Origin of the sequence: Micromonospora gifhornensis (assembly GCF_016863515.1) — a bacterium.
Lineage (GTDB): Bacteria > Actinomycetota > Actinomycetes > Mycobacteriales > Micromonosporaceae > Micromonospora > Micromonospora gifhornensis.
The window spans coordinates 171,741-225,079 of sequence record NZ_BOPA01000002.1 but is presented as its reverse complement, the minus strand read 5'-3'; the positions used below and the strand labels follow the sequence as shown (position 1 = coordinate 225,079).

Genomic DNA, 53,339 nt, shown 5'->3' with positions numbered 1-53,339 from the left:
CCAGCCGACGAAGCACTCGCCCCGATCTCCGCACCACCAGCCGACGAAGCACTCGCCCCGATCTCCGCACCACCAGCCGACCGGCCGCTCACCCCCGTCTCCGCACCGCCAGCCGACGAAACGCTCACCCCGATCTCCGCGCCGCCGGCCGACGAAGCACTCACCCCGATCTCCGCACCACCGGCCGACCAATCGCTCACCCCGATCTCCGCACCACCAGCCGACGAAACACTCACCCCGGTCTCCGCACCACCGGCAGACGAAGCACTCACCCCGGTCTCCGCGCCGCCGGCCGAGGATGCGGTGACCGTGGAGGAGGAGCCGGAGCCACCGGCCGACCCCGAACAGGTGCTGGCCGGCTACCGCTGGGGGTTGGACCCGGAGAGCCTTCGCGAGGTCGTGGACGACCCGGAGGAGCTCCGGACGGTACGCGAGCGGTTGACCGACAAGCTCGCCTCGGCCCTGGACAACCGGTCCCGAGCCCGACTGCTGAGCCTGCGGGCGGTGGCCTCCCGGGTGCTCGGCGATCTCGACGATGCGCTGGACGACGGCCGGATGGCCCTGACCTACGCCGAGGCGACCGGGGAGTTGCGCCGGGTTGCGCTGGCCCAGGCACGGCTGGCGCACGTGCTGCGCTGGCGTGGTGACTTCACCGAGGCCGACCGGCTGTTCGCGGAGGCGAACTCGGCCGAGTTGCCGGACCGGTTGCGGGCGGCCCTGCACGAACACGCGGCGCGGTCCTGCTACGACCAGGGCCGGTTGATGGAGGCGTGTCACCACTTCGAACGGGCCCTCGACCTGCGCGGCGAGGGTGACGCCGAACTGCTCGCCCGGGTCCGGATCGGGCTGGACGCGGTGGCGGCACGAGCCGCGGAACGGGGCTTCGGGCCGTACCCCCGGGGGTGGGACGAGGTGTTGGACCGCGACCGCAGTCCGGTGCCCGCCCGCGACGGTGGTCAGGGTCTGTGGGGTTACGCGGACGCCGCCGGGGACATGGTCGTGCCGGCGCGCTACACGGAGGCGCAGCCGTTCTCCGACGGCCTGGCCTGGGTGCGTGGCCCGGAGTCGGACCGCTGGTCGTTGATCGGCCTGACCGGTGAGGTCGTGGTCGCTCCGACGTACCTCGCCGCCCAGCCGTTCTCCGACGGCCTGGCCTGGGTGGTACGCGACGACAGCGGTTGGCTCGCCGTGAACACCACGGGTGGGGTGGTCGTACCGCCCGGCTTCGCCGACGCGCGGCCGTTCCGCAAGGGGGTGGCGGCCGTACGCCGGGAGGGTTGGGGTGCGGTCGACGCGGCCGGTCAGATCGTGGTGCCGACCCGCTACCACGGGTTCCACACCAGGTTGGCCGACGGCCGGTACGTCGACGGCTTCACCGACGAGGGTCTGGCCGTCGTGGACCTGGCCGGACGCAAGGGCGTGGTGGACCGGACCGGTCAGGTGATCGTCGCACCCGCACACCCCGCGCTGCTCATCCACCCGGTGGCCTTCCTCGCCACCAACGGCATCGGCCGCTGGGGCGCACTGGACCGCCGAGGCGCCCCCCTCATCGCCCCCGTCTTCCCCCACCCGAACGACGTCATCACCCAGATCGAATCCCTCCTGACCGACACAACCCCCCTCCTCTGACCCACCCCGGGGCAAAGTTGATCAAGAGGTTTGCGTCGTGACGTGCGGCAGCCGACGACGCAAACCTCTTGATCAACCCCCGAGGTGGAGGGGAGCGCGGTGGGAGGGGGTGCGGACTAGGCTCAGGGGATGGAATTCCGACACCTGGGCCGTTCCGGCCTGATGGTCAGCGAGATCTCGTACGGCAACTGGATCACCCATGGCTCGCAGGTCGAGGAGGACGCGGCGTTCGCCTGCGTCCGAGCCGCCCTGGACGCCGGCATCACCACCTTCGACACCGCCGACGTCTACGCCGGCACCCGGGCCGAGGACGTGCTCGGCCGGGCGCTGGAAGGCGAACGGCGGGAAGGTCTGGAGATCTTCACCAAGGTGTACTGGCCCACCGGCCCGGGCCGCAACGACCGGGGCCTGTCCCGCAAGCACATCATGGAGTCGATCAACGGTTCGCTGCGCCGACTGCGGACCGACTACGTGGACCTCTACCAGGCCCACCGGTACGACTACCACACCCCGCTCGAGGAGACGATGGAGGCGTTCGCCGACGTCGTACACTCCGGCAAGGCGCACTACATCGGCGTCTCCGAGTGGAAGGCGTCGCAGATCCGCGAGGCCCACGCACTGGCCCGCGAGCTGCGCATCCCGCTGGTCTCCAACCAGCCGCAGTACTCGATGCTCTGGCGGGTCATCGAGAGCGAGGTCGTGCCCACCAGCGAGGAGCTGGGCGTCGGGCAGATCGTCTGGTCGCCGATGGCGCAGGGCGTGCTCAGCGGCAAGTACCTCCCCGGTCAGCCGCCGCCCGCCGGTTCCCGGGCCACCGACGAGAAGTCGGGTGCGAACTTCATCGCCAAGTTCCTCACCGACGACGTGCTGACCCGCGTCCAGCAGCTGCGCCCGCTGGCCGACCAGGCCGGGTTGAGCATGGCTCAGCTCGCCATCGCCTGGGTGTTGCAGAACCCGAACGTCTCCTCGGCCATCATCGGCGCGTCCCGCCCCGAGCAGGTGCACGACAACGTCAAGGCGGCGGGCGTCAAGCTCGACGCCGGCCTGCTCAAGGCCATCGACGAGATCGTCGAGCCGGTGACCGAACGGGACCCGGCCCGTACCGAATCCCCGGCCGAGCGGCCCTGAACGATTCCGGGCCGGTCGACCTGTCAGGTCGACCGGCCCGGTCACGGTCACGTCGGGGTCAGCTCCAGAAGCGGACCAGCTCCAGGCCGGTGGCGTAGAGCCACGGCGGCAGGCCGAGGAAGTCGGCGACCGCGAAGACCGCCGAGAAGAACCAGCCACCGATGCGCGGGTTCCACAGCAGCGCGAAGAGCAGGATGAAACCGTACGGGGCGAACAGGTCGTACATCCGCCGCCACTGCGGGTTCAGCCACGGCTGGATCATGTTGCCGCCGTCCAGACCGGGCACCGGCAGCAGGTTGAGCACGCTCGCGGTGAGCTGGAGGAAGCCGAGCAGGGCCACCGCCGCCCAGAACTCCACCGGACCGCCCCCGGGTGCGCCGATGCGCAGCACCGCCACCAGCACCAGGGCGAACACCACGTTGGTGGCCGGGCCGGCGAGGCTGACCAGGGTGTGCCGCAGTCGGCCCGCGATCACGTGCCGATCCACCCAGACCGCACCGCCGGGCAGGCCGATGCCGCCGAGCAGCACCACCACCACCGGTAGCGCGATCGACAGCAGCGGGTGGCTGTACTTGAGCGGGTTCAGCGTCAGGTAGCCGCGGTGGGCCACCCCACGGTCGCCGAACCGGTAGGCCACCAGCGCGTGCGCGTACTCGTGCAGGCAGAGCGAGACCACCCAGCCGGTCACCACGAACCCGAAGACGGCGAGCCGGACGTTGCCGATGCCGTGCCAGGTCAGCACGCCGCAGGTGATCAGCAGGGCGACCAGGGCGAGGAAGATGGGGCTGGGCCGGAAGGCCGCCCGGGGCACCCCGAGCACCAGCGGCTCGGCGTCCCGGGGGCCCATCACTCGGCCACGGGCAGCAGGCTCATCCGGTACTCCACCCGGTCGTCCTCGACGAGCGTGACCGAGGTGACGCCGGACGCCGCGAGTTCGCGCCAGATCTGGCCGATCCAGGACTCGGCGTCCGCCTGGCTGCCGAACGACTCGGCCGGCCCTTCGACCGACTCGCCGTTCGCGCCCTCGTACCGCCAGCTCCACGCCATGTGCGCGTCTCCCCTCACCGCTGATGTCCCGTGCCAGCGTAGTCGGCCGTGGATGCGTCGACCTTGCCACGGGCATCGACCGGCTGTCGGCACGCGGGCCCGGCGCCGTTCAGGCGACGCCAGGTCAGGACGGTTCACCTGCTCACCGCCGGGTAAGACGCTGGTAACGGAAGCGGACAGGAGGGGCGATGACCAAGCCGATACCGAAGATGGACACAGCGGAGCTACGGGACATCGCGGTACGCGGTGGCATCGAGGGTGCGGGCGAGATGGACCGGGAGGAACTGATCGACGCCCTCGTCGCGCGCCCGGGTGAAGGGGCCTGGCAGCAGGACACCAAGCCTGCCGACGTCAACCCGAACGACTACATGTACCAGTCCCCCGACGGGCGCTGAGCGGCGTCGGACCGCGCGGCGCACCTGCGATGTCCGTGCCGGTCGGCTGGTCGTAAGGTACGAGCATGTCCCTCGACGGGTGGAACCGGGTCCTGGTGCTGGGCGGCATCCGCTCCGGCAAGTCGGAGTTCGCCGAGTCCCTGGTGGCCGACGCGGCAACGGTGCGGTACGTGGCCACTGCCGCCGGCGACGACGACGCGGAATGGGCGGCGCGCCTGGCCGCGCACCGTGACCGCCGACCGGCCGGTTGGAGCACCGAGGAGACCGCGAGCGACCCGCGCCGGCTCGCCGACGTGATCTCCACCGCCCGGCCGGACGAGACGCTGCTCGTCGACGACCTCGGTGGCTGGGTGACGGTGCTGCTCGACCCCGCCCACCAGCCGGCCGACGACACCGTCACGATCGACGAACTGATCACCGCCGTGCGCGGCTGTGCGGCACGGCTGGTGCTGGTCAGCCCCGAGGTCGGGCTCTCCCTGGTGCCGACGACGCCGCTGGGCCGGGCGTTCACCGACGCGCTGGGCACGGTAAACCGGGCCGTGGCGGACGTCTGCGACGTGGTGCTCCTGGTGGTCGCCGGGCAGCCGTGCCAGCTCAAGCCGGCAAGCGCGCCCGCGTTGTCCACCGCCGCCGAGGTCACTGCCGCCACCACAGCCGTCCCGGCCACCAGTGCGACCGTGCCGACGCAGGCCGGGCCGGTCATGGCCGCTGTGCCCACCCCGGTCTCCCCACCGGTGACGACTCCCCTGCCACCGGCCGAGTCGGCGTACGCCGCGCCGGCACCGACAATCGTCGAGCCGCCGGCCGCCGGTGGGCCGGCCATCGAGCCCGGGCTGGAACTACCCATGCCCGACGAGTACGCCGGGCCGCAGGCCGTGGAGCGACTGGCCACCCTGGACGTACCCGGTCGTGGGTTCGGTGTCCTGGAGCAGGTGGTCTCGTTCGCCGCCGGCACCCAGGGCACGTCGACCCCGCAGCCCTGGCGGTCGGTACGGGTGCTGCTGCTGCACGGTGACCACCGGGGCGGAGCCGCGGCGGGCACCCTGCCCGGCGAGTCGGGCCGCCGCGCCGACCAGGCCCGAGCCGGTCAGGGCGTACTCGCTCGGCTCGCCGCCGAAGGCGCGGCGGGTCTGCAGGTGATCGAGGCGCCGACGGCCGCGCCGATCGAACACGAGCCGGCGCTCACCGCAGAGCAGGTCGAGTCGGCGCTGAGCTACGGCTGGCGGCTGGCCGAGGAGGCCGCCGAGGCGGGCGTACAACTGCTGGTGCTGGCCGCGTGCGGCGCGGGCACCGAGGCCGCGGCGGCTGCCGTGCTCGCGGCGACCGCCGGGGCCGAAGCGCCCGCCGTGCTCGCCCGGGTGATCAACGAGAGCGGCGAGTTCGACGACGCCTCCTGGATGATCCGCTGCGCGGCGATCCGCGACGCCCTGCACCGCACCCGGGGCATCGCCCGGGACGCCAAGGACGTGCTGACCCAGCTCGGCGGCGGCGACATCGCCGTGGCCACCGGTGTCCTGCTGGGTGCCACCGCACGTCGGATCCCGGTGCTGCTGGACGGGCCGGTCGGCGTGGCCGCGGCGCTGGTCAGCCGGGATCTCGCCGGTCAGGCCCGACACTGGTGCCTGCTGGCCGACGACGGCGGTCAACCCGCCGTCCGGCTCGCTGCCGACGTGCTCGGTCTGACCCCGCTGGCGCAGCTGAAGCTGGACCTCGGTGAGGGGGCGAACGCGCTCACCGTGCTGCCGTTGCTGCGCTCGGCGTTGACGCTGGCCGCCGCCCTGCCGTCCCGCCCGGACCGGACCGCCGGCGCCGGCCCCGACGACACCGGCCTCGACGACAGCGGCCTCGACGACAGCGGCCCGGACGACACCGGCCTCGACAGCGGCCTCGACGACGGCCGCTCGCCGCAGGCCGACGAGGCACCGGAACCGGACGCCGAGAGCGAGCCGGACTTCCGGGAACCCGAGCCCGACGGGCCGGGCCCGACCAGCACGCAACCCACGCCGGCAGACCACTCCGGCTCGCGTGCCGGCTGATCGCCGCATCGGTGACGGGGCCAGGCTGGCCCTGACCACCTTCACCGTGGCACCGGTACGCCCCGGCCGCGTCGACCGGGCCACGGCCGGTACGGCGATGGCGCTGGCCCCGCTGGTCGGCGCGCTGCTGGCCGTACCGGTCGCCGGGGTGCTGCTGCTGCTCGGCTCGCTGACCGCGCCACTTGTCGCCGCCGCCGTGGCCGTCACGGTCAGCGCCCTGCTCACCCGGGGCCTGCACCTCGACGGGCTGGCGGACACGGTGGACGCGCTGGGGTCGTACCGGCGGGGACCGGCGGCGCTGGAGATCATGAAGAAGCCGGACGTCGGACCCTTCGGTGTGGTCGCGCTGGTGCTCGTCCTGCTGATGCAGGTGGCGGCGCTTGCCGAACTGGTCGACGGGCCGGGTCCGGCCATACTCGCGGCGGTCGTCACGGCCAGCGCGGCTGGCCGCCTCGGCGTGACGCTTGCCTGTCGACGGGGTGTTCCGGCCGCGCGCCCGGAAGGGCTCGGCGCGTTGGTGGCCGGCACCGTCGGCCCGGTCGCCCTGGTCGCCGGCATCGCGGTGGTGACGCTGCTGGCGGTGCCGGCGGTGCCGGACCGGCCCTGGCAGGGGCCGCTGGCCGTACTCACCGCACTCGCCGTCGCCGCCGTGCTGCTGCGACACCTGGTACGCCGACTCGGCGGGATCACCGGCGACGTGCTCGGTGCCGGCGTCGAACTGGTCACCACGCTGGTCTACCTGGGTCTGGTGCTGTCCGGCTGAACGGGACCACGGGCGGCGGGTAGCGTTCTTGCACGACAGCACCGGCACGGCCTTGCGGGGGAACTCATGCTCATCACCGACGACTTCCTGCCCGTACCCGTCCCGGAATCGCTGAGCGCGACGTACCTGGTGCCGACGACCGGGCTGCCGGCGGTGAGCGCCCGTACGGCGGTACGTGGTCTGGCCGGTCGACTGGCCGAGCCGGTGCACGGGCTGGCCAAGCAGATGCTGGACAGTCCCCTGATGAGCGTCGACGTACGCCCGATCGGCGAGTTCCCCGAGCTGCCGCCGGACCTGCTCACCGCCTTCGGCGCCAGCGAGGCGCAGCTGGACCGGCTGGCCGCCGCCAGTCACCTGGTGGTGGTGCAGGCCGAGTACCGGCCGGGCTGGCCGCCGGCGCACGAGTGGGCGGCCCGGGCGGTGGCCGCGGCCATCGCCGAGGCGGTCGACGGGGACGTGGTCGACGTGTTCGGCCTGCAGTTCCTGGACCCGGCGGCGGCGTTGCGGTCGCTGCCGGACGACCGGGGCCGGGTCCGACTCATCGACTGGGTGCTGGTGCCCTACTCCTCCGACGCCGAGGGGCTGTGGTTCACCACCAAGGGGTTGCGCCGCTTCGGTCTGCTGGAGTTGCAGGCCCAGGGGGTACCGGACCACCTCACCCGGGCCTGGGGTGCGGTGATGACCGGGGCCGCCCGCCGGCTGCTGCGGGACTGGACCGACGGACTGACCGGCGAGGAAGTGCCCGCGTTCGTGCAGCTACCCGTACTGGCCACGGTGACCGGGCACGACATCGCGGTGGCGTACGGCAATCCGGAGCAGCACGGGGCGACGGCGCCGGTGCTGCTGCGGCTGGAACTCGACCCGGCCACCGACCCGGACGCCGACTCGTTCCTCAGCCTGCGCCCGCCGGCCGGGCACCCCGGCCCGGACGGACGCTACTTCGCCGCCGCCTGCGCCACCCTCTTCGCCGGCATCCAGCCCGACGTGCGGTACGCCCGCTCGGGGGATGCGATGAGCCGGGCGATCGCCACCGCCCGGGCCGGCCTGGGCGACATCCGGGCCCGCTTCAACGCCGGCCACCTGCCACCGGACACCCAACTGGTGGTCAAGTACGGACTGCCCGGCGACGACGGACCCGAGTACGTCTGGGCGGGCGTGACCTCCTGGGAGACCCCGGAGCGCATCGTCGCCGCCAGCGCCAGCGACGCCAACACCGACCCGACCGTACGCATCGGCTCCCCCGTGGTGATCGAGGCCACCGACATCGTCGACTGGGCGCTGCTCGACTCCACCGGCGTCATCGAAGGCGGCTGGACCCAGGCCGTCCTCGACGCCGGCGAAAAACCCACCCCCTGACCTCGCGGCCCCCCGCCCCCACCGCCCCCCCCTGCCCTCGGTCTGCCCTCGGTTCTGCCCTGCCGCCGCCCCCTGTTGATCAAGATGTTTGCGTCTGGATCGGCGTGATTCCAGACGCAAACCTCTTGATCAACCAGGCGAGGGCGCGGGCGAGGGGCGCGGCGGGGCGGCGGGGCGCGGGGCGGGGGTTATTTGACGGAGGGGTGGGTGAAGGGGGGGCGGGTGAGGTGGGCGGGGGTGTGGCGGCCTCGGATGTCGATCTGGAGTTCGGCGCCGTCGGGCAGGGCGGGGGCGGTGTCGATGAGGGCCAGCGCGATGCCCTGCTTGTTGGTAGGGCTGAAGGTGCCGCTGGTGACGGTGCCGACCTGGGTGTCGCCGTGGAAGACGGCCATGCCGGGGCGGGGGATGCCCCGACCGGCGATGGTCAGGCCGCGCAGCGTACGCGTCGGGCCGGCAGCCTTCTCCGCGAGCAGCGCGTCGCGGCCCCAGAAGGCCGGCTTGTCCCAGCCCACCGCCCAGCCCGTACGGGCCTGCACCGGGCTGATCTCCAACGACAGGTCCTGCCCGTGCAGCGGGTACCCCATCTCGGTGCGCAGCGTGTCCCGGGCGGCCAGCCCGCACGCCTGCGGCGTCGGTTCGGCGGCGAACAGCGCGTCCCAGACCGTTACCGCGTCGGCGGCCGGTACCACAAGTTCGTAGCCGCGCTCACCGGTGTAGCCGGTCCGACACACGGTCAACTCGACGCCGTCGAGGGTGGCCGGCGAGAAGCTCATGTACTCGTGTCCGGTGGGCAGGCCCAGCGCGTCCAGCAGATCCGCCGAGCGCGGCCCCTGCACGGCCAGGACCGCGTACGCCTCGTGCTCGTCGGTGACCGTGACCTGCGGCGGGGCGGCGGCGCGCAGCCGGCGCACCACCTCGGCGGTGTTCGCGGCGTTCGGGATGAGGAAGACGTGGTCGTCGGCGTAGAGGTAGGCGATGATGTCGTCCACCACGCCGCCGGTGGCCTCGTCGCAGCAGAGGGTGTACTGCGCCCGTCCCGGCTCGATGCGGCCCAGGTCGTTGCTGAGGCAGGCGTTGACGAACTCCGCCGCCCCCGGCCCGGTCACCCGCACCTTGCCCAGATGCGAGACGTCGAACACACCGACGTCGGTACGGACCGCCGTGTGCTCCCGCAGCACCCCGCCACCGGCGTACTCCAGCGGCATCTCCCAGCCACCGAAGGGGGCGAATTTTGCGCCGAGGGCGGTGTGCCGCTCGGCCAGCGGGGTACGCCGCAGCCGGGTCTCGGCGGCGTCGATGCTCACGTCGGTCATGGGTCGCAACTTACCGGGACCCGGCGGTCTGGTTAGCATCGGCGGGACCCCCCGGGATTCGGCGGGGCAGCATCAACGCCGGCGGGTAACCACCCGTCGCCAACTCCATCGCCGGTACGCCACCATGCGACCGGCCCGGCCTGCCCGGGAGCAGCTTCCGTGACATCGCCCAGCACCACTCTGAGCCTGGTCGACACCGACCCCGCCGAACTCGCCGTCGACGCGATCGTGATCGGTGTGCACAGTACGACCGGCGAGGATGCCACCAGCGGCCACGGCGGCAGCCTGCTGCTCGCCAGCGGCGCGGAGAGCATCGCCGCCGCCTTCGACGGCAGGTTGACCGAGACGCTGGCGCTGCTCGGCGCGACCGGCGGCGCGGGCGAGGTGATCAAGTTGGCGACCCTGGGCACGATCACCGCCCCGGTGATCGCCGCGGTCGGCCTCGGGCCGGAGCCCAGCGGTGCGGCGCCCGCCCCGGAAACCCTGCGTCGGGGCGCCGGGGCAGCGGTACGGTCGCTGGCCGGCTCGGCCCGGGTGGCGCTGACGCTGCCGCTGCCCGACGACGCCGACGCGTGCACCGCGCTGCGGGCCGTCGCCGAGGGTGCGCTGCTCGGCGGGTACCGGTTCGCCGGTTACAAGACCCGGCCGCAGCCGACCCGGCGCGACCCGGTGGCCGAGGTGCTGATCGCCGTGCCGGACGCCGCCGACGCCGGTGCCCGCAACGAGGTGAGCCGGGCCGTGGCGGTGACCTCCGCCGTACGGCTGACCCGGGACTGGGTCAACGTCGCCCCGAACGAGCAGCGTCCGCCGGTCTTCGCCGAGGCCGTCGCCGAGGCCGCCCGGGCCGCGGGCCTCGGGGTGGAGGTGCTCGACGAGGTCGCGCTGCGCGAAGGCGGTTACGGCGGCATCATCGCCGTCGGGCAGGGCTCGGAGGCCCCGCCGCGGCTGGTCAAACTGACGTACACCCCCGCCGAGGGCGGCACCGGCAAGCGGGTGGCGCTGGTCGGCAAGGGCATCACCTTCGACACCGGCGGCATCTCGATCAAGCCGTCGCAGGGCATGTGGGAGATGAAGTCCGACATGGCCGGGGCGGCGGCGGTGGCCGCGACCATGCTGGCGGTGGCCGACCTGAAGCCGCCGGTGGCGGTGACCGCGTACGTGCCGATCGCGGAGAACATGCCGTCGGGCAGCTCGTACCGGCCGGGTGACGTGATCACCATGTTCAACGGCAAGAAGGTGGAGGTGCTCAACACCGACGCCGAGGGCCGGATGATCCTCGGTGACGCGATGGCCCGCGCCTGCGCCGACGGCACCGACTACCTCTTCGAGACCTCCACCCTGACCGGCGGGCAGGTGGTCTCGCTGGGCAAGCGGATCTCCGGGGTGATGGGTACGCCCGAGCTGTGCGAGCGGGTCCGCACCGCCGGCGACGCGGTCGGCGAACCGGCCTGGCCGATGCCGCTGCCGGACGACGTACGCAAGGGCATGAACTCCGACGTGGCCGACATCTCGCAGGTCAACGCGGGCATGGAGCGGGCCGGGCACATGTTGCAGGGCGGCGTGTTCCTGAGCGAGTTCGTCACCGACGACGTCGCCTGGGCGCACATCGACGTCGCCGGCCCGGCCTACCACTCGGGTGAGGCGACCGGCTACCTGACCAAGGGCGGCACCGGCGTACCGGTACGCACCCTGCTGCACCTGATCGAGGACGTCGCCGCCAACGGCTGACGGGTAAGGAAGGGCCCCCTGTTAACGCCTCGCGTATAGCAGGGGGCCCTTCTTAACACGTCGCTCAGTACAGCTCAGTACAGCTCCGGGCGGCGCTTGCGGCGCTCGTTGTAGTCGCGCATGCGCTGCGGATAGCCCATCAGCGCCACGTCGTAGATCGGAATGCTCAGCCGGTAGGCGAAGCGCCGCGCCCCGTCCGGCCCGTTGATGCGCCGCCGCGTCCACTCGCCGTCGTCGGCGATCAGGATCACCGTGGTCTCGGTGACCGTGGTACGCGGCTCGATGTACGCCTCGACACCCTTTCGGGTGCGGACAAAATTCTCAAGGTGCTCCAGATCGGCGCGATTGGCCGTACGGTCAGGTTCGGCCGCGCGTGCCCGCTTGCGTCGCCGGAACAGTCCCACTGAGCCGTCTCCCCACCTGTCGCGTCATCGAAGGCAGTGCCAAGGGTACGTGGCGACAACGTGTCATTGGGCACCTCGGTACGCGCTCTCGACCCGGTGGTGACAAGATGGCCGAGGTGGGGTGTATCCCTGTTACCCCGCCGTGACCCCCGATGCAGCGAAGCGACCTGGGAGTTGAACGTGAGCGAGCCGAACGACGCAACCTTCGACATCGTCATCCTCGGAGGTGGTAGCGGCGGCTACGCGACCGCGCTGCGCGCCGCTCAACTTGGGCTGTCCGTCGCACTCGTGGAGAAGGGCAAGCTCGGCGGCACCTGCCTGCACAACGGCTGCATCCCCACGAAGGCGCTGCTGCACGCCGCCGAGATCGCCGACCAGACCCGTGAGTCCGAGCAGTTCGGCGTGAAGGCCGAGCTTGTCGGCATCGACATGGCTGCGGTCAACTCGTACAAGGACGGCGTGGTCTCCCGGCTCTACAAGGGCCTGCAGGGTCTGGTCACCGGCAACAAGGCGATCACCTTCGTGGCCGGCGCCGGCAAGCTGGTCGCGCCGAACGCGGTCGAGGTCGACGGCAAGCGCTACACCGGTCGCAACATCGTGCTGGCCTCCGGGTCGTACGCCAAGAGCCTGCCGGGCCTGGAGGTCGACGGCGAGCGGGTGATCACCAGCGACCACGCCCTGGTCCTGGACCGGGTGCCCAGTTCCGCGATCGTGCTCGGCGGCGGTGTGATCGGCGTCGAGTTCGCCAGCGTGTGGAAGTCCTTCGGGGTGGACGTCACCATCATCGAGGCACTGCCCCGCCTGGTCGCCGCCGAGGACGAGGAGTCGTCGAAGGCGCTGGAGCGGGCGTTCCGCAAGCGGAAGATCAACTTCAAGGTCGGCAAGCCGTTCGAGAAGGTCGAGAAGACCGACAGCGGCGTCAAGGTGACAATCGCCGGCGGCGAGACCGTCGAGGCCGAGCTGCTGCTCGTCGCCGTCGGCCGAGGCCCGAACACCGCCAACCTCGGGTACGAGGAGCAGGGCGTCAAGATGGACCGCGGCTACGTGCTGACCGACGAGCGGCTGCGCACCAACGTGCCGAACGTCTACGCCGTCGGCGACATCGTGCCCGGCCTGCAGCTCGCCCACCGCGGCTTCCAGCAGGGCATCTTCGTCGCCGAGCAGATCGCCGGACAGAACCCGGCGGTGATCGACGAGGCGGGCATCCCGCGCGTCACCTACTGCGACCCGGAGCTGGCGTCGGTCGGCCTGACCGAGGCGAAGGCCAAGGAGCAGTACGGCGCCGACAAGATCAAGACGTACAACTACAACCTCGGCGGCAACGGCAAGAGCCAGATCCTCAAGACGACCGGTTTCGTCAAGCTGGTTCGCGTCGAGGACGGCCCGGTGGTCGGCGTCCACATGGTCGGCGCCCGGGTCGGCGAGCTGATCGGCGAGGCGCAGCTGATCTACAACTGGGAGGCGTACCCGGGCGAGGTCGCGCAGCTGGTGCATGCTCACCCGACGCAGAACGAGGCCCTGGGCGAGGCACACCTGGCCCTCGCCGGCAAGCCGTTGCACGCGCACGCCTGACCCACGACGTACCCGAGGCGTCCGGCGACGGGCGATGATCCCCCCACCAGGGAAATGAAGGAGTCTGGAGAACATGCCGGTATCGGTCACCATGCCCCGGCTCGGCGAGAGCGTCACCGAGGGCACCGTCACGCGCTGGCTCAAGCAGGAGGGTGACACCGTCGAGGTCGACGAGCCCCTGCTCGAGGTGTCCACGGACAAGGTCGACACCGAGATCCCGTCCCCGGCGGCCGGCGTGCTGACCCGCATCGTGGTGGGCGAGGACGAGACGGCAGAGGTCGGCAGCGAGCTGGCGGTCATCTCCGGCGAAGGCGAGTCGGCCGGCGGACCCTCCGAGCGGCAGGCCCCCGCCGAGCACCAGGAGGCACCGCCCGCCGAGCAGGCCGCCGAGGCGGCCGCGCAGCCGCAGGCCGAGGCGGAGCAGTCGGCCGTCCAGGAGCCGGCCGAGCAGCCGGCCCCGGCCGCCGCGCCGTCGGGCGAGGGCACCCCGGTGAAGCTGCCCGCGCTGGGCGAGAGCGTCACCGAGGGTACGGTCACCCGCTGGCTCAAGCAGGTCGGCGAGACCGTCGAGGTGGACGAGCCGCTGCTGGAGGTCTCCACCGACAAGGTCGACACGGAGATCCCCTCGCCGGTGGCCGGCACCGTCCTGGAGATCAAGGTCGCCGAGGACGAGACCGCCGAGGTCGGCGCCACGCTGGCCGTCATCGGTGCCGCAGGTGCCGCCCCGGCCGAGGCCAAGCCCGAGCCGAAGCCGGAGCCGCAGGCCGAGGCCAAGCCGGAACCGCAGGTCTCCGAGCCGACGCCCGGCTCGTCGTACAACGAGCCGGCCGCGGAGGCGGAGACCTCGCCGGAGCCGACCAAGACCGAGCAGGCGGCCGTTCCCCCGGCCCCGACCGCGCAGCCCGCTGCCGCACCCAGCGCCAACGGCGAGGCGGCCGGTTACGTGACCCCGCTGGTGCGCAAGCTGGCCAGTGAGCACGGCGTCGACCTGGCCTCGGTCAACGGCACCGGCGTCGGTGGCCGGATCCGCAAGCAGGACGTGCTGGACGCGGCGGAGAAGGCCCGCGCCGCCAAGGCCGCGCCCGCCCCGGCCGCAGCGCAGCCGGCCGCGCAGGCACAGCCGGCTGCCAAGCCGCAGCCGAGCGCCAAGCGTGGCACCACCGAGAAGCTGCCGCGCATCCGCGCCGCCATCGCCAAGCGGATGCACCAGTCGCTTCAGGAGACCGCGCAGCTGACCACGGTCGTCGAGGTGGACGTCACCAAGGTCGCCAAGCTGCGGGCCCGCGCCAAGGACTCGTTCCTCCAGCGGCACGGCGTCAAGCTGTCGTTCCTGCCGTTCTTCGCCCTGGCGGCCATCGAGGCGCTCCAGACGTACCCGATCGTGCAGGCTCGGATGGACCTCGACGCCGGCACGATCACCTACCCGGACGCCGAGAACCTCGGCATCGCGGTGGACACCGAGCGGGGCCTGCTGGTGCCGGTCATCCACAACGCCGGTGACCTCAACCTCGGCGGCATCGCCAAGCGCGTCGCCGACCTGGCCGAGCGCACCCGTACCAACAAGATCAGCCCGGACGAGATCGCCGGTGCGACCTTCACGCTGACCAACACCGGCAGCCGGGGCGCGCTGTTCGACACCCCGATCGTGCCGTCGCCGCAGTCGGCGATGCTCGGCACCGGTGCCGTGGTCAAGCGCCCGGTCGTGGTCAACGACCCCGAACTGGGCGAGGTCATCGCGGTCCGCTCGATGGTCTACCTGGCCATGTCGTACGACCACCGCATCATCGACGGTGCCGACGCGGCCCGCTTCCTGACCGCGGTCAAGGAGCGGCTCGAGGCCGGCAACTTCGAGGCCGAACTCGGCCTGTAACCCACCGAACACCGCGAAGGGCGCCCCCGTCACCGGGGGCGCCCTTCGCGTCTCCACCCCACCCCACCCCACCCCGCCCCACCCCGCCCTCCTCCACCCCACCCCGCTCACCCCGACCGCTCACCCCGACCGCTCACCCCGACCGCTCACCCCGACCACTCACCCCGTCGATCATGCAGTTCTGGTCGCCGCTTTGTCCTTATGCGCCCCTAATATGCCGACCGAAACTCCATGATCGGCGGAGCAGTGGCGGGGTGGGCGGGAAGGCGGGGTGGGGTGGGGTGGGGTGGGCGGGAAGGCGGGGTGGGAGGGTGGGTGGGGCTCGGTGGGTGGGCTGGGGGCGAAATTCACCCCTCACTGTGTTGAGCTTGGGAAACTCAGGCGGTGAGCGAGAAGGGCTGGCGTGGACGGCTCGGGCCGGCCGTCGGGATTGCGCCGGGTGCCCGGGTCGACAAGTTCGAGATCTTCTTCGACCTGGTCTTCGTCTTCTCGTTCTTCAACATCGCCCGCACCACCGCCACGGAGATCACCGGGCGGAGTCTGTTCCACGCCCTGCTCGTACTGTCGGTGCTCTGGTGGTGCTGGGTGGTGCACACGGTGGTGGCGACCCGGGTACGCATCGGCGAAGGCTTCGTGCCGATCTTGATGGTGGCCGGAATGGCGGCGCTGTTCTCGTTCGCCCTCGCCCTACCGCAGGCGTTCCAGGACTCGCACGGCACCCACGCCGGGCCGGTCGTGGTGGCGGTCAGCTACGTGGTCATCCGAGCTGTGCACCTGGCGTTGTTCCTGCACATCGTCCGGGACAACCCGACGGAACGCCGGCAGTTGATGCGGTACGCCCCCGAGCTGAGCCTGAGCACCGTGCTGCTGCTGGTGGCGGCGTTGCTGCCCGGCAAGCTCAGCGACATGGGGATGGCGGAGGTGATCCGCGACGGGCTGTGGGTCACCGTCATCCTGCTCCAGTACGGCACCGGTCTGCTGGCCAGCACGTGGGGCTGGGAGGTGACCTCCGCGGAGCACTGGACCGAACGGTACGACCTGATTCTGATCATCGCGCTCGGTGAGTCGGTGATCTCCGTCGGTCTGGGCAGCAACCTGATCGGCCAGGCGCCGACGTGGCCCGGGGTGACCGCGGCGGTGCTGGGGATCGTCTTCACCGCCGCCCTGTGGTGGCTGCACTACGACGTGATCGGGCCGGCCGCCCGGATCGCCCTGCACGCCACTCTCGGTCGGCCGCGGGTGCTGATGGCCCGCGACGCGTACGCGTATCTCTATCTGCCGATGATCGCCGGGATCATCCTGTTCGCCCTCGGTGCCGAGGGCATCGTGCACGACATCGCCGAGCCGGGGGTCCCGTTCAGCGAGCCGGCACACGGGCCGGACGTGCCACTGCTGTTCGGCGGGGTGATCCTCTATCTGGCCGGGAACATGCTGTTCCAGCTGCGTACCCTGCACACCCTGTCCTGGCTGCGGCTCGGCACGTTGGGGGTGCTCGCGGCCTGCATCCCGGTCGCCATGGTGCTGCCCGGGTTGGTCACCATGGGTCTGCTCACCGTGATCTGCGTCGGTCTGATCACCGCCGAGGTGGTGCTGATGTCGGAGGGCCGGCGGGCGCTTCGCGCGGTGGTCTACGAGGAGCGGACCGCGCACGAGGCCCACGAGGCCGCCTACCGGGCCCGCTGGCACGAGGATCCGCCCGACGCGATGCCCTGAGCGATTCACCCTCCACTCGCGACCATCCGGGCAACGCGCAGATGATCATTCGACGAATGGCGGACGATCGTCCAAGATCAACCAGGTTGTTTCCGGTACCTGACGGAAGCCGCCGTTCTGCGCTCCCACCTGGCTTTTTCTTCACCCGTTCGGCGGAGACGACAGAAGTTCCGTCGTCGGTACGGTCCTACGCACACGACGCGTCCTTCCTGATGGAACCCCCCGCGTCGGTCGTTCCACCGAAAGGCAGGCAATGACAGTTCGAACCCCCTCTCGGCCCCGCCGGGGCCGGCAAGCCCTCGGCGTGATCGCCGCCGGGCTGCTCCTGGCCGGCGCGCTGCCGGGCACCGCGTCGGCCGCGGAGCCCGACCCGCGAGTCGGGCTCGGTGCCGGCTGGCTCGACGCTGAAACGGCGATCAGCAATCTGGAGCACCTGGCCAACCGTCCCAAGCCGGCTGGCTTCGTCGACCCCAACAACCCGGGTGCCGGCTCGTTCATCGCCTCGGACCTCGGTTTCGGCGACAAGTACGCCGTCCTGGGCAACTACAACGGCTTCAACATCGTCGACATCTCGAAGCCGGCCGACCCGACGCTTGTCACAAGCGTGGTCTGCCCGGGTGGCCAGGGTGACCCCTCGGTCTTCGGCAACCTGGTCTTCATGTCGGTCGAGGAGACCCGCGGGCGCGTCGACTGTGGCACCAACAGCAGCGTCGGCACCCGTTTCCAGGGCGTCCGGGTCTTCGACATCAGCGACGTGCGCAACCCGGTCCAGGTCGCCGCGGTGCAGCTCTGCCGCGGTTCGCACACGCACACCGTGGTGACTGACCCCAAGGACAAGAACCACGTCTACATCTACAACTCGGGTACCGCTGGCGTGCGCCCGGCGAACACGATGGAGGGTTGCAACAACAACCCGGCCGACGGCGACAACCCCTCGCGCTGGCGCATCGAGGTCATCAAGGTTCCGCTGGCTGCTCCGCACCAGGCCGCCGTGGTGAACGCGGCGCGCCTGTTCGCCGACCCGACGACCGGCCGGATCGACGGCCTGCAGAACGGCCCGACCACGCCGCGTCACCCGTCCGGTGGCACCTGGTCGCCGTCGCCGAACACCAACACCTGCCACGACATCACCGCCTTCCCGGCGATCGGGCTGGCCGCTGGTGCGTGCCAGGGCAACGGCATCCTGGTCGACATCTCGGACCCGGCGAACCCGGTCCGGATCGACGAGGTCTCCGACCCGAACTTCGCGTACTGGCACTCGGCGACGTTCAACAACGACGGCACCAAGGTCATCTTCACCGACGAGTGGGGCGGCGGTAGCGGTGCTCGCTGCCGCGACATCGACCAGCCGGAGTGGGGCGCGAACGCCATCTTCGACATCGTCGACGGCAAGATGGAGTTCCGCAGCTACTACAAGCTGCCGGTTCCGCAGACCACCGCGGAGAACTGCGTTGCGCACAACGGCTCGCTGATCCCGGTCCCCGGCCGCGACATCATGGTCCAGGCCTGGTACCAGGGCGGTCTCTCGGTGTTCGACTTCACCGACTCCGCCAACCCGACCGAGATCGCGTTCTTCGACCGCGGCCCGATCAACCCGGACCGGATCGTCAGCGGTGGCTACTGGTCGGTGTACTGGTACAACGGCAACCTGTACGGCAACGAGATGGCTCGTGGCCTCGACGTCTTCGCGCTGAAGCCCAGCGAGCACCTGTCGGCGGCCGAGATCACGGCGGCCTCGCAGGTCAAGCTCGCCGAGTTCAACGCCCAGCACCAGCCGAAGATCGAGTGGACCCCGAGCTTCGCGGTTGCCCGGGCCCACTACGACCAGGCGGTCCGTGCCAACACCCTGGGTAAGCAGATGACGTCCCAGGTGGACAAGTTCCTCGAGCGGGCTGAGAAGTTCGCTGCCGAGGGCAAGCGTTCCGCGGCGGTGGCCCAGCTCGGTGCCATCTCCAACCAGATCAGTGGTGCTGAGCACCAGGCGCTGAAGCAGGCGATCCTGGACCTGCGCGCCTCGCTCTGATCTGTTCGGTAAGTAGAGGGGCACCTCGACTCGAAACCATTCGAGCCGAGGTGCCCCTCGCCTTTGCGGTACTTCGCCGTGGTCCGGACCGAGAACTACCTGACGGTACGCCGTGGTCCTGCTCGGACGGCAGGACCACGGCGAGCAGGTCAGCGCATCGCGGCCAGCATCTTCTGCATCCGGGCGATCTCGATGCTCTGGTCGGCCTCGAATTCCCGGGCGAGCTGGTCGGCGGCCGGCTCCAGCCCTCCGCCGGAGGCGTACAGCTCCTCCACCATCGACACCGCCCCCTCGTGGTGGCGGATCATCAAGGTGAGGAAGAGCTTGTCGAACTCCGCGTCCCGGGCCTGCTTGAGCTGGTCGAGCTGCTCGGGGGTGAGCATCCCCGGCATCAGCTCGTGCCCGGCGTGACCGGCGTTCGGCCCGCTGGTCGGCACGTTCCGGTCCGTGAGCCACTGCTGCATCAGCGCAATCTCGTCCCGCTGCGAGACGTCGATGCGCTTGGCGAGCAGCCTGATGTCCGGGTTCTCCGTACGGTCCGCCACCAGCGCCGTCATCGTCAGCGCCTGCTGGTGGTGCGGGATCATGCCCTGGATGAACATCGTGTCGGCCGCGGTGAACTTGGGCGGCGAAATCTTCGCCACCTCGTCCTCCGAAAGGGTCTTACCGGTCTGACCCGGAGCACCCGGCTGGACCACGTGCGAGCTCGGCGGGCGGTACGGCGGTGGTTCGCTGTCCGGCCAGGCGGCGTACGCCACCCCCGAACCGACCACGGCCGTGACGGCCACGGCCGAAATGATCATACGACGAGACAGCGGCATGACTCTTGTACCCAATCTGAAGCTTGAGCTGCACAGATGCGAAGGCCATAGTGCCTCATGCCTTACGCCGTCACCAGGGACCGGGCGGTTGCCGGTTGATCCACCCCGGCCACCCGGACGGTTGAGCAGATCGGACGAACGGCCCATCGAGCGACGCCGTGAGCCCCGGCCGCCGACGAAGGCTGGCGACGAAGGCCGGTGACGAGAACTCTGGCGGGCTGAGGCAGCCGGGCGGACGCGCGTACCCGAAGATATGAGCATGCGGATCCTCATGGCCGGCGCTTCCGGCTTCCTCGGCACCCAGCTGGTCGACCTGCTCGTCGCCGACGGGCACCAGGTGACCCGGCTGGTCCGGCGGCCACCGCGTACCCCTGACGAGCGGCAGTGGTCGCCGTCGGCGGCGCAGCTGGACCCGGCCCTGGTCGCCGAGGCGGACGCGGTGGTCAACCTGGCCGGGGCGGGGGTGGGTGACCGCCGGTGGAACGACAGGTACAAGCAGCTGATCCGCTCCAGCCGGGTGGACACCACAAGCACCCTGGCCATCACCATCGCCGGGCTGCCGGCCGCCGACCGGCCGGAGGTGCTGCTGAACGCCTCGGCGATCGGCTGGTACGGCAACACCGGCGACCAGGTGGTCGAGGAGGACGCGCCGGCCGGTGAGGGCTTCCTCGCCGACGTGGCCCGGGTGTGGGAGGCGGCGACCCGACCGGCCGAGGACGCCGGGGTACGGGTGGTGCGGCTGCGCACCGGCCTGCCGCTGCACCGCGACGGGGGGCTGCTCAAGCCGATGCTGCTGCCGTTCAAGCTCGGCATCGCCGGGCGGCTGGGCAGCGGACGGCAGTGGATTCCGTGGATCTCGATGGTCGACTGGCTGAACGCCACCACCTACCTGCTCGCCCGCGCCGACCTGGCCGGGCCGGTGAACGTGGTCGGCCCGGCGCCGGTCACCAACGCCGAGTTCACCCGGGAACTGGCCCGTCAGCTGCACCGCCCCGCCGTCATCCCGATCCCGGGACTGGCCCTGAAGGTGGCCCTGGGTGGCTTCGCCCAGGAGGCGCTGACCAGCACCCGGGTGCTACCCGGCGTGCTGACCCGCGCCGGGTTCACCTTCCGCCACCCCGACCTGCCCACCGCCCTGGCGGCCGCGTTGCAGGACTGATAGCGGCCCCGCTCAGCAGCCGATGGTCCAGTGGTTGGCGCCGACCTGGCGCAGGGCGGTGGTGTAGAAGGTGTTGTAGAGACCCATTCGCTGATTCGAGCCGTTGGCGTAGGCGTAGCCGCCGGAGTGGTAGGCGCGGCCCGCGGTCACGTGCGCGTAGTTGCTGGCGGTGACGCAGGTCGGGGCACCCGTCGGGCTCGGCGAGACCGTCGGGCTCGGCGACACGGTCGGGCTCGGGGACACCGTCGGGCTCGGGGTGGGCGAGGGCGTGCCACCGCCGTCCAGGCCGAAGAAGAGCGCGTCCCGGTACGTCGAACAGATGGTGTTCAGGAAGTACGCGGCGGCGGTGCCGCACTGGTCCACGCCCGAACCGGGGTTGACCGGGGTGCCGTGGCCCATGCCGGAGACCCGGTAGAGGCGTACCGCGTCGTTGCCGTACACCTCCAGGCTGGTGCCGCCGGGCAGTGCCGAGGTGCTGGTCGGGGTCTGCGACACGCCGAGCACGTTCGTCCACTGGTCGCGGGACTCGACGGCGTTGGCCGGCATCACCGTGTAGTCGGCGGTGCCGTGCCAGATCGCCACCCGGGGCCGCGCCCCGGTGTAGCCGGAGTGCGCCGCACGCACCAGGTCACCCCACTGCGCCGGGGTCTTGTCCACGCCCGGGCTCATGCAGGAGAAGGCGTTCACCATTCCGGTGGCGCAGCGGTACGGGATGCCCGCGATCACCGAGCCGGCGGCGAAGACGTCCGGGTAGGTGGCGAGCATGGCCGCGCTCATCGCGCCGCCACCGGACAGGCCGCTGACGTACACCCGGTTGGCGGCCGTGCCGTAGGCGGACCGGGCGTGGTCGACCATCTGCTTGATGGACAGCGCCTCGCCCTGGCCCCGGCTGGTGTCGCCGGTCTCGAACCAGTTGAAGCAGGCGCTGGAGTTGTTGGCCGACCGCTGCTCGGGCACGATCACCGCGAACCTCCACTGGTCGGCGTACTTGCGCCAGCCGGAGTTGGCGAAGTAACCGGCCGCGTCCTGGGCGCAGCCGTGCAGCAGGACCACCGCCGGCGCGCCGGACGGCAGGTTGTCCGGCCGGTACGCGTACATGACGAGGTTGCCGGGGTTGGAGCCGAAGCTGGCGACCTGGGTCAGGGACGCCGCCTGGGCGGGGGTGGCGACGGCCACCAGCGCGGCGGCGGCCACGAGCAGACCGGCCAGTACGCCGGCTGACCGGCCGGAGCGGGTACGGATGCGGCGCACGGGACCTCCAGGGGACGGTGTGAGCTGGGTCACCGATGATTGCCGCGAGGTTACGCAGCTGCGTCCGGGTGATGACATGGCGAGGATGCACACATTCGTCGATGTCCAGGTGTGGGACTCTGACTTGCACCCGGAAGTGCCAGCGTGTCCGGGTGCGGTTGGTAACGTCCGCTAGGTGCCCACCTCGCCGTCCGTGGCGTCCGCGCCCACCTCGCCCGCCCGTGTCACCCGTGATCGACGCGCCGACCTGATCGTGACGCTTGTCGCGCTGGCGCTCGCCGTCTGGGTGACAAGCGGGCTGTGGCGCGACCCCAACGGTCGCGCGATCACCGTCAACTCCAGCGACCAGGCGCTGTTCGAATGGCTGCTGGCCTTCGGCGGGCACGCGGTCAGCCACGGGGAGAACCCGCTCTACACGTACCTGATCAACGTCCCGGACGGGGTGAACCTCGCGGTCAACACCTCGATCACGGTGTACGCGGTGGTCTTCGCCCCGCTGACGTACCTGATCGGGCCGCCGGCCACCTTCCTGGTGATCCTCACCCTGAACCTGGCCGCCACCGCCGTCGCCTGGTACTGGCTGCTCTCCCGGCACCTGGTCCGCAGTCCGCTCGCCGCCGCCGTCGGTGGGCTGTTCATCGGCTTCTCCCCCGGCATGGTCTCGCACGCCAACGCCCACCTGAACTGGACCGCCGGCTGGCTGGTGCCGCTGCTGGTGTGGCGGCTGTTCGCGTTGCGCCGTCCAGGGCACTGGCTGCGTGACGGCGTGATCCTGGGCGTGCTTGTCGCGATCTCCTTCTCGATCGCCGCCGAGGGGCTGTTCTTCACCGCCCTGGCGCTCGGCCTGTTCGTCGCCGTGTGGGCGCTGCACCCGGCCAACCGGGCGCAGGCGCGGGCGGTGCTGCCGTCGTTCCTGCGCGGCCTCGCGGTAACCGCGGTGGTCGCCGGGGTGCTGCTGGCGTACCCGTTGTGGCTGCACTTCGCCGGGCCGCAGCGCTTCCACGGCACCGGCTTCGACGCCGTGATCCACTCGGAGGACATCGCCGCGTACGCGGCGTTCCCGCGCCGCTCGCTGGCCGGCGAGGCCGGTCTGCGTACCACGCTGGCACCGAACCCGACCGAGGAGAACTCCTTCTTCGGGTGGCCGCTGCTGGTGCTGACGCTCTGCTGCTTCGTACTGCTGTGGCGACGCGCCGATCCCCGTCGCCGGGCCACCCTGTGGGCACTGGGCATCGTGGCGGTGGTCTTCACCGTGCTCTCCTTCGGGCCGGTGGCGAAGGTGGACGGTCGGCGCACCGACCTGCCGATGCCGTTCGACCTGCTCGGGCAGCTGCCGGTGGTGAACGCCGCGCTGCCCGCCCGACTCGCGCTGGTGGTGACGCCGGTGATCGGCGTGCTGCTGGCGTACGCCATCGATCTGTTGCGGCAGCGACCACCGCGCCGGCCGGCGGCGGTGGCCTGGACGCTCGGGTTCGTGGCGGCGTTGCTGCCGCTGTTCCCGACCCCGCTGCTGACAATCGAACGGGAGCCCATCCCCCGTTTCATCACCTCGGGCGCCTGGCGTGAGTACGTCTCCCCCGGCGGCACGCTGACCCCCGCCCCGCTGGCCCTGGACGTCTACCCCGACGGTCAACGCTGGCAGGCGTACGCCCTGGCCAACCGGCAGGGCGAGTTCGCCATCCCGTCCGGGTTCTTCCTCGGCCCCGGCGGTCCCGACGGCCGGGGCCGGATCGGGCCGGTGCCCCGGCCCTTCAGCGCCCTGCTCGACCAGGCCGCCCGCACCGGCCTGCCGCCGATCGTCACCGAGGGCACCCGCGAGGAGGTCCGGGCCGACCTGGAGCACTGGCGCATCGAGACGGTGGTGCTCCCCGACGAGGTGCACGGTGCCAAGTGGCCGGTCGACGAGGAGGCGCTGCGCCGGACGCTGACCATGCTGCTCGGCGAGCCGGAGCGGGTCGAGGACGTCTGGCTGTGGCGGGTCCGCGAGAGCTGATCGCGGGTGAGCCGGCTCACCCCAGGTGACCAGCGAGTACGGGTCTAGGCTGGAACGCGTGACCACGACGACCTCCGGCCTGACGGCCGTGCGCGCCGGTGTCCTCGACTACACCGCCGCCTGGGACGAACAGCGCCGCCTGCACGACGCGGTGGTTTCCGGTGAGTCCGGCGACACCGTGCTGCTGCTGGAGCACCCGAGCGTCTACACCGCCGGCAAGCGCACCGAGCCGTGGGACCGCCCGATGGACGGCACTCCGGTGGTGGACGTGGACCGGGGCGGCAAGATCACCTGGCATGGTCCGGGGCAGTTGGTCGGCTACCCGATCCTGCGCCTGCCCGATCCGATCGACGTGGTCGCGTACGTGCGGCGGGTCGAGCAGATGCTGATCGACGTGTGCGCCGAGTTCGGCCTGACCGCCGTCCGGGTCGAGGGGCGCAGCGGCGTCTGGGTGCCGGAGGACGACCGGGGCCCGGCCCGCAAGGTGGCCGCCATCGGCATCCGGGTCGCCCAGGGCGTCACCCTGCACGGCTTCTCGATCAACTGCGACTGCGACCTGACCCACTTCGACAAGATCGTGCCGTGCGGCATCCGCGACGCCGGAGTCACCTCCCTCTCCGCCGAACTGAACCGCCCCATCCCCATCACCGACGTCCTCCCCGTCGTCGAAACCCACCTCCCCACCATCACTCCCGCCCCCTGACCACCTGCGGGTCCCCGCGGTGATCAAGAGGTTTGCGTCAGGAATCGTGCTGTCGCCGACGCAAACCTCTTGATCAACTCCTGCGGGGTCAGGGTCAGGGGGTCAGGCGGTGGAGGTCGCGGGGGAAGGGGGTCACCTCGCGGATGTTGGGGGTGCCGGTGAGGCGGGAGACGAAGCGTTCCAGGCCGATGGCGAAGCCGCCGTGCGGGGGCATGCCGTGGCGGAAGGCGTCGACGTAGCCCGCGTACGGTTCGACCGGCTCGCCGCGGGCCGCCAGCGCGTCCAGGTAGTCGGCGTGGCGGTGTAGGCGCTGGCCGCCGGTGACCAGCTCCAGGCCACGGAACAGCAGGTCGAAGCCGTTCGAGTAGTCAGGCCGGGCCGGGTCGGGATGGGTGTAGAAGGGCCGTTTCGCCATCGGGTAGCCGGTGACGAACACGAACTCCGAGCCGTGTTCCCGCCGCGCCCACTCGCCCAACGCCCGTTCGTGCGCGGGCGCCAGGTCTGGTTCGTCGGCGGGAGCGCCGGCGATCCGCAGCGCCTCGGTGAAGTGGACTTCCGGAATCTGTGTCGGCACCTGCGGTGGTGTCACGCCGAGGGTGGCCAGTGCGGCACCGGCCCGGTCCGCGACGGTGTCCAGCATCCCGGCCAGGGTGTCCCGCAGCACCGTCATCACGTCCCGGTGGTCGGTGATGAAACCCAGTTCGGCGTCGAGCGAGGTGTACTGGGCCAGGTGCCGTACGGTGTCGTGCGGCTCGGCCCGGAACACCGGCCCGACCTCGTAGACCCGTTCGACCACACCGACCATGAGCTGCTTGTAGAACTGTGGTGACTGGGCCAGGTACGCGGGCCGGCCGAACCAGTCCAGCGCGAACACGTTCGCCCCGCTCTCGGTGGACGAGGCGACCACCTTCGGCGTGTGGATCTCCACGAACCGGCGGGCGTCCAGCGTGGCCCGGAACCCGGCCACCGCCGACGCCGACACCCGCACCGCGGCCGAGCGGCTCGGGTGGCGCAGCGCGACGGGTGCGTGGTCGAGCTGAGTGGGCAGGCTGGCGGTGAGGGTGGGCCGGTACAGGTCGAACGGCGGCGGCACGGCGGGCGGCCCGAGCGGGCGTACGGTCGGGTCGCTCAGCTCGACCCCGGCGGGCGCGGCCGGGTTCGCCGCCACCGTGGCCACCACCTCGACGACGGTCTCCTCGGGCAACGCCTCGATCTCGGCGCGTACCGCCGGGTCGGTGACCACGACCTGGGCCAGGCCGGCGGCGTCGCGGACGATCAGGAAGGCCACCGACTTGAGCAGTCGGCGGCGGTGTACCCAGCCGGCGATCCGGACGGTACCGCCGGTGTGCCGGGTGAGCTGGTCGGACAGGATGCGTTGCACGGCTACCTCCTCGATCAATCGCAACGCGATCCCCGGGAGGTGTGGGCGAGCGGGAACCTCGCGGTGCCACCACACCTTCGCTCCCACCGCAGCGGAAGCCTCGTTCGTCGCCTTTTCACCGGGGCCAGCCGGGCGGGCTCTACTGAGCACCGGTGTTAAGAAGGGGCCCTTCCTCTACCGGAGGCGTTAAAAGGGTGCCCTTCCTTTCACCGGGGTCGCTTCGTGCGAGCGACGCTAGCAGCACCCACCGTCGCCGTGTTACCCGTTTTTCCCGTCCCCGGTGTCCGGCGTCACAGGATTTGCGGGGTGACGGCGGTCGCCCGCTGTTCATCGACAGCCACCATCCGGCGTAGGCTCGTTTTTGTGACGATCGAGCACACCGCACCGACGACCGGCCAGGCCACGCGCACCGCGACGCCCGCCCCCGAGGGACGACGGCTGCTGCGGATCGAGGCCCGCAACGCCGAGACGCCGATCGAACGCAAACCGCCGTGGATCAAGGTCAAGGCCAAGATGGGCCCGGAGTACACCCAACTGCGCGGGCTGGTTTCCCGCGAAGGGCTGCACACCGTGTGCCAGGAGGCCGGCTGCCCCAACATCTACGAATGCTGGGAGGACCGGGAGGCCACCTTCCTCATCGGTGGTGACCAGTGCACCCGCCGCTGCGACTTCTGCCAGATCGACACCGGCAAGCCTGCCGAGTTCGACGCCGACGAGCCGCGCCGGGTGGCCGAGTCGGTGGTGTCGATGGGCCTGCGGTACGCCACCATCACCGGCGTCGCCCGTGACGACCTGCCCGACGGCGGCGCCTGGCTGTACGCCGAGACGGTCCGGCAGATCCACGCCCTGCAGCCCGGCTGCGGTGTGGAGCTGCTGATCCCCGACTTCAACGCCGTACCGGAGCAGCTCGCCGAGGTCTTCAGCGCCCGGCCCGAGGTGCTCGCGCACAACGTGGAGACGGTGCCGCGGATCTTCAAGCGGATCCGGCCGGCGTTCCGCTACGAGCGGTCCCTGGACGTGATCCGGCAGGCCCGCGCCGCCGGCCTGGTGACCAAGAGCAACCTGATCCTGGGCATGGGCGAGGAGCGCACCGAGATCTCCCAGGCCCTGCGCGACCTGCACGACGCCGGTTGCGAGCTGATCACCATCACCCAGTACCTCCGCCCCACGCCCCGGCACCACCCGGTGGAGCGCTGGGTCAAGCCGGAGGAGTTCGTCGAGCTGAGCGCCGAGGCCGAGGAGATCGGCTTCGCCGGGGTGATGAGCGGGCCGCTGGTGCGCTCGTCGTACCGGGCCGGCCGGCTCTACCAGCAGGCTCTCGCCGCCCGCGAGGGCGTCGCCGTCGCCGGCTGAGGTTTCCGGCCGCCGCGCCGCGCGAGCGCCGTCGGCAGGCGGCGGGCGGGTGCCATGATCGGCAGGTGACCGAGGTACGCCGAGAGCCACGACCCGCGCTGCGCGCGCTCCCGGCGACCCTGCGGACGCTGCCCGACTCGCTCCGGCTGCCGCGCAGCCCCCGGCTGCCGGTGCTGCTCACCGTGTTCGCGTTCGTCGCCGGGGTGGGTTACCGCCTCGGGCTGATGCTGTTCGACGCGCCGCCCACCAACAGCGACGAGGCCACCATGGGCCTGGCCGCGCTGCACATCTCGCGGGGTCAGGAGTTCCCCGTCTGGTTCTACGGCCAGACGTACATGGGCACCCTGGAAGCGTGGCTGGCCGCGCCGCTGTTCGCCGTGGCGGGCCCGTCGACGTTCGTGCTGCGGCTGCCCACCCTGGCGATGTACGCGCTGTTCGTGCTGCTGATCTGGCGTCTGACGCTGCGGTTGACCGGGGACCACTGGTTCGCCCTGCTGGTGGTGGGCCTGCTCGCCCTCGGCTCGGACCGGATCGTCAAGAACCAGCTGATCGCCGGTGGCGGCTACCCGGAGATGAACGTTGCCGGGGCGGCACTGGCGCTGCTGGCGTACGACCTGGCGGTCGGGCGTCCCGGTCGACGGCTGCCCCGCTGGACGTCGTGGGGTCTCCTCGCCGGGCTGATGGTCTGGGTCGACCCGCTGGTGCTGCCGTACGTCGCCGGCACCGGGCTGGTGCTTGTCGCGTTCCGCTGGCGTGAGCTGCGTGGCCGAGCGGGCGGGCTGCTCACCCTCGGTGCCCTGGTCGGCGCGGCACCGCTGCTGGTGGACAGCCTGGTGGCCGGCCGCAACCCGCTCACGGCGGTACTCACCGCCAGCGGCGCCGAGCAGCCCGCCGGCTGGCTCGACCGGCTGTACGGCGGGCTGGTGCTCGGCCCGGCGCTCGGCATGGGCTTCTGTGACCCGGGCCGGTGTGCCGGCTGGCAACTCTGGTGGGCGGTGGCGCTGCCGGTGCTGCTGGCTGCCGCCGCCCTGACCGCCTGGCACACCCTCCGCCGCTCACGGGCCGATGCGGTGGCACGGGTCGGGGCGGCGGTGACGTTGGCGTTGGTCGGGGCGGCGGTGGCGACCATTGCGGCGTACACGGTCAGCAGTGCGGCCGGGCGGACGCCTGTGGAAAGCTCCCGCTACCTGTCCTGCCTGCTGATCTCCGTACCGGTGCTGTTGTGGCCCCTGTGGAGGGCGACCCGCCTCGGCGGGCGACGTTCCGCTACCGCGCGGGTAGCGGCGGTGCTGGTACTGACGGCGACGCTGGGCACCGCGATCGTCGCCACTGCGGGCGCGGTGGGTCGGGTGTCCGCCGTGCACGCCGACGAAGGGCGGCACACGACGCTGGTCGCCGCGCTACGCGAACAGGGCGTACGGCACGTCTACGGCACCTACTGGACCTGTAACCGGCTCACCTTCGCCAGTGCGGAGGACGTGATCTGCGCGGTCGTCGACGACGAGTTGCGCCCCGGTCACGACCGCTACCGCCCGTACCGCACGGCCGTCCACGCGGCGGCCGGGGCGGCCTGGGTCGCGCCCGACGGGTCGCCGCTCGCGGCTCGCCTCGACCAGCGACTCGACTCCCTCGACCGGTTCACCGTCGACGGCTGGCACGTCTACCTGCCCCGCGGCTGACCCAGCGGCCCCGGTCAGGCCGATGATCAACCGAGTCCACCGACCAGGGCCGGACGCCGATCAACGGCGCGGCGCGCGACCACTAGACTTGACGCCATGGCAAAGCCCCAGGAGAAGGTCTCGTTCGGCCAGCGGCTGAAGCAGATCGGGTTGGTGTTCAAGTTCACCGCCAAGCAGGACAAGTGGTTCACGCCACTGGCCGCCGGCGCGGTGCTGATCCCACTCGCGCTGACCGTCGTCGCGATCGTGCTCTGGGGCTGGCTGTGGCTGCCACTGGGCATCCTGTTCGCCCTGCTCTGCCTGCTGATCGTGCTCAACCTGCGGTCCAACCGGGCGATGATGAACGCCGCCGAGGGCCAGCCGGGTGCCGCCGCGCAGATCATGGAGAGCATGCGCGGCGACTGGCGGGTCTCCCCCGCGGTCAGCTCGACCACCCAGATGGACATGGTCCACCTGGTCATCGGCCGCCCCGGGGTGATCCTGCTGGCCGAGGGCAACCCGCAGCGGGTACGCAGCCTGCTCGGCCAGGAGAAGCGCCGGCTGGCCAAGGTGATCGGCAACGCCCCGCTCTACGACTACGTCATCGGTCAGGAAGAGGGCGAACTGCCCATCCGTAAGCTGCGGATGACGCTGATGCGGCTGCCCCGCAACCTCAGCGGCAAGGACGTCAACTCGCTGGACAAGCGGCTCAAGGCACTCACCGCCCGCCCGCAGATGCCCAAGGGCGCCGTACCCAAGAACCTCCGCCCACCCCGAGGCGCCTTCCGCCAAATGCGCGGCCGCTAACCCCTCCGCTCCGCTCCGCCCCGCCCCGCCCCGCCCCGCCCCGCCCCGCCCCGCCCCGCCCCGCCCCGGCGATCATGCACTTTTGGTCGCCGTTATGCCGGGATCGAGGTGCTTTGCGGGGTCAGGAAGTGCAAGATCGCGGGACGCCCGGGCGGGGGGTCAGCGGGGGGCGGGGGTTATGACGGAGTTGGTGAGGCGGTCGTGTAGGCCACGGCGATTGTGGTCCATGAGGAGGGCGGGGACCACCAGGGCCAGGAGCACGCCACGCAGGAGGGCGCGCAGCAGGCCGATGCGGCCGCCGTCGGACCAGGCCACGCAGCGGATCCGGGTCAGGTACATGCCCGGGGTCTGGGCGAACAGGCCGAGGAAGATGGCGTACTCGACGATCAGTACGAGCACCGGCGCCCAGCCGTCACGTGTCGGGCTGGCGAACAGGCCGGCGGCGAGCAGGCAGAGCACCCAGTCGATGATCAGCGCTCCGAAGCGGCGGCCCAGTTCGGCCGGTACGAAGTCGGGGTCGGCTGCGGGCGGCGTCGAAGCGTGCGGCTGGGTTGTCACAGCGGCCAAGATTACTCAGCGCTGCCGTAGCGGCCCGGAACAGGTCCGTGCGCGTGGCGTGGAATCGGACCAATAGCAGGAAGTTTCACTAGACTGGCACAGCCGGACCAGTCCCTCCGGTTTCGGCGTCCGCATTATGTCAGCCGTGACACACCGCGAGGGACGTAACACGGCAGAAACACTGGAGACATGGCCGGGCAACCCCACGGCCATAGCGTCGCCAGGAGCCGAGCTACCCGTGGACGTGCCAGGAGGACTAGTGTTCGCCAATCCCGAGGAACTCCTGCGTTACCTCAAGAACGAGGACGTAAAGTTCGTCGACGTTCGTTTCTGTGACCTACCCGGCGTCATGCAGCACTTCAACCTGCCGGTGGAGTCTGTCGACGAGGGTTTCTTCACCGACGGTCTCGCCTTCGACGGATCGTCGATCCGCGGTTTCCAGGCGATCCACGAGTCGGACATGCTCCTTCTCCCGGACGTCGCGACCGCCTTCATCGACCCCTTCCGCGCGCAGAAGACCCTCGCGCTGAACTTCTTCATCCACGACCCGTTCACCCGCGAGGCGTACTCCCGTGACCCGCGCAACGTGGCGAAGAAGGCCGAGGCGTACCTCGCCGCCAGCGGCATCGCGGACACCGCGTACTTCGGTGCCGAGGCGGAGTTCTACATCTTCGACTCGATCCGCCACGAGACCTCGGCGCACCAGTCGTTCTACTACATCGACTCGATCGAGGGCGCCTGGAACACCGGCCGCGAGGAAGAGGGCGGCAACCGCGGCTACAAGACCGCGTACAAGGGTGGTTACTTCCCGGTGCCGCCGGTGGACCACTACGCCGACCTGCGCGACTCGATCGTGCGGCGCCTGATCGACACCGGCTTCACCGTCGAGCGCTCGCACCACGAGGTCGGCACCGCCGGCCAGGCGGAGATCAACTACAAGTTCTCCACCCTGCTGCACGCCGGCGACCAGATGCAGCTGTTCAAGTACATCGTCAAGAACCAGGCCTGGGCCGCCGGCAAGACCGCGACCTTCATGCCGAAGCCGCTCTTCGGCGACAACGGCTCGGGCATGCACACCCACCAGAGCCTCTGGCTCAACGGTGAGCCGCTGTTCTACGACGAGACCGGTTACGCCGGCCTGTCGGAGACCGCCCGCTGGTACATCGGCGGTCTGCTGCACCACGCCCCGTCGCTGCTGGCCTTCACCAACCCGACGGTCAACTCGTACCGTCGTCTGGTGCCGGGCTTCGAGGCGCCGGTCAACCTGGTCTACTCGCAGCGCAACCGCTCCGCCTGCACCCGCATCCCGGTCACCGGCAGCAACCCGAAGGCCAAGCGCGTCGAGTTCCGCGTGCCGGACCCGTCGGCCAACGTCTACCTCGCCTTCTCGGCGATGCTGATGGCCGGCCTGGACGGCATCAAGAACAAGATCGAGCCGCCGGCCCCGATCGACAAGGACCTCTACGACCTCCCGCCGGAGGAGTGGGGCGACGTCAAGCAGGTGCCGGGCTCGCTGCCGGCGGTGCTGGACTCGCTGGAGGCCGACCACGACTACCTGCTCGACGGCGGGGTCTTCACGCCGGACCTGATCTCCACCTGGGTCGACTGGAAGCGGGCCAACGAGGTCGACCCGGTGCGTCTGCGCCCGACCCCGCACGAGTTCGCCATGTACTTCGACTGCTGAGGCAGATCAAGGCGCTGACCTGCACCAACGGGATCACCACTGATCCTGGGTACAGGTTGGGTACCACCTCACGGACGGCGGTCATGCTCGGCTCACAGCCGGCATGGCCGCCGTTCCGCGTTGGCCGAGCGCACCGTCGACGAGCAGCCGGGTCCGGTCGAGTGGTCGAGGCGTCAGCTTCCTCGGATGAGCTACGACATGTTCGTTCAGCGGTTCGAGCAGGGCGATGCAACGCCGATGGCAGGTGAGGCGTTCCTGGCCGTCTTTGAGCCCAGTGTGGACCGTCGGGAGCCTCAACACAGCTACTGGCATGCTCGCGCGCGAAGGGCAGCGGCATCACCTTCCTGAGGAACTTCGCACCGACGCCGTGGTCGTCCGAGCGGGCGCGGACGTGGAGCGCGTCCTGCAGAGCTGCCAGGCGAGCACCCTCTGAAGTGGACCGCCTAGGCTCAGCGCTGTGGAAGGAATGGCGTGGTTGCTGCTGTGCCCATGCGTGTTCTTCGTTCTGCTGTTCCTGGGTGCGACCCTGATCCTCTGGTTTCAGACCAAGCCGCCGGATGGCCGGTAGCCGAGTCGGCAGGCGATAACTCGCCCCGACCCCTCGGCGACTCTGGGATGCCCCGGCCGGGACCGGGTACCCGTCGCACACCGGGGCCGGCTCGAACGCGTTGGGGCCACCAGACGCCCGGCTGAGCGGAGTCACCCCTGTCCGGTCATCCTGTCGAAGCTGCCGCAGACTGAGCCGGCAACCTGACAGAAGATCGACAGGAGAGTGTCATGAGCGTCCGCGGATTCGACCGGCCGCCGACCCGCCTGGAGGCCGCCAAGGCGTACGCGGAGCAGGTCTGGGGAACGGGCAGCGCCAAACGGGTGGCCACATTCGACAACGGCATCCCGTACGTGCGGGCGGGGGTGGTGGCGCGGTTCCTGACCTGGTTCGTCGACGCGGTGGTGTGCCTGTTCGGGGTGGGGGTCTGTGTCGTCGCGCTGGCGCTGCTGCATGACGGCGGGCAGGGCCTCTCCATCGACGCCGTCGCCGTGCTGGCGATCGCGTCGTGCTTCGTGGTGCCGATGCTGTACGGCCTCTGCTACGGCAACGGCCGCGCGCTCGGTGCGGTCCTCACCGGTACGCAGCTGGTACGGGCCAGGGACGGCGGGCGCATCGGCCTGAAGGGGTGCTGGGCCATGGTGGTCCGGACGGTGTTCATGCCGATCGTGTTCGGCATCGTGGTGCTGAGCGCGGCGACCGGGTTGGGGGTGGCCGGTTCCCTGGCGCGGACCAGCATCGACCGCGCCGCCACCCGACACCTGCACGCCGCCGGCATCCGGTGACTCCCAATACCTTCGCGTCCGATATATTCGGGCCATGGATACGCCGCTACGCGAACCGACCTACCTCATCCTCACCGCGCTCGCTCGCGAGCCGATGCACGGTTACGCGATCATCGGCGAGGTCGCCGCTCTCTCCGACGGACGGCTCTCGCTGCGCCCCGGCACCCTCTACGGTGCGCTGGACCGGCTCACCGACGCCGGGCTGGTGGAACTCGACCGCGAGGAGACAGTCGACGGGCGGCTGCGCCGCTACTACCGCCTCTCCCCCAGCGGGGCGAGCATCCTCGCCGCCGAGACCGAACGACTGCGGCGCAACGTCGAAGCGGCCACCGCTCGGCTGCGCGCCCGCAAGGCCCAGGCGCTGACTCCGCGTACGGCCGGGGGGTTGGCATGAACGAGTTGGAGCGACGCTACCGACGCCTGCTGCGGGCGTACCCGCCGGACTACCGGCGCGAACGCGGCGACGAGATCATCGGGACGTACCTCGACGTGGCCGGACCGGATCGGCGCTGGCCCTCCCTCGCGGAGGCCGCGGACCTCGGGCGCGGCGGTCTGCGTCAGCGGCTGCGCGCCGCCGGCGCAACCGACCTGATTCCCGGGGTACGCCTGGCCGGGCTGCTCGCCCTGACCACCGCCGCCTTCCTCGCCGGCTTCTGGGTGTTCGCCGAGCAGCAACTGCCGCCCGCCGAGGCAGGCGTGCCGGTGTTCGGCCCGTTCGTCTCGGTCGGCATCGTCGCGTGGTGCGGTTGGCTGATCGCCGCGCTGGTCGTCGCCGTCGCACCGGGCCGACCCGCCCGAGTGGCGATCGGCGTGGCGTTGCTGATGACCGCAGCGGTGCCGGCGGTGAGCGTGCTCGCCGGTGTGCCACGGCCACCGCTGCTGGTGTTGGCCCCGATGGTCGCGCTCGGCGTGCTGGCGCTCGCGGTCGATGACGGCCTGCCGGTGCTGGCCCGAGTTCTGCCGGTGACGGCGGCGACCGTCGGTGGCTTCCTCTCCTACGCGATGGGGGTCGGTGCGTACTGGGGCGCCTACCGTGGTGGGGGCGGAGAGTTCCAGCCGCCCATCGGCACGGTGCTGCTGCTGGTCGTGCTCCTGCTGGCGATCGGGCTGGGCATGCGGCGGGACGCGCGGGGCGGCTGGGCCGCGATGGCCCTGCTCACCCCGGTCGGCCTGCTCAACGTGCACCTGCTGGCCGGGGCGGTGGACGGTCTCGCCAGTGGTGCCCCACGCCCCACGTACCCGACGATGGTCGGCGTTGCGCTCGCCGTCGCCCTGCTCGGACCGGCCCTGCTGCCGGCCGCCGTCGCCCTGCGCCGCCGCCTGGGTACCCCGTCCGCCGCCGCCCCCTGCCCCACCTGCGGCAGACACCGCTGACCGGCGGTCTCGGCCTGTCTCCGATCAGGCCCGCAACTGATCGGTGGCAGGCCGGCGGGACGAAGGGCGGCGGTCAGGGAGGGCGTCGTAGCCAGGAGGGTGCGCGGAGCACGACGGCCAGCACCAGCAGGGTCATCGCCACCGCGCCGGGGGCCTTCACCAGCCGGGCCACGTTGCTGCCGTCCGGCAGGGCGAGGAAGGAGGCCGCCGCGCAGGGCAGCGCGAACCAGGCCGTACGCGTCGCCGTCACCGCGAGCAGCGCCAGCGGCCAGGTCGCGTACCAGGGGTGGAACACCGGCGCGAGAACCACGGTCGCCACCAACGCCATGCCGGCGGCGCCGAGGATCAACCGCCGCTCCCCCGTCGGTGTCACCGGGTCGGCGGGCCGCACCACGCCGGCCCGTGAAGCCAACCTCATGACCCAATCGCCGTCCGACGTCAACGATCGGTTGGCGGGGGTGCGGAGGGCGGACCAGGTTCGGCACCAGAGCAGGACGAGGAACGCGGCCAGCACCACCAGGCCGACGACACGGGCCACCGGCACCGCGCCGAGCGGCCAGCCGACCAACCTGCCGACGTAGTCCACGACCATGCCGACCGCCGTCGGCGGCGAGGTCCACTGCACGGTGTCGCCGCTGCTGCCCAGCCCGCCGATCCAGCCCAGCCCGAGACCGGACAGCAGCGAGGTCACCACCAGCGCGCCGACCACCCCGACGGCGAGGAGGCCACCGTCGCGCAGCAGCGCCGCGACCGTGTGTCGACCGCGTACCGCGGCCAGCGCCGCGAACGGCAGCACCACCACGGCGGTGGCCTTCACCGACACCGCCAGCCCGAGCAGCACCCCGGCAACCGTCACCGCCCCCGGACGATTTGGCAGCAGCCGGCCGGGAGGGTGGACCAGGAGCAGGAGGCCGGGCAGGAGCAGGCCGAGCATCACCGCGTCGTTGTGCGCACCGGCCACCAGGTGCACGCCGACCAGCGGGCAGGCCAGCACCAGCCAGGTCGCCCGCCGGGGCGGCACGCCGGCCGCCCGGGCCAGCCCGGGCAGGCAGAGCGCCGCCACCAGCAACCCGGCCACCGCCAGCACCCGCAGCAGCGCCACCGTGCCGACCAGGCCACCACCGAGCACCACGGCCAGGGCGCCGAGCAGCACGAAGAACGGGCCGTACGGGGCGGCCGTGTCCCGCCAGACCGGCGCGACCGCGTCCAGCCAGGGGCAGCCGGCCGCGGCCACCCCGATGGCGTACGGGTCACCGCCATCGGCGTACACCCAACCCTGGCAGGCGTACGAGTAGACGTCCCGGCTGCCCAACGGGGCGCTGACCAGCAGCGGCAGCGCCCACAACCCCGCAGTCCGGTACGCCCACGACACCGACGGTGCACCGCCGCGCAGCGCCCACCAGGCACCGACCATGGCGGTGGTGCCGGCCAGCCACAGGATCACGGTCAGCGGGCCGTCGACCGCAGGGTTGGTGGTCCGCTCCGGCAGCGCACCGCCCAGGAAGGAGGCGGTAGCCAGCAGCACCGCTCCGGCCAGCCCGACCCACCGCACGACCCGGTCACGGCCGGTGACCGAACCGGCCCCGCGATCGGTGGCCGAGCCCTCGTCGCCGGTGGTCGAGCCGGCCTCGGGGGTGGAGGCCGGGTCGGGGTGGGGGGCGCCGGGTTCGGTCACCGGCGTACCTCTCCTCAGTCCACGGGAACGGGTCGGCGAGTCGCCCGAGCCGACCGTACCAAGCGAACCGCCACCACGATCACGAACAGTGTCATCAGCGGCGCACCTATCGTCTTGGTGTGCCGGGGCAGCCCGGTGCCGTCGGCGAGCACGTGGAACGCCGAGTACACGGTCACCGCGCTGAACCACCACGTTTTGTGGGCGGTGGCGGCGAGCAGGACCAGCGGCCAGAACCAGTACCACGGGTGGAACAGCGGGGCCAGCGCCACCGCCGCGGTCAGGGCCAGCGCGGCGTGCCACAGCGGTTCGCGGTAGCGGGCCCGGAACCACAGCCAGACCAGCAGCGCCGCCAGCACCACCATGGCGATGCCGCGGGTCACCGGCAGCGCGTCGATGTGCAGGCCGAACGGCAACGCCAGGTAGCCGATGGTCTGCCCGACGGCGGTCGGTGGCGAGGTCCAGGCGATCACCTCGTTGCCGTGCGAGAGCCCGGTGATCCAGCCGAGGTCCAAGCCCGCGGCGAGGGTCACCCCGAACAGGGTGGCCACCGCGCCACCGACCACCGGCGTACCGTCGCGCAGCAGGCCGCGCAGCGAGAAGCCGTTCGGGATCGCCGCCAGCGCCGCGAACGGGACCACCACCAGCGCGGTGACCTTGATGCCGGCGGCCAGGCCGAGCACCACCCCACCGGCCAGCAGGTGCCAGGTGCGTCCCGGCCAGGTGACCACGATGGCCAGCCCGGCCACCATCAGCCCGACCATCATCGCGTCGTTGTGCACCCCGGAGATCAGGTGCACCCCCACCAGCGGGCTGGCCAGGGCCAACCAGAGCGCCCGACCGACCGGCACGCCGCAGCGGCGAGCCAGCACCGGAAGGCAGGCCGCCGTCAGCACCACGCCGGCCACCGCGAGCACCCGGAACAGCGCGATGCTGCCGAACAGCGACCCGGTCGCGGCGACCACCGCGCCGGAGATCACCACGAACAGCGGACCGTACGGCGCCGGGGTGTCCCGCCAGATGTACGACATGGTGTCCAGCCAGGGGCAGGGCAGGGTGGAGACGCCGTACTCGTACGGGCTGATGCCGTTGGCGTAGCTCGCCCCCTGGCAGGCGTACGCGTACGCGTCGCGGCTGCCCAGCGGCGGGGTGACCAGGAAGGGCAGGATCCACAGCGCGGCGGTGGTCAACGCCCAGCGGGCCGACGGCACCCGGTCCCGCAGCACCCACCAGGCCACCGACATGGCGATGGTGCCGAACAACCACAACCCGATGATCCACGGCCCGTTCGGGCCCAACCAGATCTTCACCGGGTCGGGCCGCAGGTCCCCGTCGGGCAGGGCTCCGCCGAGGAAGGCAGCCACCGCCAACATGATCGATCCGGCTAGTCCAGTCCAGCGCACGAGGTGATGGGGCACGCCCGCCATGCTGCCAGTACCGTGAGCGCGGGGCGGAGGTGGGCATGCGGGGCTCGCGGGTGGTGGCGCTGGTCGCCGCGTTTGCCGGTGCGCTCGGTGTGGCGTACCTCATCCTCCCGGCGATGGGTTCGGACCTGGCGGCGCAGGTGGCCCGGGCCGACTTCTTCGCCGCGCACGGCGCGACCCCGGTCGACCTTCGCTGGTACGGCGGGGTCCAGCAGTTCGGCTACAGCCTGCTCGCCCAGCCGGTGATGGCCCTGCTCGGGGTACGCCTCACCGGTGTGCTCGCCCTGGTCGCGGCGGCCACTCTGTTCGCCGCCCTGCTGGTCCGTACCCGGGTGCCCCGGCCGTTGCTCGGCAGCCTGGTCGGGGTGATCACCATCGCCGGCAACCTGGTCTCCGGCCGGATCACGTACGGCCTCGGGGTGGCCTTCGGCCTGGCTGCCCTGCTCGCCCTGACCTGGCGACCCACGCCGTCCGGCATCCCGAGGCCCACCCCGACGTCCAGGCAGAACGAACCCGACCCGGCGGCCGGGCAGAACGAACCCGACCCGGCGGTCGGGCGGGACGGGATCGACGCGGTACCGGCTCGGGTCGGTGGTCGGTGGCCGCTCGTGCTGGCCGGGGTCGGGGCGCTGCTGGCCTCGGCGACCAGTCCGGTGGCCGGCCTCTTCGTCGGTCTGGCCGGCGTCGCCCTGCTGCTGTCGCGCCGGTACGCCGACGGGCTGACCCTGGCGATGACCGCCGCGTTGCCGTTGGGCGTGACCGCGCTGCTGTTCAGCGACGGCGGCTGGATGAACATCAGCCGTACCGACACGATCCGGGCGACGGTGACCGCCCTGCTGGTGGCCGCGCTGGTCGGGTACCGGCCGGTGCGGATCGGGGCGCTGCTGGCCGCCGGTGGGGTGGTCGCGGCGGCGCTTGTGCACACCCCGGTCGGCCTGAACGCCACCCGCCTGGCGACCATGTTCGCGCTGCCGTTGCTGGCCGCCGCCGCCCACCGCCCCGCCTGGCTCGAACCGGCCCGGCGGTGGGTCGGGGGTGTCGCGTTGGCTGTGCTGCTGGCGGTGGTGTGCTGGTGGCAGCCGCCGGTGGTCCCTGCCGACCTGCGCAGCATCGGCGATCCGACAAGCGCTCGGGGCCACTTCGCCCCGCTGCGCGCCGAACTGGATCGGCGCGGGCTCACCGGTCGGCTGGAGGTGCCGCCGACCCGCAACTACTGGGAGGCGGCCCGGCTGGGTGAGGTGCCGCTGGCCCGGGGTTGGCTGCGGCAGGCCGACATCGACCGTAACCCGCTGTTCTTCACCACCGTGCCCGGCGCTACCGGCACCGGCGTGCCGCTGACCGTCGACAGCTACCGGGCCTGGCTGGACGACAACGCGGTGCAGTACGTCGCGGTGCCGGACGCCCCGCTGTCCTGGGTCGGTCGGGCGGAGGCCGACCTGGTCGACGGCGGCCTGCCGTACCTGACCGAGGTCTGGTCCGACCGGCACTGGCGGCTGTACGCGGTGACCGACCCGACGCCCCTGGTCGGGGTGCCCGGCGAGTTGCTGCACACCGACGGAGCCTCGGTCACGTTCCGCACCACGGGTGCCGCGACAGTGCCGGTGCGGGTCCGGCACAGCCGCTGGTTGACCGCCTCCGGCGACGCCACCGTCTCCGCCGACGGGAACTGGACGGCGGTCACGGTGCCGCGCGCCGGCACGTACACCCTCGGCAGCTGATCCGGCTCCCCCGCCCATAACCGTTACCGGCGTTAATAAGGGGCCCTTCCTCTACCGCAGGCGTTAATAAGGTGCCCTTCCTTACATCTCCAGGACGCGTTCGGCGGCGGTGCGGGAACGGCGGCCGGTGCGCAGGTACTCGTCGAGGAACTCGCCGGGGTCCTCGGCACCGAGCAGCCGCACCACGCCGGCCAGTTCCACGCCGTGTCGGGGCAACTGGTCTCCGGCCCGACCCCGGACCAGCATCAGCGCGTTGCGGACCTGCGCCGCGAGGGTCCACCCGGCCGCCATCGCCTCGGCGTCCGCCGGGTCGACCAGGCCCAGGTCACGGGCGGCGGTGAGGGCGTCGAGGGTACGGGTGCCGCGCAGCGCCGGGTACGCCCCGGCGTGGCGCAGTTGGAGCAGCTGCACCGCCCACTCGACGTCGGCCAGGCCGCCCCGGCCCAGTTTGGTGTGGGTGGCCGGGTCGGCGCCCCGGGGCAGCCGCTCGGTCTCCACCCGTGCCTTGATGCGGCGGATCTCGATGATCTGTTCCCGGGTCAGCCCGTCGGCCGGGTACCGGACCGGGTCGACGAGCTGTTCGAAGCGGGTGCCCAGGTCGGCGTCGCCGCAGACGCAGCGGGCCCGTAGCAGCGCCTGTGCCTCCCACACCCTCGACCAGCGGGCGTAGTACTGCTGGTAGGCGGCGAGGCTGCGGACCAGTGGCCCCTGCCGGCCCTCCGGGCGCAGGTCGGCGTCGACGCCGAGCGGCGGGTCGGGCGCGGGCATGCCGAGCAGTCGGCGCAGTTCCTCGGCGATGGCCTGGGCGGCGGCGCTGGCAGCGCTCTCGCTGACACCTTCGGGGGGCTCGTAGACGAACAGCACGTCGGCGTCGGAGAGGTAGTTGGATTCGTACCCACCGAGGCGGCCCATGCCGATCACCGCGAACTTCAGGCCCGGCATCGGCGGCTGGGCGGCCCGGGCGGTGCGCAGCGCGGCGGCGAGGGTGGCGTCGGTGACGTCGGAGAGGGCGGTGCCGACCGCGGTGATGTCGGCCAGTCCAGGGGTGGCCCGTTCGCCGTCGCCCCGCGAGGGGGCCAGCGAACCGGCCCGGCTGAGCACGTCGGCGCAGGCGAGGCGGAGCAGTTCCCGGCGACGCAGCGCGCGGACCGCCCGGGTGGCCTCGACCGGGTCGGTGTGCCGGCCCGCTGCGGCGGCGAACCCGTCGCAGAGCACGTCGCGGGGCCGGGCACGCAGCTCGCTCTCCTCGGCCAGCATGCGCAACGCCTCCGGCTCGCGGGCGAGCAGGTCGGCCGCGTACCGGGAGGAGGAGAGCACCCGGGCCAGGCGGCGGGCCACCGGCCCGGAGTCGCGCAGCAGCCGCAGATACCAGGGGGTGCTACCGAGGGAGTCGGAGACCTGGCGGTAGTTGAGCAGACCCCGGTCCGGTTCGGGGGCGTCGGCGAACTCGCTGAGCAGCACCGGCAGCAGGGTGCGCTGGATCGCGGCGGTGCGGCTCACCCCGCCGGTGAGGGCCTGGAGGTGACGCAGCGCCCCGGCGGGGTCGGCGAAGCCGAGGATCTCCAGCCGGTTGCGGGCCGCCTCGGGGGTCAGCCGCAGACCGTCGGCCGGCACCCGGGCCACCGACTCCAGCAGCGGGCGGTAGAGCAGCTTGGCGTGCAGCCGGCGTACCTCGGTGGCGTGGGTGTTCCACTCGGCACGGAAGGCCTCGACGGCGCTGCGTCCCGGGCTGGCGGCGTACCCTAGGGCGGTGGCCAGCCACTTCAACGCGCCCGGATCGGTGGGCACGGTGTGGGTTCGCCGCAGGCCCTGCAGTTGCAGGCGGTGCTCGACGCCGCGCAGGAAACGGTAGCCGCGCAGCAGCGCCTCCCCGTCGGCCCGGCCGACGTAGCCGCCGGTGACAAGCGCCCGCAGGGCGGGGATGGTGCCGGGGGTACGCAGCGACTCGTCGCCACGCCCGTGCACCAGTTGGAGCAGTTGCACCGCGAACTCGATGTCCCGCAGCCCACCGGGGCCGCGTTTGATCTCGCGCTCCAACTCCTTCGGCGGAATATGGTCGATGATCTTGCGACGCATCGCCCGGACGTCCTCGACCGCTTCCGGGCGCTCGGCCGCCTGCCAGAGCAGCGGGGCCAGCGTGTCGATCCACTCCTGACCCAGCGCCAGGTCGCCGGCGGCCGGGCGGGCCTTGAGCAGGGCCTGGAACTCCCAGGTGCGGGCCCAGCGGCGGTAGTACGCCAGGTGGCTGGCCAGGGTCCGCACCAGCGGACCCCGGTTGCCCTCAGGACGCAGCGCGGCGTCGACCGGCCAGGCCACCAGCCCGCAGATGTGGATCAGCCGGGTGGCCACTGTGGTGGCCGCGGCGAGGTCGTCGTCCTCGGCCGCCACGAAGATCACGTCCACGTCGGAGACGTAGTTGAGTTCGCCGCCACCGCACTTGCCCATCGCCACCACGGCCAGCCGGGGCTCGGCGGTGCCCTCGGGCAGCTCGGTCACGGCGATGTCGTAGGCGGCGGACAGGGTGGCGTCGGCCAGCGCGGAGAGGGCGACCATTGTCTGCTCCAGGCCACGCCCGCCGGTCAGGTCGGCCGCCGCGATCCGCAACAACGCCAGCCGGTACGCCCGGCGCAGCACCGCCACCGGGTTGCCGTCACCTGTCGTGTCGAGTCGCCCGTCGGCGGTCGGCGCGAGCCCGTCCGGCTCGGTGCGCAGCACCGCCCACTGGTCGGGGTTGGCGACGAGATGGTCACCCAACGCCGAGGAGGCCCCCAGCACCGCGATCAGCCGGCGGCGCAGCCCCGGATCGTCGTGCAGGGCCGCGAGCAACGCCGAACCCGCCCCGATACCGCCCGAGCCGATGCCGCCGGCACCGTTGTCGCCGCCCGTCGAGTCCGAGCCGCCCGTCGTGCTGGCACCGGCCGCGGTGCCGTTGCCGCCGGTCTGGGCGCGGCGTTCCGCCTCGACGAGGCGGTGCAGTTGGCGCAGCGCCAGGTCCGGGTCGGCGGCCCGGGACAGCGCGGTGAGCAACTCCTGGGCCGCCTCGCCGGTCGGTTCCTGGGTCTGCGGTCGCCACAGGTCCAGGCCGGTCGGGCCGAGCAGGTCGGCGGCACGGGCACCGCCGTCGGAGTCGGTGACGTCGAAGCCGTACCGGGCGAGCCGGCCGGTGGCGCTTGTCGGCCGGCCCATCAGTGCCCGAGCAGCGGCAGCGTGCGGCGCGGCCCGTCGTCGTCCAGTTCGCCGAGGGCCAGCGCGGCGAACCGGGCGGCGAACGGTTGCCAGGCCTCTTCCACATCGACCATCACCGCGTCGCAGGCGGCGACCACCAGGTCCGGGTCGTAGCCCAGCTCGGCAAGCAACGCCGAGTCGGTGGCCCAGTCGGCGATCATCGCGGTGTCGCACTCGATGTGGAACTGAAGACCCCAGGCCCGGTCGCCGAGGCGGAACGCCTGGTTCGGGTAGCGGGTGGAGGCGGCCAGCAGGGTGGCACCGACGGGCAGCTCGGTGATCTCGTCGGCGTGCCACTGCAACACGTCCGGGATCAGCGGCACGTACCGGAACAGCGGATCGTTCTCGGCGGCGTCGCGCCGGCCGACCACGGCGGGGCCGACCTCCGGCCCGGCGGCACTGCGCTCGACGGTGCCGGCGTGGGCGGTGGCGAGCAGTTGCGCGCCGAGGCAGATGCCCAGGGTCGGCAGTCGGTGCCGGACCGCCTTACGCAGCAGCGCCTCCACGTCGGGGAACCAGGCAGCCGACGGCGTCCCGTCGGATGTCGGGTAGGCCTGCTGGTCGCCGCCGAGCACCACGAGCGCGGCGTAGCCCGCGAGGTCGGCGGGAAGTTCGTCGCCTGCGTGCGGGCGAACCACTGACAGTTCCAGACCCGCCTCGGTCAGCCATTCCCCCAACCGCCGCGCGTCGTCGGTCGGGTCGTTCTCGATCACCAACGCAGTTCCCACGTCGTCGAGGCTATCCGGTCGGGCCGATCGGGGCCGCGCGCGGGACTAGGCTCTCCGGCTGTGTCCGACCACACCGCCGCTGACCACGTCGTACGCCCGCCGGCCCTGCGCGAGGGCGACACGGTGATGCTGGTGTCCCCCTCCGGGCCGACCCGCCCGGAGCGGGTGGCCCGGGGCATCGAACTGCTCACCGGCTGGGGTCTGCGGCCGGTGCTCGCCCGCAACGTGTACGCCCGGCAGGGGTACCTGGCCGGGGTCGACGCACTGCGCGCGGCCGACCTGAACGCCGCCTTCGCCGACCCGCAGGTACGCGGGGTCATCTGCACCCGGGGCGGCTACGGGGCGCAGCGGGTGGTGGACGCGATCGACATGGCGGCGGTACGCCGGGACCCGAAGGTGGTGGCCGGCTTCTCCGACATCACCGCCCTGCAACTGGCGCTGTGGCGGGGTGCCCGGCTGGCCGGGGTGCACGGACCGGGGGCGGCCTGGCGCGACGAGCGCACTCCGCTGGCCTCCGCCGAGTCGCTGCACGCCGCGTTGACCCGTGCCGAACCGGTCACCGTACGTGCCGTCGAGGCCGAGGAGACCTTCGCCGTACGGGTGCCGGGGCGGGCCATGGGTCGCCTGCTGGGCGGCAACCTCTGCCTGATCGTGGCCTCGCTGGGCACCCCGGACATGCCGGACCTGACCGGGGCGGTGTTGTTGCTGGAGGACGTGCAGGAGCCGCCGTACAAGGTCGATCGGATGCTGACCCAGCTGCGTCGCGCCGGGGCGTTGGCCGGGCTGGCCGGGGTGGCGGTGGGCCAGTTCACCGACTGCGCGGACGGCTGGGAGGTCAGCGTGGCCGACGTGCTCACCGAGCGCCTCGGTGACCTGGGCGTGCCGGTGCTGGGCGGGCTGCCGATCGGCCACGGCCCCGGTCAGCTCTCCGTCCCGGTGGGCACCCTGGCCACCCTCGACGCGGACGCCGGCACCCTCACCGTGGCTTCCGCCGTTTGCTGACCGTCTGTCCCCGTACCGGCCACAGGGGTCGGGGATGTCCGGTTTTGCAGAGGCTGATTGCCAGCTCGCTGACAGGTTCGGCATGGGCCTCACCCAGACTGGCCGGTCACTGTCGGTGACGTCATCGCATCACCGACGAGTTGGAGGACCGATGTCCCGCACGATTTCGAAGAAGCACCTGCTGGGCGGACTGGCTGCCGCGGGTGTGCTCGCCGTGGGGATCGCCGCTCCCACCGTGGCGCTCGCCGACGACAAGGCCACCCCGAGCCCGAGCGCCAGCACGAGCGCCGAGGACCGCAAGGACGAGCAGCGGCCGGAGCGCGGAGAGCGTCACCAGGCGTTCGCCGAGGCGCTGGCCGAGGAGTTGGGCGTGCCCGCCGACAAGGTGACCGAGGCCCTGGAGAAGCTCCGCGAGCAGCACAAGCCGCAGGGCAAGCCGGAAGGCGAGCGCCCCGAGGGTCGCGGTGGAAACCAGCACCGTGGCGGCGAGCACAAGCGCGGTGGCGACCGCGGGCCGCAGCACTCCCCCGAGGACCGCAAGGAGGCCATGGCCGAGCGGCTCGCCAAGGCGGTCGAGGAGGGCAAGCTCACCCAGGAGCAGGCCGACGCGATCACCGCGGCCGTCGAGGCCGGCGTCTTCGGTGGCCCCGGTGCCAAGGGCGACAAGGCCGGTCAGGACGACACCGCCGGCAAGTGACACCGGGTACGTGACCGTCGGGTGACACCGGGCAGGACGGGTACGGCATCCCGCCGACATCCCCCCGGACACGACACACCCCGGTCGGGCAGGTGCCCGACCGGGGTGGACGCTCGATCAGCTCAGGCGATGCAGGCGCAGACGATGAGCGCGGCACCGAAGTGGCTGGCGGCGCTGACCTTCGCCACCGGGTGCGGCTCGTCGGAGCAGACCACCTCGCCGAGCTTGCCCGGGGTGAGCAGGTCCAGCACGACGAAGGCAAGCGCCATGATGCCGAGGCCGATCAGTCCGAACAGCACAGTGGACGCCAGCCCCTTGGCGAAGTCGTGGTAGCTGGTCAGGATCGCGGTGAACACGATCCCGGCGACGCCGAGCTGGTTGGCGGCGAGCAGCAACCCGGCGTTGGCGTTACGGCGTACCCAGATCAGGTCCCGCAGCTTGCCTGGGGTGAGCAGGTCGACCAGTCCGAAGCCGGCGGCCATCAGGCCGACGCCGACGACACCGAACACCACACTCTGCCAGGCTCCGCTGAGCAGATCCTCCAACACCGACTGCCTCCCCGACCGTCATCTCCGGCCGGCAGGGCGCCGGCACGGTGATCGAGACGATAGCGGCAGGCCGCAACGGCCGGCAGCGGTGGTCTGGTTACAGCGACAGGTAGTGCTGACGCTCGTACGGGGTGACCTCGCGGCGGTACTGCTCCCACTCGGAGCGCTTGTTGCGCAGGAAGAAGTCGAAGACGTGCTCGCCGAGCACCTCGGCGACCAGTTCCGAGCCGGCCATCACGTCGATCGCCTCGGCCAGGTTCTCCGGCAGCGGCTCGTACCCCATGGCTCGCCGTTCGGCGCTGCTCAGCGCCCAGACGTCGTCCTCCGCGCCCGGCGGCAGCTCGTACCCCTCCTCGATGCCCTTCATGCCGGCGCCGAGCAGCACCGCGAAGGCGAGGTACGGGTTGGCGGCCGAGTCGGGCGAGCGGATCTCCACCCGGGCCGAGTTCGGCTTGCCGTACGCCGGGACGCGGACCAGCGCGGAGCGGTTCAGGTGCCCCCAGCAGACGTACGCCGGGCTCTCGGTGACCCGGTCCGGCAGCGCCTGCGGGAACAGCCGCTTGTAGGAGTTCACCCACTGGTTGGTGACCGCGGTGTACTCCCGCGCGTGCGCCAGCAGCCCGGCGATGAACGCGCGGGCCACCTTGGACAGCTTCATCGGGTCGCTGGGGTCGTGGAACGCGTTGCGCTCCCCCTCGAACAGCGACAGGTGGGTGTGCATGCCGCTGCCCGGCTGGTCGGTGAAGGGCTTGGGCATGAAGGTGGCCTGCACCCCGGTGGAGAGCGCCACCTCCTTCACCACGTGCCGGAAGGTCATGATGTTGTCGGCGGTGGTCAGCGCGTCGGCGTAGCGCAGGTCGATCTCCTGCTGGCCGGGGGCCACCTCGTGGTGGCTGTACTCCACCGAGATGCCGATGCGCTCCAGCGCCAGCACCGCCTGACGGCGGAAGTCGCGGGCCACCGCGTGGGTGGTGTGCTCGAAGTAGCCGCCGGTGTCCACCGGGATCGGCACCGAGCCGTCCGCCGGCCCGTTCTCCAGCAGGAAGAACTCGATCTCGGGGTGGGTGTAGAAGGTGAAGCCCTTCTCCGCCGCCCGGGACAGCGCCCGACGCAGCACGTGCCGCGGGTCGGCCCAGGACGGGCTGCCGTCGGGCAGCAGGATGTCGCAGAACATCCGGGCGCTCTCGCCGCTGACCCCGCCCTCGAAGGGGAACACCTGGAAGGTCGTCGGGTCGGGCATGGCCACCATGTCCGACTCGAAGACCCGGGCGAAACCCTCGATCGCCGAGCCGTCGAACCCGATGCCCTCGTCGAAGGCGGCCTCCAACTCGGCGGGGGCGACCGAGACGCTCTTGAGCGTGCCCAGCACGTCGGTGAACCAGAGCCGGACGAAGCGGATGTCCCGCTCTTCCAGCGTACGGAGGACGAACTCCTGCTGACGGTCCACTGCCTCAACCTTCCGCGACTCTATGTCCGCCTTCGACCGGGCTTTACCCGACCTGACCGACCAGTCTTCACCGGCCCGATTACGCAGACGTTACGCGAACCGCCGACGCCGCGTCCCGCGCAGTCCCGACGTACGGTCGACGGCCCGCACCGACGGGGATCGGCTGCCCACGCCGACGTGTCGACCTCATCTCGCTGGGGCAAGATGAGGACATGCCCACCCTGCGTCTCGCCCTGTGCCAGGTCAACCCCAGCGTCGGCGACCTCACCGGCAACGCCGACATCGTCCGCGCCTGGTCCCGCCGCGCCGCCGACGCCGGCGCCCAGCTGGTGCTCTTCCCCGAGATGGTGCTGACCGGCTACCCGGTGGAGGACCTGGTCTTCCGGCGGTCCTTCGTCGCCGCGTCGAAGGCGGCACTGGACCGGCTCGCCACCGACCTCGCCGCCGACGGCCTCGGTGAGGTGCCGATCGTGGTGGGCTACCTGGACGCCGACGGGCCGCCGCAGGTCAGCGGGGACGCCGAGCCGGGCCGCGGGGCCCGCAACGCCGCCGCGCTGCTGCACCGGGGTGAGGTGCGGATCACCTACTTCAAGCATCACCTGCCCAACTACGGCGTATTCGACGAGGACCGCTACTTCGTGCCCGGCGACACGCTCACCGTCGTGCGGCTCGGCGGCGTGGACGTGGCGCTGACCATCTGCGAGGACCTGTGGCAGGCCGGTGGGCCGTTCGCCGCCGCCCGGCAGGCCGACGTCGGACTGGTGGTCAGCATCAACGGCTCGCCGTACGAGCTGAACAAGGACGACCTGCGGCTGCCGGTGGTGCGCCGCCGGGCCGCCGAGGCCGAGGCCACCATCGCCTACGTCAACATGGTCGGCGGGCAGGACGAGCTGGTCTTCGAGGGCGACTCGATGATCGTCGCGCCGGACGGCACGCTGCTGGCCCGGGCACCGCAGTTCGTCGAGCACCTGCTCGTCCACGACGTGCAGGTGCCGTCGGCCGTCGAGGCGGGCGAGGTCGCCGACGGCGGCCAGGTCGGCGACGGGTTGCGGCTGGTCCGGCGTACGGTCGAGGGCCTCCCGCCCACCCCGGACGGCCCGGCGGCTCTCGGCGGGATCATCGAGCCGGTCGCCGACGAGGCGGAGGTGTGGCAGGCGCTGGTGCTCGGGCTGCGCGACTACGTCAACAAGAACCGCTTCCCGTCGGTGGTGCTCGGCCTCTCCGGCGGCATCGACTCGGCGGTGGTGGCGGCCATCGCGGTGGACGCGCTCGGCCCCGACCGGGTGGTCGGCGTCTCGCTGCCCAGCCAGCACTCCTCGGAACACAGCCGGGAGGACGCGGCCGACCTGGCCAAGCGCACCGGGTTGGACTACCGGATCGAGCCGATCCAGCCGATGGTGGACACCTTCCTGGCGAACCTGTCGCTGTCCGGGGTGGCGGTGGAGAACCTCCAGGCCCGGGTACGCGGGGTGATCCTGATGGCCCTGTCGAACCAGGAGGGCCACCTGGTGCTCACCACCGGCAACAAGAGCGAACTGGCGGTCGGCTACTCCACCCTCTACGGCGACTCGGTCGGCGGCTTCAACCCGATCAAGGACGTGTGGAAGACGCTTGTGTGGCGGCTGGCCAAGTGGCGCAACGCCGAGGCGGTTCGGCTGGGCGGTACGCCGCCGATCCCGGAGAACTCGATCGGCAAGCCGCCGAGCGCCGAGTTGAGCCCGGGCCAGCTGGACAGCGACACGCTGCCCGACTACGACGTGCTCGACCCGGTGCTGATCGGCTACGTCGATGGTGACCTGGGCCGCGACGGCCTGGTGGCCTCCGGCCACGACGCGGCGGTCGTGGACAAGGTGCTGCGGATGGTGGATACCGCCGAGTACAAGCGACGCCAGTCCGCGCCCGGCACGAAGATCTCCATGAAGGCGTTCGGCCGCGACCGTCGGCTGCCGATCACCAACCGGTGGCGCGAGGACGGTTGAGCGCCGGGGAGTGAATTCCTCCACTGCGACCTGTCGCGAGCGGAGCCGACGGTGCGACGATCGCCGCAGTGCCCGGGGACCGCGTACGCGGCCTCGAGGAAAGGAGATGCGTCATGGTGGAATCCACTCCGGCCGAGGTGACCGCCCTCTACGGCGGCCCGGCCACCCGTCGGGTGCGCACCCGCGACCTGATCGCCGCCAAGGAGCGCGGCGAGAAGTGGGCGATGCTCACCTCGTACGACCAGTACACCGCCTCGATCTTCGACGCCGCCGGCATCCCGGTGCTGCTGGTCGGTGACTCGGCGGCGAACAACGTGTTCGGCTACGAGACGACTCTGCCGGTGACCGCCGAGGAGCTGCTGCCCCTGGTCCGGGCGGTGGTCCGGGCCACCCGGCAGACGCTCGTCGTCGGCGACCTGCCCTTCGGCTCGTACGAGGAGGGGCCGACGCAGGCGCTGCGCACCGCCGTACGGTTCATGAAGGAGGGCGGCTGCCACGCGGTGAAGCTGGAGGGCGGCCGGCGCTGCGCCGACCAGATCGCCGCCATCGTCGGCGCCGGCATCCCGGTGATGGCGCACATCGGCTTCACCCCGCAGAGCGAGCACAACCTCGGCGGCTACCGGGTGCAGGGCCGGGGCGACGCCGCCGAGGAGGTGGTCGCCGACGCGCGGGCGGTCGCCGAGGCGGGTGCCTTCGCGGTGGTGCTGGAGATGGTGCCCGGTGCGGTCGCCAAGCGGATCACCGGAGAGCTGACCATCCCCACGGTGGGCATCGGTGCCGGCCCGGAGACCGACGCCCAGGTGCTGGTCTGGCAGGACATGGCCGGCCTGCGGACCGGCCGCGCGCCGCGGTTCGTGAAGCGCTACGCCGACCTGGCCGGCGCGCTGGGCGAGGCGACCCGCCGCTTCGCCGACGAGGTCCGTGGTGGCGAGTTCCCGGCCGCCGAACACACCTTCTGACGCGCCACCCGGTACCGGAGCGGGTGCGATCACGATCGATAGCCGGTGCCCCGGGGAACAGGCCGCTGGACACGGGCCACTACGCTTCGCGGCCGTGAAACGTAATCGTCTTTTCGTACTCGCCCTGGCCGGGGTCACGGCCTTCGCCCTCACCGCCTGCGGCGGGGACGACACCGATGCACCGGCCACGTCCGCTTCGGCCACCACCGCGCCCGCAGCCACCAGTGCGGCACCCACCCCGGAGGCCTCGGCGCCGGCCGCCGCGGATGCCGCTGGCGACAAGCAGGTCTGTGAGGCGGTGAAGGAGGCCGGAGACGAGTCGAAGCAGGTGCTGTTCGACGCGCTCCAGGACGGTAAGGAGCCGACCGTCAAGATGCTGTCGGAGACCTACACCGACATGGCCGCGGCACTCGGCAAGGCCGCCGAGGGCGCAAGCACGGACAGCAAGGTGGCCAGCGCGGTGAAGGAGTTCCAGGACGCGGTGGCGGAGGTCGCCGAGTCGTCCGACCCGGTCGCGGCCGGTGACAAGCCTGCCTTCCAGAAGAGCGCCGCGAGCCTCACGGCGGCCTGCAAGGAAGCCGGCGTCGAGATCAACTTCTGACGGTGCACGGTGTGGCCCGGCCCCACGGCCGGGCCACATCCGTTTCTGGTCAGAGATCGGTGACACGCACTCCGGCGTGGGTCTTGTACCGCCGGTTGATCGCGATCAGGTTCGCGGTGAACGCCTCGATCTGATGGGCGTTGCGCAGCCGCCCGGCGTAGACGCCCCGCATGCCGGGAATCCGGGCGGCGAGGGCGGCGACGACACCGACCAGGTCCCGGTCCTCGGAGCAGATCAACACGTCCAGGTCGATCCGGTCGATCTCCGGGTCGGCCAGCAGCGGCGCGCTGACGTGGTTGAACGCCGCGCCGACCCGAGACTCGGGCAGCAGCGCGGCGGCCTGCTGGACCGCGCTGCCCTCGGGCACCGGCAGCGCGTACGGACCCTGCTTGTCGAAGCCGAGCGGGTTGACACAGTCGACCACGATCTTGCCGGCCAGTGGCTCGGCGAGCGCGGCGACGGTGGCGGCGTGCCCGTCCCAGGGCACCGCGATGATCACCACGTCGCTGCGCCGGGCCACCTCGTCGTTGTCCGCCCCGGTGACGCTGCCGTCGGCCGGCACGCCGGGCAGCGCGGCGATCTCCTCGGCCGACTGCGCGGCCCGTTGAGCGGAACGGGAGCCGATCAGCACGGTCTGCCCGGCGCGGGCGAAGCGGTAGGCCAGCCCCCGGCCCTGGTCGCCGGTGCCGCCGATGATGCCGACCGTGAGCCCGGAGACGTCGGGCAGGTCACTGGGGTCGTATGCCATGGTCGTCATCCTTTCAGTCGCACCCGGCCGGCAGCACCGACTGTCGTTGTGACAATGCCCGCTGCGCGCTCCGCCGGCACGACGGGCAGCGTCAGGCGAGCTCGAAGGCGACCGCCCGGGTGGCCGGGTCGGCGGTCACCAACCGGACCCGCACCCGGGTACCCAACGTCAACTCGCCGAGGCAGCGGGCACGTACCGGCGGATCGTCCAACGCGACAGTGCCGCCGGGCGGCCGGTTCCCCCGGCCGTTCGAGGGCGCGGTCACGTCCAGCACGGCGGCGTCGAACGTCTCACCCACCCGATGCTGCAACAGGACCGCCTCGGCCAGGTCGATCGCGCCCCGGCTGGCCGTCGACGCGACCCGGTCGGTGGCGGCCATCGCCGCAGGCAGCCGGGGCAGCGCCGTGCGGGCCCAGTCGGGCACCGCCCGGCCGTCGTGCAGGGCCAGGCAGACCTCCGTGGCGTACCGGTCGGCCAGTCGCCGCAACGGGGCCGTGACATGGGCGTACGCGGCCGCGACCCCGCCGTGCGTCGACTGCTCCGGCACCTCGCCGTCGAAGGCGGTGTACGCGGCCGAGCGCATCAACTCGGCCGCCTGGTCCACGAAGGCGGCATCCCGGGGCTGCCCCGGATCCAACCCGAGCAGCAGCTCACCGACGCCGACCTCGTCCGGCCAGTGCACGCCCAGCGGGGCAGCCGCCGCACGCAACCGCTGCACGGCCTCCGGTTTCGGCGCGGGCATCGTCCGCAGCAGGCCGATCCCGCCGGCCAGCATCAGGTCGGCGGCGGCCATCCCGGTCAGCAGGGAGATCTGCGCGTTGTGTTCCTCCATCGGCACCGGGGCCCGCAGCACCAGCCGCCAGCCGTCGCCGTCGGCCTCCACGTCCTGCTCGGGGATCGGCAGGTTGATCGCCCCGCGACGCAGCCCCCGGGCGGTGAGCAGCGCCCCGATCTCGGGCAGCAGCGCGATCGGCTCCGGCAACCGACCCGCGTCGGCGTCGACCTGCACCGTCGGATAGGCCAACTGGGCTCGGCTGCGCACCAGGGCGCGTTCCAACCGCACGTCGGTGGTGGCACCGTCGGCATCCAGGTCGATGGTCCACAGCACGGCCGCCCGGTCGACGTCGGGCAGCAGACTGGCCGCGCCCTCACCGAGGCTGTGCGGGTGCAGCGGCACGTTGCCGTCGGGCAGGTAGACGGTCTGCCCCCGCCGCCAGGTCTCCTCCTCCAGGGCACCACCCGGGCGTACGTGGGCGGCGACGTCGGCAATCGCGTACCGCACCCGGAAGCCGCCACCGGCGCGGCGGCTCAGGTTCATCGCCTGGTCGAGGTCGCGCGAGCCGGGCGGGTCGACTGTGACAAGCGGGATGTCGGTGCGGTCGACGGCGGGCCGGGGTGGCGCGGCGGCGGCCTCGTCGGCCTCCCGCCGCGCCTCCTGCGGGTAGTCGTCGGGCAACCCCAACTCACGGCGCAGGGCCCCGAAGTCGATACGCGGTGCGAGGACGCGTCGGATGACCATGGGCCAATCCTGACAGGTCGC

Annotated in this window: 43 protein-coding genes; 27 read left to right on the top strand and 16 right to left on the bottom strand. The window is 71.8% G+C overall.

Translation table 11 applies throughout. The annotated features are described in order from the left end of the window. The coding region (locus tag Vgi01_RS01435; RefSeq protein WP_239088748.1) for a WG repeat-containing protein at positions 1 to 1,629 on the top strand (1,629 nt) is incomplete at its 5' end. Between the two features lie 129 nt (positions 1,630 to 1,758). Then, positions 1,759 to 2,757, top strand: a complete 999-nt coding sequence (locus tag Vgi01_RS01430; RefSeq protein WP_013735191.1) for an aldo/keto reductase family protein — start codon at positions 1,759 to 1,761, stop codon at positions 2,755 to 2,757. A gap of 58 nt (positions 2,758 to 2,815) precedes the next feature. On the opposite strand, the gene Vgi01_RS01425 is transcribed toward Vgi01_RS01430, so the two are convergent. Both Vgi01_RS01425 and Vgi01_RS01420 read right to left on the bottom strand, forming a co-directional pair. Next, positions 2,816 to 3,604, bottom strand: a complete 789-nt coding sequence (locus tag Vgi01_RS01425) for a site-2 protease family protein (RefSeq protein ID WP_102660662.1) — start codon at positions 3,602 to 3,604, stop codon at positions 2,816 to 2,818. After that, on the bottom strand, positions 3,604 to 3,804 hold the full coding sequence (locus Vgi01_RS01420) for a hypothetical protein (protein ID WP_102660661.1): 201 nt from the start codon (positions 3,802 to 3,804) through the stop codon (positions 3,604 to 3,606). The genes Vgi01_RS01425 and Vgi01_RS01420 overlap by 1 nt, the downstream gene beginning before the upstream one ends. A 188-nt stretch (positions 3,805 to 3,992) precedes the next feature. Here Vgi01_RS01420 and Vgi01_RS01415 point away from each other — a divergent pair, with 188 nt between their 5' ends. The 4 genes from Vgi01_RS01415 to Vgi01_RS01400 all read left to right on the top strand — a co-directional run bounded on the left by Vgi01_RS01415 (position 3,993) and on the right by Vgi01_RS01400 (position 8,354). After that, the gene (locus tag Vgi01_RS01415) at positions 3,993 to 4,199 is read left to right on the top strand and encodes a hypothetical protein (RefSeq protein ID WP_204289910.1); all 207 of its coding nucleotides are present in this window, start codon (positions 3,993 to 3,995) and stop codon (positions 4,197 to 4,199) included. A 65-nt stretch (positions 4,200 to 4,264) separates the two neighbouring features. Continuing rightward, positions 4,265 to 6,235 carry a bifunctional adenosylcobinamide kinase/adenosylcobinamide-phosphate guanylyltransferase gene (gene cobU, locus Vgi01_RS01410; RefSeq protein ID WP_204289909.1) on the top strand — a complete coding sequence of 657 codons (1,971 nt, stop codon included), beginning with the start codon at positions 4,265 to 4,267 and terminating at the stop codon, positions 6,233 to 6,235. Then, the gene (locus Vgi01_RS01405; RefSeq protein WP_204289908.1) at positions 6,225 to 6,998 is read left to right on the top strand and encodes an adenosylcobinamide-GDP ribazoletransferase; all 774 of its coding nucleotides are present in this window, start codon (positions 6,225 to 6,227) and stop codon (positions 6,996 to 6,998) included. The genes cobU and Vgi01_RS01405 overlap by 11 nt, the downstream gene beginning before the upstream one ends. 66 nt (positions 6,999 to 7,064) lie before the next feature. Next, positions 7,065 to 8,354, top strand: coding sequence for a DUF2314 domain-containing protein (locus Vgi01_RS01400; RefSeq protein ID WP_102660657.1), 1,290 nt, complete (start codon positions 7,065 to 7,067; stop codon positions 8,352 to 8,354). Between the two features lie 188 nt (positions 8,355 to 8,542). Here Vgi01_RS01400 and gcvT read toward each other — a convergent pair whose 3' ends face one another. Continuing rightward, positions 8,543 to 9,667 carry a glycine cleavage system aminomethyltransferase GcvT gene (gene gcvT / locus Vgi01_RS01395; RefSeq protein ID WP_204289907.1) on the bottom strand — a complete coding sequence of 375 codons (1,125 nt, stop codon included), beginning with the start codon at positions 9,665 to 9,667 and terminating at the stop codon, positions 8,543 to 8,545. A 159-nt stretch (positions 9,668 to 9,826) separates the two neighbouring features. Here gcvT and Vgi01_RS01390 point away from each other — a divergent pair, with 159 nt between their 5' ends. Then, positions 9,827 to 11,395: a leucyl aminopeptidase gene (locus Vgi01_RS01390; RefSeq protein WP_204289906.1), complete on the top strand. Its 1,569-nt coding sequence runs from the start codon at positions 9,827 to 9,829 to the stop codon at positions 11,393 to 11,395. Between the two features lie 74 nt (positions 11,396 to 11,469). Here the strand turns inward: Vgi01_RS01390 and Vgi01_RS01385 are convergent, their stop codons facing one another. Continuing rightward, positions 11,470 to 11,799 (bottom strand): hypothetical protein, encoded by a 330-nt coding sequence (locus tag Vgi01_RS01385; protein ID WP_013735200.1) that lies wholly within the window; start codon positions 11,797 to 11,799, stop codon positions 11,470 to 11,472. Positions 11,800 to 11,979: 180 nt separating this feature from the next. Here Vgi01_RS01385 and lpdA point away from each other — a divergent pair, with 180 nt between their 5' ends. The 4 genes from lpdA (at position 11,980) to Vgi01_RS01365 (ending at position 18,977) form a co-directional block, all read left to right on the top strand. Next, positions 11,980 to 13,371, top strand: coding sequence for a dihydrolipoyl dehydrogenase (gene lpdA, locus Vgi01_RS01380; protein WP_102661039.1), 1,392 nt, complete (start codon positions 11,980 to 11,982; stop codon positions 13,369 to 13,371). Positions 13,372 to 13,444: 73 nt separating this feature from the next. Next, a complete protein-coding gene (sucB, locus tag Vgi01_RS01375; RefSeq protein WP_204289905.1) occupies positions 13,445 to 15,241 on the top strand; it encodes a 2-oxoglutarate dehydrogenase, E2 component, dihydrolipoamide succinyltransferase in 1,797 nt (598 codons plus the stop codon). Positions 15,242 to 15,625: 384 nt separating this feature from the next. After that, the gene (locus Vgi01_RS01370) at positions 15,626 to 16,954 is read left to right on the top strand and encodes a low temperature requirement protein A (RefSeq protein ID WP_204289904.1); all 1,329 of its coding nucleotides are present in this window, start codon (positions 15,626 to 15,628) and stop codon (positions 16,952 to 16,954) included. Positions 16,955 to 17,207: 253 nt separating this feature from the next. Beyond that, positions 17,208 to 18,977 carry an LVIVD repeat-containing protein gene (locus Vgi01_RS01365; RefSeq protein ID WP_233197093.1) on the top strand — a complete coding sequence of 590 codons (1,770 nt, stop codon included), beginning with the start codon at positions 17,208 to 17,210 and terminating at the stop codon, positions 18,975 to 18,977. Positions 18,978 to 19,126: 149 nt separating this feature from the next. Here the strand turns inward: Vgi01_RS01365 and Vgi01_RS01360 are convergent, their stop codons facing one another. Further along, positions 19,127 to 19,765 carry a DUF305 domain-containing protein gene (locus Vgi01_RS01360; RefSeq protein WP_158244955.1) on the bottom strand — a complete coding sequence of 213 codons (639 nt, stop codon included), beginning with the start codon at positions 19,763 to 19,765 and terminating at the stop codon, positions 19,127 to 19,129. A gap of 292 nt (positions 19,766 to 20,057) precedes the next feature. Between Vgi01_RS01360 and Vgi01_RS01355 the strand changes: the two genes are divergently transcribed. After that, positions 20,058 to 20,957, top strand: coding sequence for a TIGR01777 family oxidoreductase (locus Vgi01_RS01355; RefSeq protein WP_204289903.1), 900 nt, complete (start codon positions 20,058 to 20,060; stop codon positions 20,955 to 20,957). Between the two features lie 12 nt (positions 20,958 to 20,969). On the opposite strand, the gene Vgi01_RS01350 is transcribed toward Vgi01_RS01355, so the two are convergent. Further along, on the bottom strand, positions 20,970 to 22,208 hold the full coding sequence (locus Vgi01_RS01350) for an extracellular catalytic domain type 1 short-chain-length polyhydroxyalkanoate depolymerase (RefSeq protein WP_204289902.1): 1,239 nt from the start codon (positions 22,206 to 22,208) through the stop codon (positions 20,970 to 20,972). Positions 22,209 to 22,383: 175 nt separating this feature from the next. Here Vgi01_RS01350 and Vgi01_RS01345 point away from each other — a divergent pair, with 175 nt between their 5' ends. Together Vgi01_RS01345 and lipB are read left to right on the top strand one after the other, a co-directional pair. Continuing rightward, positions 22,384 to 24,201 (top strand): DUF6311 domain-containing protein, encoded by a 1,818-nt coding sequence (locus Vgi01_RS01345; protein ID WP_102660867.1) that lies wholly within the window; start codon positions 22,384 to 22,386, stop codon positions 24,199 to 24,201. Positions 24,202 to 24,259: 58 nt separating this feature from the next. Continuing rightward, positions 24,260 to 24,904, top strand: a complete 645-nt coding sequence (lipB, locus tag Vgi01_RS01340) for a lipoyl(octanoyl) transferase LipB (RefSeq protein ID WP_204289901.1) — start codon at positions 24,260 to 24,262, stop codon at positions 24,902 to 24,904. Positions 24,905 to 24,998: 94 nt separating this feature from the next. On the opposite strand, the gene aspS is transcribed toward lipB, so the two are convergent. Beyond that, positions 24,999 to 26,285 (bottom strand): aspartate--tRNA(Asn) ligase, encoded by a 1,287-nt coding sequence (aspS, locus tag Vgi01_RS01335; protein ID WP_204289900.1) that lies wholly within the window; start codon positions 26,283 to 26,285, stop codon positions 24,999 to 25,001. Positions 26,286 to 26,591: 306 nt separating this feature from the next. Between aspS and lipA the strand changes: the two genes are divergently transcribed. From lipA to Vgi01_RS01320, 3 genes are all read left to right on the top strand, one after another. Then, on the top strand, positions 26,592 to 27,638 hold the full coding sequence (lipA, locus tag Vgi01_RS01330) for a lipoyl synthase (RefSeq protein WP_102660870.1): 1,047 nt from the start codon (positions 26,592 to 26,594) through the stop codon (positions 27,636 to 27,638). Between the two features lie 119 nt (positions 27,639 to 27,757). Beyond that, complete coding sequence (locus Vgi01_RS01325) at positions 27,758 to 29,317, top strand: glycosyltransferase family protein (protein WP_373306829.1); 1,560 nt, start codon at positions 27,758 to 27,760, stop codon at positions 29,315 to 29,317. A gap of 96 nt (positions 29,318 to 29,413) precedes the next feature. Continuing rightward, entirely contained in the window at positions 29,414 to 30,103 is a 690-nt protein-coding gene (locus Vgi01_RS01320; protein WP_102660871.1) for a DUF4191 domain-containing protein, read from the top strand. Between the two features lie 159 nt (positions 30,104 to 30,262). On the opposite strand, the gene Vgi01_RS01315 is transcribed toward Vgi01_RS01320, so the two are convergent. Further along, positions 30,263 to 30,598: an RDD family protein gene (locus Vgi01_RS01315; protein WP_050814782.1), complete on the bottom strand. Its 336-nt coding sequence runs from the start codon at positions 30,596 to 30,598 to the stop codon at positions 30,263 to 30,265. Positions 30,599 to 30,920: 322 nt separating this feature from the next. Between Vgi01_RS01315 and glnA (Vgi01_RS01310) the strand changes: the two genes are divergently transcribed. From glnA (Vgi01_RS01310) to Vgi01_RS01295, 4 genes are all read left to right on the top strand, one after another. Next, complete coding sequence (glnA, locus tag Vgi01_RS01310) at positions 30,921 to 32,345, top strand: type I glutamate--ammonia ligase (protein WP_102657836.1); 1,425 nt, start codon at positions 30,921 to 30,923, stop codon at positions 32,343 to 32,345. 777 nt (positions 32,346 to 33,122) lie between these two features. After that, positions 33,123 to 33,677, top strand: a complete 555-nt coding sequence (locus Vgi01_RS01305; RefSeq protein WP_204289899.1) for an RDD family protein — start codon at positions 33,123 to 33,125, stop codon at positions 33,675 to 33,677. 34 nt (positions 33,678 to 33,711) lie between these two features. Continuing rightward, complete coding sequence (locus tag Vgi01_RS01300; RefSeq protein ID WP_126710415.1) at positions 33,712 to 34,071, top strand: PadR family transcriptional regulator; 360 nt, start codon at positions 33,712 to 33,714, stop codon at positions 34,069 to 34,071. Next, a complete protein-coding gene (locus tag Vgi01_RS01295; protein ID WP_204289898.1) occupies positions 34,068 to 35,051 on the top strand; it encodes a hypothetical protein in 984 nt (327 codons plus the stop codon). The genes Vgi01_RS01300 and Vgi01_RS01295 overlap by 4 nt, the downstream gene beginning before the upstream one ends. Positions 35,052 to 35,124: 73 nt before the next feature. Here Vgi01_RS01295 and mptB (Vgi01_RS01290) read toward each other — a convergent pair whose 3' ends face one another. Both mptB (Vgi01_RS01290) and mptB (Vgi01_RS01285) read right to left on the bottom strand, forming a co-directional pair. Further along, positions 35,125 to 36,726, bottom strand: a complete 1,602-nt coding sequence (gene mptB / locus Vgi01_RS01290) for a polyprenol phosphomannose-dependent alpha 1,6 mannosyltransferase MptB (protein ID WP_444543460.1) — start codon at positions 36,724 to 36,726, stop codon at positions 35,125 to 35,127. Positions 36,727 to 36,740: 14 nt separating this feature from the next. Next, positions 36,741 to 38,141, bottom strand: a complete 1,401-nt coding sequence (mptB, locus tag Vgi01_RS01285; protein WP_199180180.1) for a polyprenol phosphomannose-dependent alpha 1,6 mannosyltransferase MptB — start codon at positions 38,139 to 38,141, stop codon at positions 36,741 to 36,743. Between the two features lie 44 nt (positions 38,142 to 38,185). On the opposite strand from mptB (Vgi01_RS01285), the gene Vgi01_RS01280 reads away from it, so the two are divergent. Further along, positions 38,186 to 39,865 (top strand): hypothetical protein, encoded by a 1,680-nt coding sequence (locus Vgi01_RS01280; protein WP_204289897.1) that lies wholly within the window; start codon positions 38,186 to 38,188, stop codon positions 39,863 to 39,865. Positions 39,866 to 39,946: 81 nt separating this feature from the next. Here Vgi01_RS01280 and Vgi01_RS01275 read toward each other — a convergent pair whose 3' ends face one another. After that, positions 39,947 to 43,051 (bottom strand): bifunctional [glutamine synthetase] adenylyltransferase/[glutamine synthetase]-adenylyl-L-tyrosine phosphorylase, encoded by a 3,105-nt coding sequence (locus Vgi01_RS01275; RefSeq protein WP_204289896.1) that lies wholly within the window; start codon positions 43,049 to 43,051, stop codon positions 39,947 to 39,949. Next, positions 43,051 to 43,818, bottom strand: coding sequence for a type 1 glutamine amidotransferase (locus Vgi01_RS01270; protein WP_204289895.1), 768 nt, complete (start codon positions 43,816 to 43,818; stop codon positions 43,051 to 43,053). Before Vgi01_RS01270 ends, Vgi01_RS01275 begins: the two co-directional genes overlap by 1 nt. Positions 43,819 to 43,944: 126 nt before the next feature. Between Vgi01_RS01270 and Vgi01_RS01265 the strand changes: the two genes are divergently transcribed. Together Vgi01_RS01265 and Vgi01_RS01260 are read left to right on the top strand one after the other, a co-directional pair. Further along, positions 43,945 to 44,820, top strand: coding sequence for a S66 peptidase family protein (locus Vgi01_RS01265; protein ID WP_102657906.1), 876 nt, complete (start codon positions 43,945 to 43,947; stop codon positions 44,818 to 44,820). Positions 44,821 to 44,971: 151 nt separating this feature from the next. Beyond that, positions 44,972 to 45,517 (top strand): hypothetical protein, encoded by a 546-nt coding sequence (locus tag Vgi01_RS01260; RefSeq protein ID WP_204289894.1) that lies wholly within the window; start codon positions 44,972 to 44,974, stop codon positions 45,515 to 45,517. Positions 45,518 to 45,639: 122 nt separating this feature from the next. Here the strand turns inward: Vgi01_RS01260 and Vgi01_RS01255 are convergent, their stop codons facing one another. Together Vgi01_RS01255 and glnA (Vgi01_RS01250) are read right to left on the bottom strand one after the other, a co-directional pair. Next, positions 45,640 to 46,065, bottom strand: coding sequence for a DUF350 domain-containing protein (locus tag Vgi01_RS01255; protein WP_013735226.1), 426 nt, complete (start codon positions 46,063 to 46,065; stop codon positions 45,640 to 45,642). A 97-nt stretch (positions 46,066 to 46,162) separates the two neighbouring features. Beyond that, positions 46,163 to 47,512, bottom strand: a complete 1,350-nt coding sequence (gene glnA / locus Vgi01_RS01250; RefSeq protein ID WP_013735227.1) for a type I glutamate--ammonia ligase — start codon at positions 47,510 to 47,512, stop codon at positions 46,163 to 46,165. 212 nt (positions 47,513 to 47,724) lie between these two features. On the opposite strand from glnA (Vgi01_RS01250), the gene Vgi01_RS01245 reads away from it, so the two are divergent. From Vgi01_RS01245 to Vgi01_RS01235, 3 genes are all read left to right on the top strand, one after another. Then, complete coding sequence (locus Vgi01_RS01245; protein ID WP_204289893.1) at positions 47,725 to 49,491, top strand: NAD+ synthase; 1,767 nt, start codon at positions 47,725 to 47,727, stop codon at positions 49,489 to 49,491. Between the two features lie 113 nt (positions 49,492 to 49,604). Next, a complete protein-coding gene (gene panB, locus Vgi01_RS01240; protein WP_204289892.1) occupies positions 49,605 to 50,450 on the top strand; it encodes a 3-methyl-2-oxobutanoate hydroxymethyltransferase in 846 nt (281 codons plus the stop codon). Positions 50,451 to 50,544: 94 nt separating this feature from the next. Further along, on the top strand, positions 50,545 to 51,051 hold the full coding sequence (locus Vgi01_RS01235) for a hypothetical protein (RefSeq protein WP_102657846.1): 507 nt from the start codon (positions 50,545 to 50,547) through the stop codon (positions 51,049 to 51,051). A 49-nt stretch (positions 51,052 to 51,100) separates the two neighbouring features. Here the strand turns inward: Vgi01_RS01235 and npdG are convergent, their stop codons facing one another. Together npdG and Vgi01_RS01225 are read right to left on the bottom strand one after the other, a co-directional pair. Further along, positions 51,101 to 51,799 carry an NADPH-dependent F420 reductase gene (npdG, locus tag Vgi01_RS01230; RefSeq protein WP_013735231.1) on the bottom strand — a complete coding sequence of 233 codons (699 nt, stop codon included), beginning with the start codon at positions 51,797 to 51,799 and terminating at the stop codon, positions 51,101 to 51,103. Positions 51,800 to 51,890: 91 nt separating this feature from the next. Then, the gene (locus tag Vgi01_RS01225; RefSeq protein WP_204289891.1) at positions 51,891 to 53,318 is read right to left on the bottom strand and encodes an RNB domain-containing ribonuclease; all 1,428 of its coding nucleotides are present in this window, start codon (positions 53,316 to 53,318) and stop codon (positions 51,891 to 51,893) included. Positions 53,319 to 53,339: the final 21 nt, after the last annotated feature.

Bases quoted from the DNA above. Each gene is read 5' to 3' on its own strand.
- Vgi01_RS01430 (WP_013735191.1), top strand. From the start codon at position 1,759: ATGGAATTCCGACACCTGGGCCGTTCCGGCCTGATGGTCAGCGAGATC.
- Vgi01_RS01425 (WP_102660662.1), bottom strand. From the start codon at position 3,604: ATGGGCCCCCGGGACGCCGAGCCGCTGGTGCTCGGGGTGCCCCGGGCG.
- Vgi01_RS01420 (WP_102660661.1), bottom strand. From the start codon at position 3,804: ATGGCGTGGAGCTGGCGGTACGAGGGCGCGAACGGCGAGTCGGTCGAA.
- Vgi01_RS01415 (WP_204289910.1), top strand. From the start codon at position 3,993: ATGACCAAGCCGATACCGAAGATGGACACAGCGGAGCTACGGGACATC.
- cobU (WP_204289909.1), top strand. From the start codon at position 4,265: ATGTCCCTCGACGGGTGGAACCGGGTCCTGGTGCTGGGCGGCATCCGC.
- Vgi01_RS01400 (WP_102660657.1), top strand. From the start codon at position 7,065: ATGCTCATCACCGACGACTTCCTGCCCGTACCCGTCCCGGAATCGCTG.
- gcvT (WP_204289907.1), bottom strand. From the start codon at position 9,667: ATGACCGACGTGAGCATCGACGCCGCCGAGACCCGGCTGCGGCGTACC.
- sucB (WP_204289905.1), top strand. From the start codon at position 13,445: ATGCCGGTATCGGTCACCATGCCCCGGCTCGGCGAGAGCGTCACCGAG.
- Vgi01_RS01365 (WP_233197093.1), top strand. From the start codon at position 17,208: ATGACAGTTCGAACCCCCTCTCGGCCCCGCCGGGGCCGGCAAGCCCTC.
- Vgi01_RS01355 (WP_204289903.1), top strand. From the start codon at position 20,058: ATGCGGATCCTCATGGCCGGCGCTTCCGGCTTCCTCGGCACCCAGCTG.
- Vgi01_RS01320 (WP_102660871.1), top strand. From the start codon at position 29,414: ATGGCAAAGCCCCAGGAGAAGGTCTCGTTCGGCCAGCGGCTGAAGCAG.
- Vgi01_RS01305 (WP_204289899.1), top strand. From the start codon at position 33,123: ATGAGCGTCCGCGGATTCGACCGGCCGCCGACCCGCCTGGAGGCCGCC.
- Vgi01_RS01300 (WP_126710415.1), top strand. From the start codon at position 33,712: ATGGATACGCCGCTACGCGAACCGACCTACCTCATCCTCACCGCGCTC.
- Vgi01_RS01295 (WP_204289898.1), top strand. From the start codon at position 34,068: ATGAACGAGTTGGAGCGACGCTACCGACGCCTGCTGCGGGCGTACCCG.
- Vgi01_RS01280 (WP_204289897.1), top strand. From the start codon at position 38,186: ATGCGGGGCTCGCGGGTGGTGGCGCTGGTCGCCGCGTTTGCCGGTGCG.
- Vgi01_RS01275 (WP_204289896.1), bottom strand. From the start codon at position 43,051: ATGGGCCGGCCGACAAGCGCCACCGGCCGGCTCGCCCGGTACGGCTTC.
- Vgi01_RS01265 (WP_102657906.1), top strand. From the start codon at position 43,945: ATGCTGGTGTCCCCCTCCGGGCCGACCCGCCCGGAGCGGGTGGCCCGG.
- Vgi01_RS01260 (WP_204289894.1), top strand. From the start codon at position 44,972: ATGTCCCGCACGATTTCGAAGAAGCACCTGCTGGGCGGACTGGCTGCC.
- Vgi01_RS01245 (WP_204289893.1), top strand. From the start codon at position 47,725: ATGCCCACCCTGCGTCTCGCCCTGTGCCAGGTCAACCCCAGCGTCGGC.
- panB (WP_204289892.1), top strand. From the start codon at position 49,605: ATGGTGGAATCCACTCCGGCCGAGGTGACCGCCCTCTACGGCGGCCCG.
- npdG (WP_013735231.1), bottom strand. From the start codon at position 51,799: ATGGCATACGACCCCAGTGACCTGCCCGACGTCTCCGGGCTCACGGTC.
- Vgi01_RS01225 (WP_204289891.1), bottom strand. From the start codon at position 53,318: ATGGTCATCCGACGCGTCCTCGCACCGCGTATCGACTTCGGGGCCCTG.